This window comes from Salinimonas chungwhensis DSM 16280 (assembly GCF_000378185.1).
Classification (GTDB): domain Bacteria; phylum Pseudomonadota; class Gammaproteobacteria; order Enterobacterales; family Alteromonadaceae; genus Alteromonas; species Alteromonas chungwhensis.
The window spans coordinates 1-57671 of sequence record NZ_KB899381.1 but is presented as its reverse complement, the minus strand read 5'-3'; the positions used below and the strand labels follow the sequence as shown (position 1 = coordinate 57671).

54 protein-coding genes and 3 tRNA genes (1 of these 57 running past the window's edge) are annotated in these 57671 nt (G+C 48.3%); 53 read left to right on the top strand and 4 right to left on the bottom strand.

Annotated elements, in window-relative coordinates:
* The 5 genes from F458_RS0110830 to F458_RS0110810 form a co-directional block, all read left to right on the top strand.
* Positions 1 to 120, top strand: the 3' end of a protein-coding gene (locus F458_RS0110830; protein ID WP_018983442.1) for a flagellin N-terminal helical domain-containing protein. The gene continues 711 nt to the left of window position 1, outside the view; the window shows 120 of its 831 coding nt (coding positions 712-831); the start codon falls outside the window, past its left edge; it ends in the stop codon at positions 118 to 120.
* An 81-nt stretch (positions 121 to 201) separates the two neighbouring features.
* Positions 202 to 675, top strand: coding sequence for a flagellar protein FlaG (locus tag F458_RS20145; RefSeq protein ID WP_018983441.1), 474 nt, complete (start codon positions 202 to 204; stop codon positions 673 to 675).
* A gap of 16 nt (positions 676 to 691) precedes the next feature.
* A complete protein-coding gene (gene fliD, locus F458_RS0110820; protein ID WP_018983440.1) occupies positions 692 to 2119 on the top strand; it encodes a flagellar filament capping protein FliD in 1428 nt (475 codons plus the stop codon).
* A gap of 15 nt (positions 2120 to 2134) precedes the next feature.
* Positions 2135 to 2563 carry a flagellar export chaperone FliS gene (gene fliS, locus F458_RS0110815; RefSeq protein WP_018983439.1) on the top strand — a complete coding sequence of 143 codons (429 nt, stop codon included), beginning with the start codon at positions 2135 to 2137 and terminating at the stop codon, positions 2561 to 2563.
* Positions 2560 to 2874 (top strand): hypothetical protein, encoded by a 315-nt coding sequence (locus F458_RS0110810; protein ID WP_018983438.1) that lies wholly within the window; start codon positions 2560 to 2562, stop codon positions 2872 to 2874. Before fliS ends, F458_RS0110810 begins: the two co-directional genes overlap by 4 nt.
* A gap of 53 nt (positions 2875 to 2927) precedes the next feature.
* Here F458_RS0110810 and F458_RS0110805 read toward each other — a convergent pair whose 3' ends face one another.
* Positions 2928 to 3668: a hypothetical protein gene (locus tag F458_RS0110805; RefSeq protein ID WP_018983437.1), complete on the bottom strand. Its 741-nt coding sequence runs from the start codon at positions 3666 to 3668 to the stop codon at positions 2928 to 2930.
* A gap of 344 nt (positions 3669 to 4012) precedes the next feature.
* Between F458_RS0110805 and F458_RS0110795 the strand changes: the two genes are divergently transcribed.
* The 36 genes from F458_RS0110795 to F458_RS0110620 all read left to right on the top strand — a co-directional run bounded on the left by F458_RS0110795 (position 4013) and on the right by F458_RS0110620 (position 42569).
* On the top strand, positions 4013 to 4810 hold the full coding sequence (locus F458_RS0110795) for a flagellin (RefSeq protein WP_018983435.1): 798 nt from the start codon (positions 4013 to 4015) through the stop codon (positions 4808 to 4810).
* A gap of 156 nt (positions 4811 to 4966) precedes the next feature.
* Positions 4967 to 6436, top strand: a complete 1470-nt coding sequence (locus F458_RS0110785) for a sigma-54 dependent transcriptional regulator (RefSeq protein ID WP_018983433.1) — start codon at positions 4967 to 4969, stop codon at positions 6434 to 6436.
* Positions 6437 to 6553: 117 nt separating this feature from the next.
* Positions 6554 to 7711 carry a sensor histidine kinase gene (locus F458_RS0110780; RefSeq protein ID WP_018983432.1) on the top strand — a complete coding sequence of 386 codons (1158 nt, stop codon included), beginning with the start codon at positions 6554 to 6556 and terminating at the stop codon, positions 7709 to 7711.
* Positions 7708 to 9054 (top strand): sigma-54-dependent transcriptional regulator, encoded by a 1347-nt coding sequence (locus F458_RS0110775; RefSeq protein WP_018983431.1) that lies wholly within the window; start codon positions 7708 to 7710, stop codon positions 9052 to 9054. Before F458_RS0110780 ends, F458_RS0110775 begins: the two co-directional genes overlap by 4 nt.
* 214 nt (positions 9055 to 9268) lie before the next feature.
* Entirely contained in the window at positions 9269 to 9607 is a 339-nt protein-coding gene (gene fliE, locus F458_RS0110770; protein WP_018983430.1) for a flagellar hook-basal body complex protein FliE, read from the top strand.
* A gap of 16 nt (positions 9608 to 9623) precedes the next feature.
* Positions 9624 to 11324 carry a flagellar basal-body MS-ring/collar protein FliF gene (gene fliF / locus F458_RS0110765; RefSeq protein WP_018983429.1) on the top strand — a complete coding sequence of 567 codons (1701 nt, stop codon included), beginning with the start codon at positions 9624 to 9626 and terminating at the stop codon, positions 11322 to 11324.
* Between the two features lie 15 nt (positions 11325 to 11339).
* Positions 11340 to 12383 carry a flagellar motor switch protein FliG gene (gene fliG / locus F458_RS0110760; protein WP_018983428.1) on the top strand — a complete coding sequence of 348 codons (1044 nt, stop codon included), beginning with the start codon at positions 11340 to 11342 and terminating at the stop codon, positions 12381 to 12383.
* Positions 12384 to 12404: 21 nt separating this feature from the next.
* A complete protein-coding gene (gene fliH / locus F458_RS0110755; RefSeq protein WP_018983427.1) occupies positions 12405 to 13181 on the top strand; it encodes a flagellar assembly protein FliH in 777 nt (258 codons plus the stop codon).
* Positions 13174 to 14508, top strand: coding sequence for a flagellar protein export ATPase FliI (gene fliI / locus F458_RS0110750; RefSeq protein ID WP_018983426.1), 1335 nt, complete (start codon positions 13174 to 13176; stop codon positions 14506 to 14508). Before fliH ends, fliI begins: the two co-directional genes overlap by 8 nt.
* A gap of 5 nt (positions 14509 to 14513) precedes the next feature.
* On the top strand, positions 14514 to 14957 hold the full coding sequence (gene fliJ / locus F458_RS0110745; protein WP_018983425.1) for a flagellar export protein FliJ: 444 nt from the start codon (positions 14514 to 14516) through the stop codon (positions 14955 to 14957).
* Between the two features lie 151 nt (positions 14958 to 15108).
* A complete protein-coding gene (locus F458_RS20140) occupies positions 15109 to 16920 on the top strand; it encodes a flagellar hook-length control protein FliK (protein ID WP_018983424.1) in 1812 nt (603 codons plus the stop codon).
* A gap of 81 nt (positions 16921 to 17001) precedes the next feature.
* Positions 17002 to 17535 carry a flagellar basal body-associated protein FliL gene (fliL, locus tag F458_RS0110735; RefSeq protein WP_018983423.1) on the top strand — a complete coding sequence of 178 codons (534 nt, stop codon included), beginning with the start codon at positions 17002 to 17004 and terminating at the stop codon, positions 17533 to 17535.
* A gap of 14 nt (positions 17536 to 17549) precedes the next feature.
* Positions 17550 to 18608 (top strand): flagellar motor switch protein FliM, encoded by a 1059-nt coding sequence (fliM, locus tag F458_RS0110730; protein WP_018983422.1) that lies wholly within the window; start codon positions 17550 to 17552, stop codon positions 18606 to 18608.
* A 29-nt stretch (positions 18609 to 18637) separates the two neighbouring features.
* The gene (fliN, locus tag F458_RS0110725; protein ID WP_018983421.1) at positions 18638 to 19048 is read left to right on the top strand and encodes a flagellar motor switch protein FliN; all 411 of its coding nucleotides are present in this window, start codon (positions 18638 to 18640) and stop codon (positions 19046 to 19048) included.
* A 58-nt stretch (positions 19049 to 19106) separates the two neighbouring features.
* Complete coding sequence (gene fliO, locus F458_RS0110720) at positions 19107 to 19493, top strand: flagellar biosynthetic protein FliO (protein WP_018983420.1); 387 nt, start codon at positions 19107 to 19109, stop codon at positions 19491 to 19493.
* Positions 19483 to 20244, top strand: a complete 762-nt coding sequence (gene fliP, locus F458_RS0110715; protein WP_018983419.1) for a flagellar type III secretion system pore protein FliP — start codon at positions 19483 to 19485, stop codon at positions 20242 to 20244. The genes fliO and fliP overlap by 11 nt, the downstream gene beginning before the upstream one ends.
* Before the next feature lie 8 nt (positions 20245 to 20252).
* Positions 20253 to 20522: a flagellar biosynthesis protein FliQ gene (fliQ, locus tag F458_RS0110710; RefSeq protein ID WP_018983418.1), complete on the top strand. Its 270-nt coding sequence runs from the start codon at positions 20253 to 20255 to the stop codon at positions 20520 to 20522.
* Positions 20523 to 20524: 2 nt separating this feature from the next.
* Entirely contained in the window at positions 20525 to 21307 is a 783-nt protein-coding gene (gene fliR, locus F458_RS0110705; RefSeq protein ID WP_018983417.1) for a flagellar biosynthetic protein FliR, read from the top strand.
* Positions 21308 to 21319: 12 nt separating this feature from the next.
* A complete protein-coding gene (gene flhB / locus F458_RS0110700) occupies positions 21320 to 22444 on the top strand; it encodes a flagellar biosynthesis protein FlhB (protein ID WP_018983416.1) in 1125 nt (374 codons plus the stop codon).
* A 165-nt stretch (positions 22445 to 22609) separates the two neighbouring features.
* On the top strand, positions 22610 to 24709 hold the full coding sequence (gene flhA / locus F458_RS0110695; RefSeq protein WP_018983415.1) for a flagellar biosynthesis protein FlhA: 2100 nt from the start codon (positions 22610 to 22612) through the stop codon (positions 24707 to 24709).
* Between the two features lie 29 nt (positions 24710 to 24738).
* Positions 24739 to 26202, top strand: coding sequence for a flagellar biosynthesis protein FlhF (gene flhF / locus F458_RS0110690; RefSeq protein WP_018983414.1), 1464 nt, complete (start codon positions 24739 to 24741; stop codon positions 26200 to 26202).
* Positions 26199 to 27065 (top strand): MinD/ParA family protein, encoded by an 867-nt coding sequence (locus F458_RS0110685; RefSeq protein ID WP_018983413.1) that lies wholly within the window; start codon positions 26199 to 26201, stop codon positions 27063 to 27065. Before flhF ends, F458_RS0110685 begins: the two co-directional genes overlap by 4 nt.
* Positions 27062 to 27790 carry an RNA polymerase sigma factor FliA gene (locus F458_RS0110680; protein WP_018983412.1) on the top strand — a complete coding sequence of 243 codons (729 nt, stop codon included), beginning with the start codon at positions 27062 to 27064 and terminating at the stop codon, positions 27788 to 27790. Before F458_RS0110685 ends, F458_RS0110680 begins: the two co-directional genes overlap by 4 nt.
* A 52-nt stretch (positions 27791 to 27842) precedes the next feature.
* A complete protein-coding gene (gene cheY, locus F458_RS0110675; protein WP_040610362.1) occupies positions 27843 to 28226 on the top strand; it encodes a chemotaxis response regulator CheY in 384 nt (127 codons plus the stop codon).
* Positions 28227 to 28260: 34 nt separating this feature from the next.
* The gene (locus F458_RS0110670) at positions 28261 to 29010 is read left to right on the top strand and encodes a protein phosphatase CheZ (protein ID WP_018983410.1); all 750 of its coding nucleotides are present in this window, start codon (positions 28261 to 28263) and stop codon (positions 29008 to 29010) included.
* Positions 29011 to 29023: 13 nt separating this feature from the next.
* Positions 29024 to 31294, top strand: coding sequence for a chemotaxis protein CheA (locus F458_RS0110665; protein WP_018983409.1), 2271 nt, complete (start codon positions 29024 to 29026; stop codon positions 31292 to 31294).
* 30 nt (positions 31295 to 31324) lie between these two features.
* Entirely contained in the window at positions 31325 to 32470 is a 1146-nt protein-coding gene (locus F458_RS0110660; RefSeq protein WP_018983408.1) for a protein-glutamate methylesterase/protein-glutamine glutaminase, read from the top strand.
* 10 nt (positions 32471 to 32480) lie between these two features.
* Entirely contained in the window at positions 32481 to 33260 is a 780-nt protein-coding gene (locus tag F458_RS0110655) for a ParA family protein (RefSeq protein ID WP_018983407.1), read from the top strand.
* Positions 33253 to 34029, top strand: a complete 777-nt coding sequence (locus tag F458_RS0110650; RefSeq protein WP_018983406.1) for a chemotaxis protein CheW — start codon at positions 33253 to 33255, stop codon at positions 34027 to 34029. Before F458_RS0110655 ends, F458_RS0110650 begins: the two co-directional genes overlap by 8 nt.
* A 26-nt stretch (positions 34030 to 34055) precedes the next feature.
* Positions 34056 to 34547 carry a chemotaxis protein CheW gene (locus F458_RS0110645; RefSeq protein ID WP_018983405.1) on the top strand — a complete coding sequence of 164 codons (492 nt, stop codon included), beginning with the start codon at positions 34056 to 34058 and terminating at the stop codon, positions 34545 to 34547.
* Positions 34548 to 34651: 104 nt separating this feature from the next.
* Entirely contained in the window at positions 34652 to 35071 is a 420-nt protein-coding gene (locus F458_RS0110640; protein WP_018983404.1) for a DUF2802 domain-containing protein, read from the top strand.
* Positions 35072 to 35237: 166 nt separating this feature from the next.
* Positions 35238 to 36182: a homoserine O-acetyltransferase MetA gene (gene metA, locus F458_RS0110635; RefSeq protein ID WP_018983403.1), complete on the top strand. Its 945-nt coding sequence runs from the start codon at positions 35238 to 35240 to the stop codon at positions 36180 to 36182.
* Between the two features lies 1 nt (position 36183).
* The gene (locus F458_RS19390; protein WP_018983402.1) at positions 36184 to 37239 is read left to right on the top strand and encodes a homocysteine S-methyltransferase family protein; all 1056 of its coding nucleotides are present in this window, start codon (positions 36184 to 36186) and stop codon (positions 37237 to 37239) included.
* Positions 37240 to 37247: 8 nt separating this feature from the next.
* Positions 37248 to 39872, top strand: coding sequence for a methionine synthase (gene metH / locus F458_RS19385; protein WP_018983401.1), 2625 nt, complete (start codon positions 37248 to 37250; stop codon positions 39870 to 39872).
* The gene (locus tag F458_RS0110625; RefSeq protein ID WP_018983400.1) at positions 39865 to 40449 is read left to right on the top strand and encodes a DUF938 domain-containing protein; all 585 of its coding nucleotides are present in this window, start codon (positions 39865 to 39867) and stop codon (positions 40447 to 40449) included. Before metH ends, F458_RS0110625 begins: the two co-directional genes overlap by 8 nt.
* Before the next feature lie 98 nt (positions 40450 to 40547).
* Positions 40548 to 42569, top strand: coding sequence for a methyl-accepting chemotaxis protein (locus F458_RS0110620; RefSeq protein ID WP_040610350.1), 2022 nt, complete (start codon positions 40548 to 40550; stop codon positions 42567 to 42569).
* A 38-nt stretch (positions 42570 to 42607) separates the two neighbouring features.
* On the opposite strand, the gene F458_RS0110615 is transcribed toward F458_RS0110620, so the two are convergent.
* Positions 42608 to 43579, bottom strand: a complete 972-nt coding sequence (locus F458_RS0110615) for a hydrogen peroxide-inducible genes activator (protein ID WP_018983398.1) — start codon at positions 43577 to 43579, stop codon at positions 42608 to 42610.
* Positions 43580 to 44185: 606 nt separating this feature from the next.
* Between F458_RS0110615 and F458_RS0110610 the strand changes: the two genes are divergently transcribed.
* The 6 genes from F458_RS0110610 (at position 44186) to F458_RS0110585 (ending at position 49813) form a co-directional block, all read left to right on the top strand.
* Complete coding sequence (locus F458_RS0110610; protein ID WP_018983397.1) at positions 44186 to 44833, top strand: carbonic anhydrase; 648 nt, start codon at positions 44186 to 44188, stop codon at positions 44831 to 44833.
* Positions 44834 to 44842: 9 nt separating this feature from the next.
* A complete protein-coding gene (locus tag F458_RS0110605) occupies positions 44843 to 46387 on the top strand; it encodes a SulP family inorganic anion transporter (protein ID WP_018983396.1) in 1545 nt (514 codons plus the stop codon).
* A 168-nt stretch (positions 46388 to 46555) separates the two neighbouring features.
* Positions 46556 to 47200 carry a carbonic anhydrase gene (locus F458_RS0110600; protein ID WP_018983395.1) on the top strand — a complete coding sequence of 215 codons (645 nt, stop codon included), beginning with the start codon at positions 46556 to 46558 and terminating at the stop codon, positions 47198 to 47200.
* A gap of 9 nt (positions 47201 to 47209) precedes the next feature.
* Positions 47210 to 48847 (top strand): SulP family inorganic anion transporter, encoded by a 1638-nt coding sequence (locus F458_RS0110595; protein ID WP_018983394.1) that lies wholly within the window; start codon positions 47210 to 47212, stop codon positions 48845 to 48847.
* A 271-nt stretch (positions 48848 to 49118) separates the two neighbouring features.
* On the top strand, positions 49119 to 49586 hold the full coding sequence (locus tag F458_RS0110590) for a hypothetical protein (protein ID WP_018983393.1): 468 nt from the start codon (positions 49119 to 49121) through the stop codon (positions 49584 to 49586).
* Complete coding sequence (locus F458_RS0110585; RefSeq protein ID WP_018983392.1) at positions 49586 to 49813, top strand: helix-turn-helix transcriptional regulator; 228 nt, start codon at positions 49586 to 49588, stop codon at positions 49811 to 49813. The genes F458_RS0110590 and F458_RS0110585 overlap by 1 nt, the downstream gene beginning before the upstream one ends.
* Positions 49814 to 50006: 193 nt before the next feature.
* On the opposite strand, the gene F458_RS0110580 is transcribed toward F458_RS0110585, so the two are convergent.
* Entirely contained in the window at positions 50007 to 52100 is a 2094-nt protein-coding gene (locus tag F458_RS0110580; RefSeq protein ID WP_018983391.1) for a M13 family metallopeptidase, read from the bottom strand.
* 2 nt (positions 52101 to 52102) lie between these two features.
* On the bottom strand, positions 52103 to 53317 hold the full coding sequence (locus tag F458_RS0110575) for a GNAT family N-acetyltransferase (protein ID WP_018983390.1): 1215 nt from the start codon (positions 53315 to 53317) through the stop codon (positions 52103 to 52105).
* A gap of 75 nt (positions 53318 to 53392) precedes the next feature.
* Here F458_RS0110575 and F458_RS0110570 point away from each other — a divergent pair, with 75 nt between their 5' ends.
* The 6 genes from F458_RS0110570 to F458_RS0110545 all read left to right on the top strand — a co-directional run bounded on the left by F458_RS0110570 (position 53393) and on the right by F458_RS0110545 (position 57592).
* Entirely contained in the window at positions 53393 to 53848 is a 456-nt protein-coding gene (locus F458_RS0110570) for a regulatory protein RecX (RefSeq protein ID WP_018983389.1), read from the top strand.
* 127 nt (positions 53849 to 53975) lie between these two features.
* The gene (gene alaS / locus F458_RS0110565; RefSeq protein WP_018983388.1) at positions 53976 to 56573 is read left to right on the top strand and encodes an alanine--tRNA ligase; all 2598 of its coding nucleotides are present in this window, start codon (positions 53976 to 53978) and stop codon (positions 56571 to 56573) included.
* Positions 56574 to 56707: 134 nt separating this feature from the next.
* Positions 56708 to 56905 (top strand): carbon storage regulator CsrA, encoded by a 198-nt coding sequence (gene csrA, locus F458_RS0110560; RefSeq protein ID WP_018983387.1) that lies wholly within the window; start codon positions 56708 to 56710, stop codon positions 56903 to 56905.
* Between the two features lie 362 nt (positions 56906 to 57267).
* Positions 57268 to 57358: transfer RNA gene (locus tag F458_RS0110555), tRNA-Ser, on the top strand.
* Positions 57359 to 57394: 36 nt separating this feature from the next.
* Positions 57395 to 57471, top strand: a tRNA-Arg gene (locus tag F458_RS0110550).
* 44 nt (positions 57472 to 57515) lie between these two features.
* A tRNA-Arg gene (locus tag F458_RS0110545) sits at positions 57516 to 57592 on the top strand.
* Positions 57593 to 57671 lie beyond the last annotated feature (79 nt).

Here is a 57671-nt window from a genome sequence, read left to right as displayed (position 1 = left end):
ACCGACTTTGCGACAGAAACAGCGAATCTGACCAGAAACCAGATTATGCAACAGGCTTCGCTGTCTGTATTAAGTCAGGCAAACCAACGTCCGCAGGCAGCCTTGTCACTGCTTGGATAAGCGATAGTGTTACCTTTGCTATAATATCAATCGGGCGTCTGTTTTTGCAGGTGCCCGTTGTTTATTTTGAGGATGTGTAAGATGAGTAGCTTCATAACACAGGGTGGTCAAAATATTGCATTCAAAACTGATTATCCCCGGGTCGAGAAAGTAGCACCCAGTGATGAAAGTATCAGTGATGAAAGCGTAGGCGTAGGGGTAAAAAGCGGACCACATTCGTTTGGCGGAGCGACGCAAGATACCAGCTTGGGAAAGGAATTATCGCAAGGTTTGTCACAGGAAACATCGGCAGAGGATAGACAGGCGCGTACTTCAGTGGCGTTACCTGAAGCTGTAAACGCTGTCAGTGATTTTCTGCAGGCAAAGAATCGTGATTTAACCTTTTCTATTGATGAGGAAACCGAACGGTCAATTGTCAAAGTGGTCGATTCGCAGTCAGGTAAGCTAATTCGTCAAATTCCTTCAGAAGAAGTACTTGCGCTGGCGGAGCGCATCAAATCTTTGCATGACGACATTGGCAGTCGGGTTGGCGTACTAATTAATAACGAAGTTTGAATAATGAGGTAAGAAAATGGCTGTTAGCTCTTTAGGTGTAGGGTCAGGTCTGGCATTAAATGATCTTGTTAGTCAGCTTCTCCAGGCGGAGCGTCAGCCTAAAGAAGCGCGGCTGGATAAACGCGAAAAAAGCGTTGAGGCAGAAATCTCAGGATTAGGTCAGATAAAATCAAAATTGTCTGATTTTAAAGAATTGGTTGATGAGCTGCGCGGAGAGACCGGTCTTAATAGCAGAACGCCAACAATCATCAATCCGTCAGAAGATGATGACATTTTGTCTGCTGATGCCACCTCTCAGGCGGTATCCGGCCAGTATGAAATTGCGGTTACCAGCCTGGCTTCGGGTAGCCGGGTCATCACTGATAAAGGAGCCTTCGGTTCGGCGGATGATGCTTTACTGACTGCCGGAACCGGTTCACTAACCTTTGCGGTTCCGGATGGGCAAAGTTTCTCTGTGGATGTGACTGCAGGGATGACATTGGCGCAACTGCGTGAAGCCGTGAATGATCATGCTGATAACTTTGGCGTCAGTGCGAACATAATTGATACCGGAACCGCTGATGGCCCCAGGTTAGTTTATTCATCCTCTGTTACCGGCACTGGAAATAATTTAACCATTACTAACGATTCAGGCAATGCTGAATTGGATAAATTATCCACTGGCGGTATTGCGGCGGAAAATATTACTGATGCAACCAATGCCAAAGCTACCATTGATGGTATTGAGGTAGAAAGTGCCACTAACAAATTCGAAAACACAATCTCTAATGTCTCGTTTGAGGTTAACGAACTTTCTCCGTTAGCCAGCGATGGCGTTACCCGGGAAGCCACCCGAGTAAAAATTGGGTTTGATAAAGAGGCCGCTGAAGAAAAAATTAAAGAATTTGTGGAAGGATACAACGCTATCATTAAAGAAATTGATAAGCTGGGCCGATACAGTGAATCAGAAGATGATAAAGCAGGTGCACTGGCAGGCGACTCGATGCTAAGAAGTATTAAGCGAGAGTTGTCGGCGATAGTAGGTGATAGTGTTGCAAACTCTAATCTTGGCGGGTTATTCCAACTGGGGATTGACCTGAATAAAGATGGTGAACTTGAAATCGGCACGTCCGACTTTGGTTTAGGATCAGGTGAAGATCGTCTAAAAGCAGCGTTAGATGATAATTTCGATGACATTACGGTATTGTTTGGTGACGATGAGAATGGTATTGCAGAAAGATTATTTGATTTTGCCGACCAATTTACCAAAAGTAGCGGGTTGATTTCGACCAGAGAAAAAGCTGCCAGAGAGGAAAAGGGAGATATCGCTGATGACCGGGCAAGACTCGAGATCCGAATGGATTCGTTTGAGAAAACGCTACGGGACAGATATACAAGCCTTGACCAGACTATTACCAAGCTCAATCAAACAGGCTCTGCATTATTCGCGGCATTAAATCAGTAAGGTTCAGGAGTATTTATGGCTTTGAAAGGCATTAACGCGTACCGCAAGGGAAGTGTTAAACAGGATATAGAGTCGGCTGACCCACATAAAATTACACTATTGTTGTTGCAAGGTGCTTTGGATCGCATTGCCTATGCAAAAGGTGCGATGGAACGAAAGGAATATGACCGTAAAGCAGACTTTATTTCGCGAACCAGCGCTATCCTGATGCACCTAAGAGACACTCTGGACGGTGATGCAACAAATGAAATCTCAGCGAACATGTTTGCTCTATATGAGTATATGATTGAGCGCCTGACTACTGCCCATATGGATAACAACCCCGATATTCTGGACGAAGTATCTGGATTGCTGACGCCAATCCGTGATGCATGGGTTCAAATCCCTGAAGCCGCCAAACAAGAAGCGTATGCCATGCAGCGACAAAGACAGCAGGCAGTGTGAAGATTTCTCAATTGAATCATAAAAAAACGCCTGATGCGTTACGTGCTATCAATACAAAACTGGCAGCGCTGCTTGCAGACCCGACTAATGACAACTTTGTCAGGCAGCTGCAGTTGCTTATCGAAGCGCGTGATACATTTATTAAGGGGCACATAAAAGAATTATCGGCGGACGAGGCGGTCAGTTTTGCTACTAAAGAACTGGAAATAAACGCTCAGCTCGTCAGTGCTATAGCACCTTTTAAAAGCGAAGCTCAAACAGACCTGCAACAGCTTGCCCAAAGCAAAAAAGCCATCAAACAATATAAGTAGAGCCGCCAGTGAGTATATGGGGCAGGCTCTTCACTCCGTGAGTCTCCGCATTTTTATCGATACTTTCCGTCCTGTTCCAATACCTGGGAAGAATAAAGTCTGCGGGCAAAATCAAAAGTCGTGGTGGAGTAGTTAGCTCTGATTTGCTGCTCCAAAGGCTCTACTACATTAAGCAGTAACCAGCAGTGATCTGGGCCGATAACAACCTTAACAATCTTATCGTCTACTACACCGGTTCTCGCCAATCTTTGAATTTTATGAAAAAACCCGGAAAATCTTCTGCGTGAGCGGTCCATGTTTTCCAGTTTTTCATTTTCTTTATCGTCTAAAGTTCCGGCTTTTCGTTTGTTCAGTAACGCTTTATAAGTAACAGCAAAATCAGGCGTCGTATATAACGACGATAAACTGATGATTGCTTGACGCATCTCCTCTGAGGCCAGTTCGTTCATGCATGGCATGATGACTTCAAGACTAATGGCATTTTTTTGATGTCTTGCCATTTCAGTCTGTGCATCGGCTGAGGTTTTCATTTCTTGGGTAGCAAGTTTTAACTCATGAGCCTGAAGAGCAAGCGCTTCTCGTTGCTGCTGAATACTTATAATTACCGCAATGAGCGCAAATCCAGAGAAAAAAGCCTCCGCTGCGCCAAATATGCCACCAAATGGGGATATCCGTTTTATTTGAGCATTATCAATTATGCCATACGCATCGAGAATGTAAGGAATAGAGCCAAACGAGGCCCACAAAAAAATGGCTAGCAGGCAGACCCATAGCCAAGAAATCTTACTTTTCACTGTTATCTCCTGTAATCAAAGGCAATGCCGATGGTTTGTCGTGTTTTGCATTGTTCTGCATGCTGGCTACTTGATCCCGGACTATTTTTGTTTTCTATATTTGTCTGTGTACAGCCTGACGTTTCCGACAAGAACTGTCTGTGCATTCAATACCTATTAAATTTTTATTTTAATCTCAACTCGGTCAGTTTTATATTGGTTATTGAAGATGTTAGCAGTAAAAAAATCACGGCCTTGTCATTTGGCAACCGGCAATAGAGTTATAAACACGCATACCCATTGGGCGGTGCGAATTTAACCAGTCAATGCTATGCTGATGATATAACAAAGGAGTACAGCGCGTTATGATTAACTTTGATTCTACTTCCGCGCCCGGCATACTTAATCAGGTTCAGGAAAAAAAGACTGACCTGATGGAAAAGCTGGCCACCGGCAAGCAGGTAAATAGCGCATCTGACGGTGCAGCCGCACAGCAAATTATTGACCGCCTTACCTCTGAGATTGAGGGTAATCGACAGGCCCTTGGTAATGTATATAGCGGCATTTCCTTAGCACAGGTTGCAGAGGGCGGAATGCAGGGAATTAACGACGATGTTACTCGTATACGGGAATTGTCTGTGCAGGCCGGTTACGGTAGTTTAAGCGAGGTTGACAAAGGCGCTATTCAGGCCGAAATCACAGCGCTGCAGGAAAATATCACTCAAACCGCTGAGCAAACCACCTTTGGTGGTAAGCCATTGCTAAGCGAGGAGGGGGCACTAAATATTCAGGCGGGCGCAAACGCTGGCCAAACTGTTGATGTCCAGACCAACGATGTGGTCAGGGATATCGCTGCGGTGCTGAGTGTTGATGTGACTGCAGGCAGTGTCAGTGACGCTCTGGCAGCATCAGACGCAGCGCTGGAGACACTTGGTGCCTACCAGAGCGAATTAGGTGCAACGCAGAATCAACTGGCGGGGATTGCCAGAAATCTGACCCAGTCTGAGGTTAACACAGCCGAGTCTCGTGGACGTCTGCAGGATTTGAACTATGCCCAGGCAGCGTCGCAACAAGCTACCCTCAATATACAAAGCCAGGCAGCCATATCAGTACAATCTATGGCAAATCAACAGGAAGGTCAGGTGTTAGCGCTGTTAAGTTGATTCGTTGTGGCGTATCCTACAACTAACAAAGCAGGCTTGCCTGCTTTTTTTCTGACCAAATTTACGCGATCAGTTGTTGCGCTACCGGTGATTACCGCTACAATCATGCAGATGCGCTAGACTGTAAAAATAAAATCGCATCTTTTCGGGGATTTAATGAAGGATATTCTGCTCGTTAGCGATGACGGCGATCTTATTCATAAGCTTGAAACCATTGTTTCGTTTATTGGTGAGCCTTGTTCAAGCTGTACGTTCAAAAGCAGTACTGAGTATTTAAAAACGCATTCGGTAGATGCTGTGTTGGTGGATTTTTCTGCATCGTCTGCGCAGGCGTTGGTGCTGCAGTTTCCACACATTCCTTTTGTGGCAGTAGTTGCAGAAGACGGTACAGTGAACCCGGAACGTAATTTAGTCGGTGCCTGCATTTTGCCGCTGTCGTACCCTGTTCTAACTCAGGCGATCCACCGTTGTCAGGAGTACAGTCGCCGTCGGCCTGGCTCTACAAAACCCTCTGGTGTTAAAACCCGTCTCTTCCGCTCTCTGGTAGGGCGCAGTGAGGAAATTCAGACGGTTCGACGTCTGGTCGAACAGGTCGCCCCCACCGATGCTACCGTACTTATATTGGGCGAATCAGGTACGGGCAAAGAGGTGGTGGCACGTAACGTTCACTTTTTCTCAGAACGAAAAGATGGCCCGTTTATTCCGGTTAACTGCGGCGCTATCCCTGGTGAGCTGTTGGAAAGTGAACTGTTTGGTCATGAAAAAGGGGCGTTTACCGGCGCCATCAGTGCCCGTAAAGGTCGTTTTGAGTTAGCCGAAAATGGCACTTTATTTCTGGATGAAATAGGCGATATGCCGATGCAAATGCAGGTGAAGCTTTTGCGGGTTCTGCAGGAGCGCACATTTGAGCGGGTAGGGGGAAGTACACCTATCAAGTGCAATGTTCGGATTGTGGCTGCAACACACCGCAATCTGGAAACCATGATCCAGGAAAATAAGTTTCGCGAAGATTTGTTTTACCGTCTGAATGTTTTCCCCATCGATAGCCCTGCCCTGCGCGAACGCCGTGAAGATATTCCTTTACTATTACAAGAACTAATCTCCCGTATTCAGGGTGATGGTGTGGAAGGGGTTAAGTTTACCGAAATGGCTATCGCCTCGTTGATGGAGCACTCATGGGCGGGAAATGTCAGAGAGTTGTCAAACCTGGTTGAACGCCTGAGTATTTTGTATCCGGGTCAAATCGTCGATATTCAGGATCTGCCGCCTAAATACCAGTATGGTGATGTTCAGGTATATCAGCCTGAATACCCGGAAGAATTGCTGGAGCGTGATGCATTCAATGCGCTGTTCGCAGAATCAGCGCTACAGGAAAACGCACCGGCGCCATCTGAAGAAGATGCCAGCGAGCCGGAAACGCTGAGCTCGGACTTACCAGAACATGGTGTCAATCTGAAAGAATACTTATCAGAGCTTGAAATCAATCTTATCATTCAGGCGCTGGAGCAGCAGGATTGGGTTGTCGCACGTGCCGCCGATAAACTCGGAATGCGCAGAACCACGTTGGTGGAAAAAATGCGTAAGTATAATATCCAGCGAGACGAAAGCCCCTCGTCAGATAATTGACAACGGTTCTTTGCCAACATTTTCCTTTAACCTATTGAATGTTATAGGTTAATTTTTGGCCTGAAAAATGCTAGTAACATGTCATAGTTATTACGTCTGCTTTTTGACGAGGTCGATATGGCATATGACAGCAGTGGTCATTTTACAACAAACGACATACCGTTTGCGCAAAGCGATAATGAGCTTCATTTCTCACACACCAAACCTGGTTCTTCCTCCGAGCTGGATGGGGATGATGTCACCGCGCTTCGTCAGCAGGCTGATCGGTTATCTCATCTTTTGCAAGTTATGCCAGCCGGCGTTATCGTACTGGACGGCCTTGGTATGGTGCGGCAGGCGAACAATCAGGCCAAAGATTTATTAGGTGAGCCTCTCGAAAACCAGCTATGGCGAACTATCATTGCTCGCTCCTTCAAACCCCGTGCCGATGACGGCCACGAGGTGTCGCTCATTGACGGACGGCGCGTTAAACTTTCTATCACGCCTTTGCAAAATGAACCGGGCCAGCTGATTGTTTTAACTGATTTGACCGAAACTCGACAGTTGCAGGCCAGGGTCAGTCATATGCAACGTCTGTCTGCCCTGGGCAAAATGGTTGCCTCCCTTGCTCACCAAATTCGCACGCCCCTGTCAGCCGCAATGCTGTATGCGGCAAATCTGACCCGCGCCGATTTAAGCAAAGACGCTACCTGCGGATTTGCCGAGAAACTTACCGCTCGTCTTCATGATCTTGAAGGTCAGGTCAACGATATGCTGTTGTTTGCCAAATCAGGTGAAGATCAGGTGGTCAGTAAACTTTCGCTGACAGACCTGAAAATGGCTATAGCACCAAACGCGCTTACGCTGGCTGATCAGGCGCAACTGACGCTGATTTTAGAAGGGTTTGAGCAGCCTGCCTGTATAGTTGGGAACCTGACAGCATTGCAGGGCGCGCTGCTTAATCTGATTCACAACGCCTGCCAGGTCAGTGCCGCGGGCACAACAATCATCGTACGGGCAACGGTTGCCGGTGAAACCCTTTCTGTTAGTGTTCAGGATAGCGGCCCGGGCGTCAGCGAAGAGATAAAGGACAAAATTTTTGAGCCGTTCTTTACCACCAAAACACATGGTACCGGGCTTGGACTTGCTGTGGTCAAATCCGTCGTGACAGCGCACAAGGGAAACCTTGCTGTTGAAAATAATCCGACGGGTGGTGCCTGCTTTACCCTGACGTTAACGACCCAGGCGAATCAACCTTTTATTCCTGCGAAACATCCTGAGGGAGAACAGGTATGAACAACACCACGATTTTAATTGTAGAAGATGATGCCGGTCTGCGAGAGGCGCTCATTGATACTTTGTCGCTGGCTCATTACCGGGTTGTCTCGGCCCAAAGTGCAGAAGAAGCAATGGTGTGTCTTGGTCAAAATACAGTGGACCTGGTGGTCAGCGATATTCAGATGGCCAAAATGAGCGGTCTGGTATTACTTAAAAATATTAAATCCCGTTTTCCACAAATGCCGGTTCTGCTAATGACCGCGTATGCCACCATTGATGACGCGGTGCAGGCAATGCGTGATGGTGCTACGGATTATCTATCAAAACCCTTTGCCCCGGAAGTATTGCTGAATCTGGTGGAGCGTTACGCTCCGGCCCGTAAAATTGAATCGACCACGCCTATTGTCGCCGACCCAAGTAGTGTTCAGCTTCTGGAGCTGGCACGGCGGGTCGCCCGTTCTGATGCTACGGTAATGGTGCTTGGGCCCAGTGGGTCGGGCAAAGAGGTATTATCGCGCTATATTCACGATCAGTCGAACCGCAGCGAAGGAACTTTTGTGGCCATCAATTGTGCCGCGATTCCGGAGAATATGCTTGAGGCGACATTATTCGGCTATGAGAAGGGTGCCTTCACCGGTGCAGTTCAGGCGTGCCCGGGTAAATTTGAGCAAGCTCAGGGTGGCACGTTGTTGCTTGACGAAATTACCGAAATGGATTTAGCTCTGCAGGCCAAGCTGCTTCGGGTGTTGCAGGAAAAAGAGGTGGAAAGACTGGGCGGCCGTAAAACCGTCCAGCTGGATGTACGTGTTATTGCTACCAGTAACCGGGATCTCAAAGGTGCTGTTGAAGCTGGCACATTCCGCGAGGATTTATTTTACCGCCTGAATGTTTTCCCTATTACCTGGCAGCCGCTGGCAGCCCGGCCCGGTGATATTGTTCCGTTAGCTGAACATCTTATTGCGCGGCATGCGGTGCAGCAGGGGATGAACACTATTTCGTTAAATGCTGCAGCGCGAAATAAGCTTAGCCAGTATGAGTGGCCGGGCAATGTCCGGGAACTGGAAAATGTGGTTCAGCGGGCGCTTATTCTGTGTGACGGTAATACCATTGATGCGGGTGATTTGATGCTGGATATGGCTGCAACCCTGGCCAGTCATTCTCACTCTCAGCCTGCCGTTGAGGAAGATCCAAGTCGCTTAGGCTCTGAATTACGTCAACAAGAGCATCAAATAATATTGGATACATTGGAAGCCTGTAACGGCAAGCGTAAGGATGTGGCGGAAAAACTGGGCATCAGCCCCAGAACATTACGTTACAAGCTGGCTCGTATGCGCGAAGACGGAATCGAACTACCCGCCTGATTTTTCATGTTCAATACTGGCCGGGTGCTCGACCCGGTCAGTTCAATCACCACTACTTCCCTTCCGCGTCTTTCCCTGTCATTTTTTTGGCTGATAATCTACAAATTATTGATTTATATTAATTTTTAAAACTGGCCTGTTAGTTGCTTTGCTAGTAACCAAGAAGTGTTGTCAGACAGATTTCTGACTTCCATAGTTTTCCCGGAGAGTTGCGATGGACGTAAAAGCGAACAGCCTGTATCAAGAGATGCAATCCATGATTGGGCAAGCCCGCCTGCAGGCATCAGAAATGCCTCAGCCGCAGCAAATACAGGAATCTCAGAATTCGGCTAATGAATTTTCCAGCATGCTTAAAGGTGCTATTGAGGGTGTCAACGATATGCAGATGCAATCGAAAGAATTGCAGCGCGCCTTTGAAATGGGTGATCAGTCCGTAAGTCTGGCTGACGTGATGGTAGCGAAAGAAAAATCCGGTATCGCGTTTGAAGCGACTGTGCAGGTTCGCAATAAAGTGCTTGAAGCGTACAAGCAAGTCATGAATATGCCGGTATAGGTAAGGAATCACTCAAATGGCTGAAACAGGAACTAACCTTACTGTGGCTGACTCCGAGGTCGGAAACGCCGGGTCTCAGACAGACAACAAATCCGGATTTATGGATACCCTGGGTAGTGCGGATATGATGCGTCAGATGGCGCTGGTGATCGTGCTGGTTATCTGTGTGGCTATTGCTGTTTTCATAATGATTTGGGCGCAGGAGCCCGACTACCGCCCTCTGGCTAAAATGCCTACCGAAGAACTTATTGAAACGTTGGATTATTTTGATGCCAATCAGGTTGACTACAAACTTGAGGGCAATACAGTCTACGTCCGTAACGATGAATTTCAGAACATTCGTTTAGGAATGACGCGTCAGGGCCTGACCCAGTCTACAGATTCCGGGTCTGACATCATCATGCAGGACATGGGATTTGGCGTCAGCCAGCGGGTGGAGTCAGAGCGACTCAAACATGCCCGTGAGAAACAAATCGCCTCTACCATCGAAGATATGTCCAGCATTAAAAAAGCCCGTGTTCTTCTGGCCATGCCCAAAGAAAACGTGTTTGCCCGCCGAGAGAAAAAAGCCAGTGCGACTATTGTACTGACACCTCAAAGAGGCAAATCAATTACTGGCGAAGAGGTTGATGCGGTGGTGGATATCGTGGCATCAGCTGTACAGATGATGGATCCTCAGAATGTCACGGTAACGGACAGTAACGGACGATTACTTAATTCAGGATCGCAGAATTCAATGAGCGCCCGGGCCCGTAAAGAATACGAGCTGGAGCGTAAGCGCGAGCAGGAGTATCTGGAAAAAATTGACGCCATTCTTATTCCGGTACTGGGGCTGGGCAATTATACAGCGCAAGTTGATGTTTCTATGGACTTTACTGCCATGGAGCAGACTCAGCGAAGCTACAACCCTGATTTACCCGCCGTGCGCAGCGAAATGGTGATAGAACAAAACACCGTCGGTGGCGTCAACGGTGGGATACCTGGTGCACTGACCAATCAGCCGCCGCTGGATTCAAACATCCCTGAGGATGCGACGGGTCAGGGGGGACGGGCAACGCCGGTGCCGGGTTCTAACAGTAAAGAAGAAACCCGTAATTACGAACTTGATACCACTATCAGCCATACCAAAAAACAAACCGGGGTTATTCGTCGCCTGAGTGTTTCCGTGGCAGTGGATTATGCCCACAGCACAGCGGAAGACGGCACTACAGAATCGGCCCCCAGAGCACAAAGTGCGCTGCTGGATATTCGTCGACTGTTGCAGGGCGGCCTGGGGTTTGATGTTACCCGTGGAGATTCGCTGGAAGTTGTCAGTGTGCCATTTACCCGGGTCGATGCCGGCGTGGTCGAGGACATGCCGATTTGGGAAGATCCAAAGTTTTTACCTATACTGAAGCTGGTTATGGGCGCGTTGGTGATTATTGTTTTGATCATCTTTGTTATACGCCCGATGCTGCGTCGTCTGATAAATCCGGATACTGCACAGGATAGCGATGATTATGATGCCGACGAAGGGTTGGATCTGGGTGATGATACTATCAGCATGCTCAGTTCTGATTTTGACGAAGGACAGGTGGGCTTTGATTCAGATGGCTCACTGATGTTACCTGACTTACACAAAGATGAAGATGTATTGAAAGCGGTACGCGCATTGGTAGCCAACGAACCCGAACTATCTGCACAGGTAGTGAAAGGTTGGCTGATGCAGGACGAGTAGTAGGAGCGCAATAAAATGGCTGAAGAATTGGCAACAAACGGCGAAAGCCCCGGTTACGATGTAGGAAAACTGGAGGGTGTTGAAAAAGCGGGAATCTTACTGTTGAGTCTGTCGGAAGAAGATGCGGCACAGATCCTTAAACATCTGGAACCAAAACAGGTGCAAAAGCTGGGGGCCGAGATGGCCAAAGTCGATGATATGACCCAGAGCAAAATAACGGCGGTGCACAAGCATTTTATAGAAGAAATTCAAAACTATAGCACTATCGGGTTCCAGAGTCAGGATTTTGTCAAACGTGCCCTCACCGCAGCATTAGGTGAAGATAAGGCGGCCAACCTTATTGACCAGATCCTGTTAGGAAACGGCGCTAAAGGTCTTGATTCATTAAAATGGATGGACTCAAAGCAGGTGGCGTCTATCATTCGTAACGAGCACCCGCAAATCCAGACGATTGTTTTGTCATACCTTGAGCCAGACCAGAGCGCCGAAATTCTGGCGCAGTTTTCTGAAAAAGTGCGCCTGGATTTACTTATGCGTATTGCCAACCTCGAAGAGGTTCAACCTGCCGCACTCCAGGAGCTTAATGAAATCATGGAGAAACAGTTTGCTGGCCAGGCTGGTACCCAGGCAGCCAAAATGGGCGGCCTGAAATCTGCTGCTGACATTATGAATTATCTGGATACCGCGATTGAAGGTCAGTTGATGGACGCAATCCGGGAGCAGGATGAGGAGATGAGCCAACAAATTCAGGATCTGATGTTTGTGTTTGATAACCTGGTGGATGTAGACGACAAAGGTATTCAGGCGATATTGCGGGAAGTTCAGCAGGATGCATTGCTCAAAGCGATTAAAGGCGCAGATGATGAGCTCAAAGAAAAAATTACCAGCAACATGTCCAAGCGTGCTGCAGAAATGCTGACTGATGATTTGGAGGCAATGGGCCCTGTGCGGGTTTCCGAGGTTGAAACAGCTCAAAAAGAAATACTTTCTGTGGCGCGCCGACTGGCCGACGCTGGCGAAGTTATGCTTGGCGGCGGTGGCGGCGATGAATTCCTGTAATACGACTCTGGCCCTGAAATAATGTCTGATTATGATGATGTATCGGCGTCAAACGCCAAATTATGGGATTTACCTTTTGTTGACGATACCGCAAAGGATGCTGAGCAGGCGCGTAAAACGAATGCGTTAAACCGGCGCAGTGACTGGAAATACGAGCCACCTGAGGAAGAAGAAGAGATAAAGCCGCCGACACTTCAGGAAATTGAAGCTATCAGGCAGTCTGCTCAGGATGAGGGCTATGCTGAAGGTAAGCAGGCGGGGTTCGAAGAAGGCAAAGCAGAGGGTCTGGAGCAGGGGTTTGAAGAAGGTCGCGCGGCCGGCCATGCTGAAGGACTTCAACAGGGGCTGGATGAAGCAAAAATCCACATTGATGCGCAGAGCGAAATCTGGCAGTCACTGGCAGATAGTCTGCAAGATCCGCTCAGTCAGGTTACCGACGAATCGCGTCAACAATTGGTGCAATTGGCAGTAGCATTAGCCAGAACAGTTATCCGCCACGAAGTACAAACCAACGAACAGGTTATTTTGCAGGCGCTTGCTGAAGGCATAAAAGCGCTGCCGGTTAATGAAAAAGAATATCAGATCCATATGCATCCGGAAGATATTGCGCTGGTGGAAGCGCATTTTGGCGCAGAAACGATAGCTCAAAAGCACTGGCAGCTTGTTGAATCACCTGCACTATCGCGGGGTGGATGTGACATTGTTACCACGACTAACGCGGTGGACAACTCAATAGAAAGACGGACCCGGGAAGTACTGGACAAATTTTTGACAGAGCAGGGCCTGACCCGTGACTGATCCCTTTGGCAGATATTTTAGTGATTTAAAGGATCAGATTCCCGAGCCACCGATTCTGGCGTCCGGCAAGCTGGTGCGTGGCATTGGTTTGACCCTGGAGGCAGTAGGTTGCCAGCTACCGGTCGGCAGCCAGTGCAAAGTACAAACCATCGAAGGAGAGATTGAAGCGGAAGTTGTCGGTTTTGGCGATAATATCACTTATCTGATGCCAACCGAGGCGGTGCGCGGCATAGTTCCCGGCTCACGGGTCACACCGCTTAATCGTGAAAGTGGCCTAGCTGTAGGCATGGACTTGCTGGGTCGGGTGGTGGATGGCAATGGTCAGCCGTTAGATGGTCTGGGTGCGATAAAAACAGAAAAGCGAATGCCTACTACGCGCGCGGCAATGAATCCTTTGCTACGCAAGCCGATTTCCCAGCCGATGGATGTGGGGGTGCGGTCAATCAATGCGCTCAATACGGTGGGCATAGGGCAGAGAATGGGCCTGTTTGCTGGCAGCGGCGTGGGCAAAAGCGTGTTACTGGGCATGATGACCCGGGGTAGTGAAGCCGACGTGGTAGTGGTTGGTCTGGTCGGCGAAAGGGGCCGTGAGGTCAAAGAGTTTATTCATGAAATCCTGACCGAGGAAGAGCGCCAGCGCGCCGTTATTGTGGCAGCCCCGGCAGACACTTCGCCCCTTATGCGTTTGAAAGCCTGTGAGACAGCTGTCACCATCGCAGAATACTTTCGTGACCAGGGCAAAAATGTCTTGCTGTTGGTGGACTCACTGACCAGATATGCCATGGCTCAGCGTGAAATTGCGCTGGCGGTGGGCGAACCGCCGGCCACCAAGGGCTATCCGCCATCCGTTTTTGCGCGACTGCCGGCGTTGGTCGAACGTGCTGGCAACGGCACTGAAAATCAGGGCTCTATTACCGCCTTTTATACTGTGCTTACCGAAGGTGACGATTTACAGGATCCTATTGCTGATGCAGCGCGGGCAATACTGGACGGCCATGTGGTTTTGTCAAGGAAACTGGCCGATAGTGGTCATTATCCGGCGATTGATATCGAAGCATCCATCAGTCGGGTGATGCCCATGGTAGTTAGCGAAGAACACCAGTTTCAGGCCCGTCGAATTCGCCAGGTTTATTCTACATACAAGCAAAATCAGGATTTGATCGCGATAGGCGCGTATGCGCGGGGCTCGGATCCTCGCATTGATTTAGCGATACAAGCGGAACCGGCTATTAATGCATTTTTGCAGCAGGGAATGAAACAAACCCTGCCGTTTGAGCAATGTCATGAGGCCATGCAGGCGCTTGCCAGCGGCCTGGGTAATGGGTAACGAATATGGGGCAGCTTGATACGGTTATCCGCGTAGAGCAAAATCGTGAAGATAAAGCCGCACAGGCCTACCAAATGGCCCAGCAAACGTTGAATCAACAACGTCAGAAACTTGCCAGTTTGCAGCAATACCGCCTGGATTACCTGAGAAACCTGCAGCAAAACGGCAAGCAAGGCGGCCTGGACGCTCGGGATTATCATCAGCATCTGCAATTTGTCGCTAAGCTCGATAAAGCCTGCGAACAGCAAAATCAGGTTATCTCGCGAGCTTCGTTGGTAGTTGACCAGCGCCGGCAACAATATCTGCAGCAACAAAAACGTCGAAAAGCCGTCGACCTGCTCATTGAAAAAAGACAGCACGAGGCTGCAGTGGCAAGTAACCGTCGCGAGCAGGATCAACTTGACGAATTCGCTGCACAGCGATTTTTACGCGCAAAATCAGGTTATTAAGTTTTCCAAACAGATAGATTTAGTCTTTTTTTCATTTCTGGAACACGACTTGCTGTAAAAAATCAGTGACGGTTTTACCTCCCCTGACAACAGTCTGCAAATCACAGTTTGCAAGGCTTAGGCGGGATATTTAGTAAAAGGAATAAAGGTTATGATGCAACACATTGCCACTAAGCGCCAGGACGTTGCCGCCTTACCGATTGATACCGATGCTGATGTTTCTATGCGTCGTGACAGCCAAAACGGCGCAGCCTTTTCAGAAACATTCAGGCGCTCGGAACAGAACACCACTCGTGATGACAAACCTGTATTGTCGACCGGGAATGATGCTGATACTCGCCAGGCTTCAAAACGCCGGGAGCAAAAGCGGGCAGGCCATGAAGCAGCAAACGCGCCAGCTGCACCGTCGGCGCGCGGCGCAGATTCTGAGAAGAGCAGAATCTGCGATCACGTAAAGTCCGTTGATGCTGATTCTGCCGAGCCATCAAAACTTGATGAAACATCGTCTAATGGAATTGCTGCAAGCCAGGCAGAAACTGATGACATCGACTGGCTTGCTTATGTAGAGCAAGTACGTGCAATTGCGCAAGACGGTGAAAATAACGCAATATCAGCCGCGCAGATGAGCAAACTGGAAGGCACCGTCAAGGGTGAGGTTGGAGAAGCCAGCTCGTTGGGGCAGGAACTGGCTGAGTTGTTGAGCAGCCAGGGCAGTGAAACCCGCCGCGGGCACGATAAGATTCCTAAAATTCCTGAGCTCATTGCGAAACTGGGCCAGCAAATGCTCGAACAAGCATCTGGTAATCAGACAGCTGGCCTGCCTGACGGCCAGCAGACACCTGCGGCGCTCAAACAACTGGCTACCGCCATAGCCGATGCTTTACAGGGTAAAACTACAACCGGGGTACAAAGTTCGTCTGACGCTGATAATTTAGCTGCGTTAACAGCACAGTTAAAAGGTGACGAAAGTACCTTAGTGGGTGGCAGTGACGCCGAACTGCTTGTATCCCTAATTCAGGGAAAGACAGCACCTCAGCCCGGGCAATCATCGGTTGGTCAGTTAGACACTGCAATGGCAGCTGGCGAGGGATTGAGTGAAAAAGCACGTTCATTGTCAGACAATATTGTCAGTCTTGATAAGAAACAAACTGATGCGGTTACTCAGAATGTGACACAGCGTATAACCGAACTGGTACCCGGCCTGACTGAGGGCGCTAAAAAACAAGTCACCGATGCTATCGCAGCCGGTATGGCGGAAATGAAAAATCAGGTAGCGCAGGGGCATGAACCGGGTCTGAGCCTGAAGGCGCTGGTGACAGATGCCCTGCAACAGGCAGAGGTGACTGTGACCCCGGCGTTACGCCAGGGCATTGATCAGCAGCTGACCCAGGTCAATAGTCTGCTTAATGCAGCACAGGCAACCAGCGCAGCGATCTCTCAGGCGACGCAGCTAACCACGCCAGATGTGACGATGGTGGAAAATTCGCAGGCCCGCAGTGAAAGCAGCGCCGCGGCACGGCAGTCCGAAGGACTTTCACAGCCCGTCAATATTCATCAGCCAGAAGGGCAGAAACAACTGACGGAGAAAATTCGCTGGATGGTCAACAGCCGCAATATGATGGCTGAAATTCGTATGGATCCGCCTGAAATGGGCAGCATGCAGGTCAGAGTTAATGTGCAGGGCGATGCAGCATCGGTCAGCTTTGTTGTACAGTCTCAGCAAGCGCGTGAAGCCCTATCTCAGGCCGAGCCGCGCCTTAAAGAAATGCTAGCAGAGCAGGGAATCGAACTGGGCGAATCTGCAGTGCATCAACATAATAGTGGCCAGTCAGATAATCAAAGCGACAGCCAGGGAGGATTTGCTAAACATGGTGGCGCCCAGACTGATAGCGATGAGTCGGTGCAGGTTATTGAACAGCCTTTGACTCGTCAGGCGCAGGGCGGTATAGATTACTATGCCTAATTGGCCTTTTGGATTATTGCGATTTGCCGGTGAACCCTGATAATGGCGGCTTCCTGAAGATGTTACCTGAGCGGTTAAAAAATGGCTGAAGAAGAATTACAAATTGAAGAAAGCGGTAAGAAAAGTAAGTTACCCCTGATTGTTATCGTTGTTGTTGCACTATTGGGTGCGGGGGGCGCGGCCTGGTATTTTTTATTTTCTGGCAGCGACGAGCCAGTGCCTCAGGACAGTGAGTTAACCCAGCAGGAGGCTGGCGTCAGCGATGAGGCCCCGGCGGGAGACAAAGCCAAAATGGGAAGTGCGCTTTATGTGCCAATGCCACGTCCGTTTACCTTTAATGTGCCCGGCACAGGGCGGGATCGCCTGGTTGAGATTAAAGTGCAGTTGATGGTACGCGGTAGCGACAACGAAGAAATGGCAAAAATGCATATACCGCTGATAGAAGGTACCCTGTTACAGGTTTTCAGCGCCAGCAGTGCCGATGAATTGATTACGGAAGCTGGCAAAGTTGCCTTGCGCGAGCGTGCTGTCACCGAAGTGCAAAAAGTATTAAATGAAACCGTTGGAGCCGATGTAGTTGAACAGGTGCTGTTCACTGGCTTCGTCATGCAATAAATCAGGAAAAGACTGTGAGCGATTTATTATCTCAGGATGAAATTGACGCCCTCTTACACGGTGTTGATGATGTTGAAGAAGAAGAGGCCAGCGAGTCGCCCTCCGATTCTTCGGCGCTCGAGTATGACTTCTCCTCACAGGATAGAATTGTACGCGGGCGAATGCCAACGCTGGAAATCGTCAACGAACGCTTCGCCCGGCATTTGCGGGTAAGCCTTTTTAATATGATGCGACGATCCGCCGAGGTCTCAATTAACGGCATCCAGATGATCAAATTTGGTGAGTACATTCACACCTTATTTGTGCCTACCAGTTTAAATATGGTGCGGTTTCGCCCCTTAAAAGGAACCGGGCTTATCACCATGGAAGCGCGACTGGTGTTTATTCTGGTAGACAACTTTTTTGGCGGCGATGGCCGTTACCACGCCAAAATTGAGGGGCGGGAATTTACGCCTACTGAACGTCGTATTATCCAGATGCTGCTGAAAATTATTTTCGAGGATTACAAAGAAGCCTGGGCACCTGTTATGGACGTGTCGTTTGAGTATCTTGACTCAGAAGTGAATCCGGCCATGGCAAACATTGTTAGTCCCACGGAGGTGGTGGTGATCAGCTCGTTTCATATAGAGCTGGACGGAGGTGGTGGCGATTTTCATGTGTCATTGCCATACTCGATGCTTGAGCCTATCCGGGAGTTACTGGATGCCGGTGTACAAAGCGATAAAGAAGATACAGATTTGCGTTGGAGCAAGGCACTGCGCGATGAAATTATGGATGTGGATGTGGCACTATCCACCCACATGCTGGACGTAGAAGTCTCATTAAAGCAGGTCATGGAATTTAAAGCCGGGGATATTATTCCGGTGGAGATGCCAGAGCATATAACGGTAATGATTGAGGATCTGCCAACATTCAGAGCCAAGCTCGGGCGCTCCAGAGATAATCTGGCGCTCAAAATTATCGAGAAAATACCACGACCAACCTCGGTAAAATCAGAGCTACAACTTTTAACCCGCGGGGGCCGTATCATCGATAATGATGCGGAACTGCAAGTACTTGAAGAAGACCTGTAACCCAGGCCTTAGCAACAAGAGGCATTGTTATGAGTGAACAAGACGGCATGGACGACTGGGCTGCCGCGATGGCGGAACAGGCAGAAACTGAAGACGGCGAGCAAAACAGCGGCGAGCACGATGTGCAGCCTGCTGAATTGGACGAGTTTTCCGAAGATGCGCCTATGAGTTCAGAAGAAAAACGCAAGTTGGATACCATTTTGGATATTCCGGTGACCATTTCTATGGAAGTGGGTCGCAGTCAGATTAGTATTCGAAATCTGTTACAGCTCAACCAGGGCTCGGTGGTCGAGTTGGATCGGGTAGCCGGAGAACCATTGGATGTTTTAGTAAATGGCACGTTGATTGCTCATGGTGAGGTAGTAGTAGTTAACGACAAATTTGGTATCCGACTCACCGATGTTATTAGTCAAATCGAGAGAATCAAAAAGCTTCGCTAGATCATTAATCTTATCAGGGGGTTGCGCTACGCTACCCCTGATACTATCCTTTGATGCAGTGGCCCAAAGCACCCAGTCCATCACCAATCCCACTTCTGTACTGTCAATTTTTCTATCACTTTTACTGGTGGTAGCAATCATTTTCGCTCTTGCTTATGTGATGCGTCGATTTAATGTCACTCACGGTGGCGGCGGCCAGCTTAAAGTTGTGGCCAGTATGGTGGCCGGGGCCAAAGAACGAATTATGGTAATTGAAGTGGGCGACGAGCAGCATATGATTGGTGTTACCAGTCACAATATTTCCCACTTATGCAAGCTGGATAAAAATATTGCGCCTAATCAACAGGCCATTACCAGCGGCAGTCAGTTTAAAGAAAAATTGGTCAAAGCCATGGCCGGAAAAATCAATCCTGCGGTGAAGGAGGACAATAACAATGCAAAATAAACGATTGTGGGTGTTCTTAAGTCTTCTTGCTGTTGGATTATTTGCCCTTCCTGCTTATGGGCAGCAAGGCATTTCAGCGGTCACCGTAACGACTAACCCTGACGGCAGCGAAGATTACTCGATGACGCTGCAAGCGCTATTTATTATGACGGCGCTAAGTCTGATTCCTGCATTTATTATGATGATGACCTCGTTTACCCGGATCATCGTGGTGTTGTCTATTCTGCGCCAGGCCATCGGTCTTCAGCAGTCGCCCTCCAACCAGATCCTCATTGGCGTTAGCCTGTTTTTATCTCTGTTCATCATGCGACCGGTATTTGATCAGATAAATGAAAGAGCATTACAGCCTTATCTGGATGAGGAAATGACCAGCAAGCAGGCGTTCGAGGAAGCCAAGGCACCCATGCGCGCATTTATGCTCTCGCAAACTCGGGTTAAGGATCTGGAAACGTTTGTTCGCATTGCCGGGGACGAGGATAAATATCAGGAGCCGTCTGAGGTGCCCCTGACAATACTAATTCCATCATTTGTTACCAGCGAACTAAAAACTGCATTTCAAATTGGTTTTATGCTGTTTATACCTTTTCTGATTATCGATCTGGTGGTGGCTTCCATACTCATGGCGATGGGGATGATGATGCTGTCTCCTATGATTGTGTCGTTGCCGTTTAAGTTAATGCTATTCGTGTTGGTGGATGGCTGGAACCTGGTTTTTGGCACACTGGCCACCAGTTTTGGGATGGGGGTCTAGGAGGCGTTATGTCACCCGAGGTTTTTGTTGAGATACTCCGTGAATCCATGTTTATGGTAATTCTGCTGGTTTCTGCTGTGATTGTGCCAAGTTTGATCGTTGGCCTGATTGTGGCGGTTTTTCAGGCCGCTACCTCTATCAACGAGCAAACCATGAGCTTTCTGCCCCGTCTTATCGTCACCCTATTGGCGCTAAGCTGGGGGGGCAACTGGCTGGTGAAAAAGCTGATGGACTTTTTCTACCATATGGTTGAACAAATTCCCCAGGTTGTCGGTTAATCATGCAGTTTGACTATGGCGTCATTACGCAGTTTATGGCGGATATGACACTACCGTTCATGCGCATAAGCGGTATGTTTGTCGCCATGATTGGTCTTAGTGCCAACTCAATCTCCCCAACTGTTCGCGCGCTGCTGGCCATCTTTTTAACCCTGATAATTGTCCCTGTTATTGAGCCGGTTCCCTTTGACAATTTAGTGGGGCTGGGGGCATTTATGGAAATTATCCTTCAGCTGCTGATTGGTATCGCGATGGGATTTATCTCCATGATGGTACTAAATACCTTTGTACTGGCGGGGCAGATTGTCGCGATGCAGACTGGTCTGGGCTTTGCGTCAATTGTTGATCCCGTTAATGGCATTAACGTGCCGGCGGTTGGTCAGTTTTATCTTATTCTGGCCACGCTGTTATTCTGGGCGATGGATGGACATCTTTCCATGATTCAGATGATTGTTATGAGTTTTGATGCGTTTCCGATTGGCGATGCATGGTTTACCGGTGAACAAATGCGCGAGATCGCGCACTGGGGCGCCTGGATGTTTGTTTCTGCCGTGACACTATCGCTGGCACCTATTGTTTCACTGTTGATCGTCAATCTGGCCTTTGGTGTTATGACTAAGGCCGCGCCACAGTTGAATATTTTCAGTATCGGTTTTTCAATCGCTCAGATTACCGGGCTGCTGGTTATCTGGATTACGCTGGACAATTTTATTGTCCACTTTTCCGCGCAATGGGACAGAGCGCAACAGTTTATGTGCGAATTATTGCGCATTTGTCCGGGGTAAGGAGGTTGCACCATGTCTGATGCACAGGAAAAAACAGAAGAACCCACGGAGAAGAAACTCAAGGATGCCAGGGAGAAAGGCCAGCTTGCCCGTTCCAAAGAACTATCGACTGCGCTGGTTCTTATTGTCAGTGCCTTCATGTTTTTAATGATGGGTAACGTTATAGCGGAAGATATTTACCTGATGACCCAACGTATGTTCACCTTATCCAGGGATGAAACCTATGACGTATCGCATATGTTTTCTGCCAGTGGCGAGGCGTTGATGTCGGTGGCCTGGCCTGTGGTAGCATACATGATTGTTTCCATGCTGGCTGGCGTGTATGGCAGCGTGGCGCTGGGCGGCTATAATTTCAGCTGGAAGTCGGCAGCGCCGAAAGCCAGTAAGCTAAGCCCTGTTAGCGGTTTTAAACGTATGCTTGGGCCCAATGCGCTGGTGGAGATGTTTAAAGCGATCGCCAAATTTTTTGTGATTGGCGCCATCGCCGTAGGTGCATTAATTTTCTTCAAAGATGAAGCACTTCACCTCGACCAGGAGTTGTATCCACTGAATCTTTTTCATGCCATGGGCATGCTGGAATGGGCGTTTCTCTTCCTAACCCTGGGAATGATTCCCATTGCATTGATTGATGTTCCTTATCAATCATTTAAGCATAATAAAGAAATGAAGATGTCCAAGCAGGAAATCAAAGATGAACATAAAAATGCTGAAGGTGATCCTCAGGTAAAAGGGCGTATCAGAAATCTGCAGTTCCAGGCCGCAGCGAACCGGATGATGCAGGATGTACCCGACGCTGACGTGGTGGTCACCAACCCGACGCATTACTCTGTAGCCATTAAGTATGAAGAAGACGGTAACCGGGCGCCTGTCGTGGTAGCCAAGGGGCAGGACCAGCTGGCTATGCATATCCGAAAAATTGCCACCGCCCACGATGTCCCCCTTATTCCTTCACCCATGCTGGCACGGGCGATTTTTTATTCTACAGAAGTTAATGATGAAGTACCCAACAAACTGTTTATGGCGGTCGCCCAGGTGCTGGCCTATGTATATCAGCTACGCGCTTATAAAGCAGGCAAGGCCAAGCGACCCAAACCATTGAAAAAAGATTTACCCATCCCCGAAGAACTGCGTCGTTAGGGACGCCGTGGCGTCATGTGTTTATTCTAACCTGCTGTTATTTAATTAAAATAATAGCAGGTTCCTGGCTGTCAAAAATCGATGCTTAATTATGGCACGGTAGTTGAACTATCTTAGCCAGAGCAGTCTTTTAGCGTCAAAATTCTGATAGTGAGATAATACGCGATGCAGTTAGCAGGTTATCTACAGCGGTTTGATAAAAACCAGCTGCAAAAATTTACCGCCGGTCTTGGCGCACCTATCGTGCTTCTGGCTATTATGGGTATGGTCATTCTGCCCATGCCGCCGTTTCTTCTGGATGTCTTATTCAGTTTTAATATCGCGCTGTCACTGGTCATCATTTTGGTGGCGGTGTTTACCCAGCGGCCCATCGATTTTGGTATTTTCCCGTTAATCCTGCTTATTGCCACGGTCCTCAGGCTGGCGCTCAATGTAGCCTCCACGCGGGTGGTACTGTTGTACGGCCACGAAGGCGGTGATGCGGCCGGAAAAGTCATCGAAGCATTTGGTGAAGTCGTCATAGGCGGTAACTACGCAGTGGGTGTGGTGGTTTTTGCCATCTTACTTATTATCAACTTTAAGGTAGTTACCGCCGGTGCTGGCCGAATTTCTGAGGTCAATGCCCGGTTCACCCTTGACGCTATGCCGGGTAAGCAAATGGCCATCGATGCTGATTTGAACGCCGGTTATATTGATCAGGACGAGGCACGCCGGCGTCGTCAGGAAATTACCGGGGAAGCAGACTTTTACGGCTCCATGGACGGTGCGTCAAAATTTGTTAAAGGGGATGCCATCGCCGGTTTATTTATCATGCTGATAAATATTGTGGGCGGGCTTTTCATTGGTATGATTCAGCACGACCTTTCGTTCGGCAATGCCGTAGAAGTCTATACCATCCTGACCATCGGTGACGGGCTCGTTGCGCAAATTCCCTCATTACTTTTGTCAGTAGCCACCGCCATCATCGTTACCCGCGAAAATGAAACCCAGGAAATGGGTAAAGAGATTCGCAATCAGTTGGGTAATCAGCAGGCACTGTATATAGCGTCAGCGGTACTGTTTGTCATGGGCATCATTCCCGGTATGCCCCACGTTGCCTTCTTAGGGTTTTCGGCCATCGTGGGCGGCTATGCTTACTGGCAAACCCGGCAGGCGCAAAAAGCAGAGCAGGAACCTGTCAGCACAACGCTACCCGCACAAGATGCTATCGAATCCAGCGAAGTCAAAGAGTTGGGCTGGGATGATGTTCATCAGGTCGATACTGTCGGGCTGGAGGTGGGTTACCGGTTGATCCCGCTGGTAGATAAGTCACAAGGCGGTGAGTTGCTAACGCGTATAAAGGGTGTACGTAAAAAATTGTCGCAAGAGCTGGGCTTTCTTATTCCGCCTGTACACATTCGGGACAACCTCGATTTAGACCCCAATGCCTATAATATCGCGATGCTGGGCGTAACAATAGGTGATGCCCAGATCAGTCACGACCAGGAATTAGCAATTAATCCCGGTCAGGTTTTCGGTCAGCTGGAAGGGCAGGCTACACAGGATCCCGCATTTGGTCTGGATGCCGTGTGGATCAAGCCCGCTCAGCGTGAACATGCTCAAACTCTGGGTTATACCGTGGTTGATGCAGCCACTGTCGTGGCCACCCACTTATCGCAATTGCTGACCAATAATGCGTATCAGCTGTTGGGTCACGAAGAAGTTCAGCAGCTTCTGGATATGCTGGCTAAATCCAGCCCCAAACTGGTTGAAGGACTGGTACCGGATATTCTGCCCTTAAGCACAGTGGTCAAGGTGCTGCAGACACTGCTTTTTGAAGGTGTGCCGATCCGGGATATGCGCACCATTGTGCAGACGTTAAGTGAATACGGTACCAAGAGCCAGGACCCAGATGTACTGGTATCTGCGGTGCGTATTGCCCTTAAACGGCTTATCACTCAGGAAATTTGCCAGGGAACCCCTGAAATCCCCGTCATAACTCTGGCGCCAGAGTTGGAACAGATGTTGCACCAGTCCTTACAAGCAGGTGGAGAAGATGGCGCAGGCATCGAACCGGGGCTGGCAGACAGACTACAAAAATCATTACAACAAGCCAGTCAGCAACAAGAGTTAGCCGGTGAGCCCGCGGTACTACTTACATCAGGTATGTTGAGGCCCGTTCTTTCCCGCTTCTTTAAATATTCAGTCAATGGCTTAAATGTCCTGTCTTATCAGGAAGTGCCAGATGACAAACAGATAAGAATTGTCAGTTCAGTGGGTCAATAATCTGACACACGGCTTGTGAAGAGGTTGCAATGAAAATCAGACGTTTTTTTGGCAAAGATATGCGCGAAGCAATGAATGCGGTAAAAGCAGAACTTGGCGGCGAAGCTGTTATCATGTCAAACCGCAAGGTAGCTGACGGTATCGAGCTGGTTGCAGCATACGATAAAGAACCAGAGGTGAACCTTTCCGGCAACCGCACCAGAACCGCAGAAAAGCAACCCGCTGCAGCTAAAGGCCGCTCTGTTCCCAGTCTGAGTGAGATAATCGGCGATGAAGGCCCCGACAGCCTGCGGGCCTTGCTGGAAAAACAAGTAGGACAGGCGCAGCGTCAGGCGCCCGCACATCCGGTGTCTGAAGCAGTTAATAAACATAGCGCAGCCGCCTCCGACCAGACCCTATCTTCGCGTACAGTACCTCAGCGCACAGCTGCTGAAAATACCGCCCCCCGTGGCCAGCATATTAACTTTTTTGAAGATGATGGCGATCTGGATCTCGATGGCCCCCAACAACATAATGACGCGCCAACCCAGTTTACTGGTCAGACTGCTGACCAGACCTCATCCAGCCAGTCTGACTTGGATGCTATAAAAGAAGAACTGGCCTCGCTACGCAACGTACTGCAGTTTCAGGTGGCCGGGCTGATGAGCGATAAGCAGCAGCGTCAGGGACCCACACAAAGTTATCTTACGCAATGTCTGGAAGGTATGGGCCTGAGCTTTTCGCTGGCCGAACAACTGGTCAGTTATACGCCTAAAGAATACAACGAGCGAGAAGCCTGGGTTTATCTACTCAACCTTTTGGCTAATCGCCTTCATGTATCAGGTAATGATATTCTACAGCAGACTGGCGCAGTTGCCCTGGTGGGACCAACCGGAACCGGTAAAACCACCACGGTTGCAAAGCTGGCGGCTCGCTACGCACAGAAGTATGGTGCTGATGAAGTTGCGATGATCACGATTGATACTTACCGTATCGCGGCGTACGAACAACTGGCGACCTATGGCAAAATCATAGGGTGTACAGTACGAAAAGCCCAGTCCAGTGAAGAGTTGGCTGAGCTATTGTTTCAGTTGCGCCATAAGCGTATGGTGCTGATAGATACAGCTGGATTTAGTCAGCGCGATAGCCGCCTGATCAAACAGTTGTCAAAATTTGAAGGCGGTCAGATGCAACCGGTGAAAAAGTACCTTGTTGCGCAGGCCAATACTCAATACCCGGCGTTACAACGTATAGTTAACGCCTTCGATGCAGTGAAGCTGGATGGTTGTATCTTCACAAAACTGGATGAATGCTACAGTCTGGGTGAGGTGCTCAGTGTAGCAATTGAACATGCGCTACCGGTGAGTTATGTAACCGATGGTCAGCAAGTCCCTGAAGATATTAAAGTCGCCGATGCGAAATCTCTGGTATCAGCCGCTGCAAAGCTTTATAAAAAGTACGGTTTGAATCATACTAACGGCAATCACCTTGGAAACTCAGCGCAGGCAGTATGATTGAAGATCAAGCGAGTAGCTTACGAAAGATGAATCAGTCACGGTTAATCAAAGTTATCGCCGTCACCGGTGGTAAAGGTGGAGTGGGTAAAACCAATATTACTCTCAATACCGCTATTTCTATGGCCAGGCAGGGCAAGCGCGTCATGGTGCTCGACGCTGACCTGGGATTGGCGAACGTAGACGTTATGCTGGGGCTGCGCGTCGAAAAAAACCTGGCTCATGTGCTGTCAGGTGAATGCACGCTGGACGAAGTATTGGTTACTGGTCCTCACGGCATTAAGATAGCCCCTGCCACGTCCGGAACGCAGTCGATGGCTGAGCTGTCACCCACCGAACATGCAGGGCTTATCCGGGCATTTAGTGAGTTACGTACTCCAATTGATGTTCTTTTAGTGGATACCGCCGCTGGTATTTCTGACATGGTGCTCAGTTTTTCCAAAGCATCGCAGGATATTATGGTTGTAGTTTGCGATGAGCCAACGTCACTGACCGATGCTTACGCACTGATAAAGATACTCAATCGCGAGCATGGTGTTTTCAGATTCAAGATTGTTGCGAACATGGTCCGCGATGCCAGAGAAGGGCAGGAGTTGTTCAGCAAACTATCCAAAGTCACAGGTCGGTTTCTTGACGTGGCACTTGAGCTGGTTGCCACTATTCCGTTTGATGAAAATATTCGCCGCGCGGTGCGCAAGCAAACAGCCATTGTGGATGCTTACCCCGGGTCGCCGGCATCCGTAGCCATTACAAGGCTGGCAAAAAATGCTGCCAGCTGGCCTATTCCCAATCAGCCTGGCGGGCACCTGGAATTTTTTATCGAACAGTTAATTTCTCAAAAAGCCACGGGAACGCAACGTTGAATAATAAAGCGGCGGCATACTCACAGCAAAACGACAAAACCCAGCTTGTTGAAAGACATGCTGCTTTAGTTAAGCGCATAGCCCATCACCTGATGGCGAGATTACCTGCCAGTGTGCTGGTAGACGACTTAATTCAGGCTGGAATGATTGGATTGCTTGAAGCTGCCCGCAATTTTGATGGCTCAAAAGGTGCCAGTTTTGAGACCTTTGCCGGAATTAGAATTCGCGGCGCTATGCTCGATGAGATTCGAAAAGGCGACTGGACGCCACGTTCAGTGCACAAGAACGGACGGGCGATTACTGAAGCGATCAATGAAGTGGAACGGGAAACTGGGCGCGACGCCCGGGACACAGAAATTGCCGCCAAACTCAATGTTGATATAGATAGTTATCACCAGATGCTCAATGAGGTAAACGCTGGCAAGCTGGTGGGTATAGAGGATCTGGGCGTATCGGAAGATGTTATCACTACCCCCGCTAATCAAAGCGCTGATACACCATTAGAAGACCTGATGCAGGGAGCGTTTCAAAAGGCACTTGCTCAGTCGATAACGACATTGCCAGAACGTGAAGCAATTGTCCTGTCGTTGTACTATGATGAAGAATTAAATTTGCGTGAAATTGGTGAAGTGCTGGATGTAAGCGAATCCCGCGTTAGCCAGATTCACAGTCAGGCCATGTTAAAATTAAAAGCTAAAATGCAATCGTGGCGTGCCGATAACTAAACACGAAGAATAATTACTAATAACAATTTACTAGTCCCCAGTGGAGGCCATTTTGGACAAAAATATGAAAATTCTTGTGGTAGATGATTTCTCTACTATGAGACGAATCATAAAGAATTTGCTTAAAGACTTGGGGTTTTCCAACATCCAGGAAGCCGATGACGGAAGTACCGCGCTTCCCATGTTACAGCAAGGCGACTTTGATTTTGTGGTTACAGACTGGAACATGCCGGGTATGCAGGGCATCGATTTGCTGCGCAACATTCGGGCTGATGAAAAGCTTAAGCATTTGCCGGTATTGATGGTAACTGCAGAGGCTAAGAAAGAGCAAATTGTAGCCGCTGCTCAGGCAGGTGTTAATGGTTATGTTGTGAAGCCGTTTACAGCCGCGACGTTGAAAGAAAAGCTCGATAAAATTTTCGAACGTTTAGGTTGATCCAGGCGATCCCGGCCATCAAGAGGAAAACTGGATGACTACGAATGTCAATGTTCCTATTTCATTGGAAGAAGCACGGCAACTTGTAACGTACCTGGAGCAGGGCGATAACGAATCTGCTCACGCGCTGCTTGAGGCAGTGTCAATGAAGGAATCCATAGAGTTATTTGCAGAAGTAGGCAAACTCACCCGGCAGTTGCATGATGCTCTCAATAACTTTCAGCTGGATGAACGCATTGCAGGTCTGGCCAATGATGAAATTCCCGATGCACAGACACGTTTAACCTACGTTATCGAAGAAACGGAAAAAGCGGCCAACACTACGATGGATGCTGTTGAGGCAAGTATGCCTATTGCTGAATCGCTCTCTCAGCGCATTGATTTGCTGATGCCAGAGTGGAAAAAGCTTATGACACGTCAGATTGAAGTGGGTGAGTTTAAAACATTGTGTGCAGATTTGGATAATCTGCTTAACGATGCATCTTCAGAATCCGATCGCTTAACCTCTTTACTTACCGAAGTGCTCATGGCCCAAGGCTATCAGGATCTTACCGGTCAGGTTATTCGTCGGGTTATCGAACTGGTTAAAGAAGTCGAAGATAGCCTGGTTAATATGCTAACCATGTTCGGCGAGCGTGAGGGCGAATCAGTTCCGGCGCAGAGCCACAAAAAACAGAATGACAAAGTCGAAGCTGAAGGGCCTATTATCAATGCCGAAGAACGCAGCGACGTTGTAAAAGGTCAGGACGATGTTGATGACCTTTTGTCTAGCTTAGGTTTTTAAGGAGTAGGGGCTGATGTCGTTTGATCTTGATGAAGATATTTTACAGGACTTTCTGGTTGAGGCCGGAGAAATTCTGGAGCAACTTCAGGAACAGCTTGTTGATCTGGAAAATCACCCGGATGATGGGGATCTTCTAAACGCCATTTTCCGTGGTTACCACACGGTCAAAGGTGGTGCCGGATTTCTGGCGCTGACAGAACTTGTGGAAATCTGTCATGGTGCGGAAAATGTGTTCGACGTAATGCGTAACAGACAGCGAACATTAACACCAGAGCTTATGGACGTGATTTTGCAAGCCACCGATGTGGTTGTGGCAATGTTCGAAAGTGTCAAAGCCCGTGAGCCCCTGGAACCTGCAAACCCTGCTTTAGTTGACCTTCTGCATAAGCTCAGTCAGCCTGAATCACCTGAAGAGAATATCTTTGATGACCAGACAAGCGTTGGCCAACAGCCCGCCGCCGACGTGAATATGGACGACGAGCCTGAGCTGGTTGTCGAAGAAACACCGCAGCCGCCTGAAGTTACTGCTGTGACCGGTGGAAATAATGGCGGTAATATCGATCAAATCACTGAAGATGAGTTTGAAAAACTGTTAGATGAGCTGCATGGCGCCGGCGCCCCGGGAAAACCTGCCACGCCGGAAAATGCTGCAGCCAAAACGGAAAACCAACCCGTAGCCCCTACGGCAGCTCCAGCTGGTGGCGATGATATCACCGATGATGAATTTGAAGCATTGCTCGATGATTTGCATGGGAAAGGTCAGTTTAGTGCGCAAAAAACCGCACAAACGGAAAACCCGACAGCCTCATCACACAGCCCAAGCGGTGATGATGAAATTACCGATGACGAATTTGAAGCGTTGCTTGATCAGTTACATGGCAAAGGTCAGGCACCGTCACTGAAAGAGCCGGCAGCGGGTGATTCACAGTCAGCCAGCGATAAACCACGTGTCAGAGTAGATGTTGAGGCGACCAAAGCAGTTAGCGAAGCACGTCAGCAACAGCAGGCCCGACAGCCGGATACAACAGCATCTGCTCCACAGAACAGCAAACCAGCAGCCCCTTCTGGCCCGGCGCCGAAAAAAGATGATAAAAAAGCGGCTGCAACCCCCCCACCGGCTGAAACCACCGTTCGGGTCGATACCAAACGGCTGGACCAGATTATGAACATGGTCGGTGAACTGGTGCTGGTGCGTAATCGTCTGCTCAGTCTTGGTATCAGCACTAATGATGAGGCAATGACCAAAGCGATAGCAAATCTTGATGTGGTGACCGGCGATTTGCAGGGCGCGGTTATGAAAACGCGTATGCAGCCTATCAAGAAAGTGTTTGGTCGCTTTCCTCGGGTTGTCAGAGATCTGGCCCGTAGTCTGAAAAAAGAAATAACCTTAGAGATGGATGGGGAAGATACTGATCTGGATAAAAATCTGGTGGAGGCTCTGGCCGATCCATTAGTGCATCTGGTCAGAAACTCTGTCGATCACGGTATTGAGATGCCTGATGAGCGTCAGGAAAATGGTAAAGATCGTATGGGTACCGTGCGCCTGTCAGCTGCGCAGGAAGGTGATCATATTATGCTTACTATCAAAGATGATGGTAAAGGCATGGACCCGGAAAAGCTTAAAGAAATTGCCATAAGCCGCGGGGTGATGGATGCTGATGCTGCCGCGCGCATGTCTGATGTAGACGCCTTCAATTTAATTTTTGCCCCTGGATTTTCTACTAAAACAGAGATCAGCGATATTTCTGGCCGCGGCGTTGGTATGGACGTGGTCAAAACTAAAATTACTCAGCTTAACGGTACCATTAGTATCGATTCTCAATTAGGCAAAGGCACGCGTCTTGATATTAAAGTACCACTGACGCTGGCCATTTTGCCGACCTTGATGATCATTGTCGGTAAGCAAACATTCGCATTGCCGCTTGGTGCGGTCAGCGAAATTATTAATATGGATGTTCAGAAAACCAACACGGTAGACGGGCAACTGACTATGATCGTGCGCTCCAAAGCTATACCGCTGTTTTTCCTGGGTGACTGGCTTATTCGGGGTGGCAAAGCTGAGAACAGAGAGAAAGGCCATGTAGTGGTCGTTCAAATTGGCACTCAGCAGGTTGGTTTTGTGGTGGACGCCCTTATCGGTCAGGAAGAGGTGGTCATCAAACCTCTGGATGCTTTATTGCAAGGCACACCTGGTATGGCCGGCGCGACAATTACGTCTGATGGTGGGATTGCGCTGATTCTGGATATTCCCGGATTGCTCAAGCGCTACGCGCGTAAGCACTAAGCGATAACTGGACCAAGGATTCTGTAATTCATGGCTTTTAAAGTTCTGGTGGTGGATGATTCAACCTTCTATCGCCGTCGTGTTCGTGAAATCTTAAATGCCGATCGGGAACTTGAAGTTATCGGCGAGGCCAGAGATGGTCAGGAAGCATTAGAGATGTTAATGCGCCTGTCACCTGATGTGGTAACCATGGATGTGGAAATGCCGGTTATGGATGGCATCAGCGCAGTTAAAGCAATTATGCAGCAGCGACCTGTGCCTATTTTGATGTTTTCATCACTCACGCATCAGGGAGCGCAAGCGACACTGGATGCTCTTGAGGCCGGCGCGTTGGATTTCTTGCCCAAGAAGTTTGATGACATCGCTTCAGAACGTGAACAGGCAGCCGCTGTACTGCGAACAAAAGTCAGATTAATTGCGCGTCGCGGCGTCGGTATGCGAAGACCTGCCATCAGCACTGCCAGTCGGTCAGTGCCTCCGGCGGTAGCGCGCAGTGCCCCAAAGTCTACATTCTTACGCTCATCGTCGGTGTTGACCGGACAGAAAGATGCCGCCGTTATTCCTACTGTCTCTTCAGTCATTAAATCCGGCAAACACTATCAATGTTTGGCGGTAGGCGCTTCTACCGGTGGGCCAGTAGCACTGCAAAAATTATTAACACCACTACCAGCAAATTTTCCTTACCCCGTGCTGTTGGTTCAGCATATGCCCGGCACCTTTACCTCCGCCTTTGCACAACGTTTAAATAATCAGTGCGCTATTCAGATTAAAGAAGCGCAACCGGGCGATGTGTTAAAACCTGGCCATGCCTATCTGGCACCAGGCGGTAAGCAAATGCGCGTTCAGCGCCGACAATCTGAGGTGATACTTCAAATAACTAACGCCGACGATGTTTCAAATGCATACAAACCCAGTGTAGATGTGACCTTTGCCAGTTTAGCAGAGGTTTATGGCGGTGATGTGTTGGGCATAATTCTGACCGGCATGGGCGCCGATGGTAAAGACGGTTGTGACAAGCTCAGACAGCTGGGCGCCAGTATATGGGCACAGGACCAGGCGTCCTGTGTGGTTTTCGGTATGCCTCAGGCGGTGACAAAAGCCAGTATCGCGCAAAAAAGTATTGCGATTGACCATATGGCAGATTGTGTTTGCAGCGAAATGATGCCGGCATCTTAGGGGGCAGTGGTTGAAGATTTGGACTGTAGCAAATCAAAAAGGCGGCGTGGGCAAAACCACTACCACTGTAAGCCTTGGCGGATTGCTTGCTCAGCAGGGAAAACAGGTTCTGTTAATCGACACAGACCCTCATGCATCGTTGAGCTATTATTTTGGTGTCGATGTGGATGGGTTGACCAGCTCTGTTTACGATATTTTTATTAATAAAGCGACTATCGATGCCGATACAGTACTGAATTGCCTGTCTCCGACCAAAGTGGACGGGTTGTATGTGCTACCTGCAACCATGGGACTTGCCACGCTGGATCGACAGATGGGTAGCGAACCTGGGATGGGCCTCATCCTTAAAAAAGCGCTAGCAACGGTCAAGCACCGTTTTGATGTAGCGCTGATTGATTGCCCGCCGGTTCTGGGTGTGTTGATGGTTAATGCTCTCGCTGCCTGCGATAAGGTAATCGTACCTGTGCAGACAGAGTTTCTGGCTTTAAAAGGGCTGGACAGGATGATGAAGACGTTAACAATTATGGGGCGGTCACTGGATAAGCAGTTCGACACGCTTATCGTACCTACAATGTTTGACCGACGGACTAATGCGGCGATTAAAGCTCAGGCAAAACTGATGACTGATTATAAAAATGATGTATGGCAAGGCATGATACCGGTAGACACGCGTTTTCGCGATGCCAGCCTTGCTCAATTGCCAGCATCCATTGCATTTCCCCGAACGCGGGGCGTGCATGCTTATCAGCAATTGCTTAAAGCGCTCGGTGTGAGATCAAGCAATGACTAACCACAGCCGAAATATGCAGGACGCGGTGATGGAAGACTATCTGGATAGTCTTTTGACCGAACCTGCGAACGCCGATCCCGTCAGCCATACCACAGCACGCCTGTTGAAAAAGGCCGCTGAACAACTTGCTGATGAATCACAGGTCGAGCCGGTTGATACCACTATTCGCCGCGCTGAGCCGACGAATTTTGAGCCCGCCCAGGTTTTGCAGCCCGTGGACGTTCCAGTCCCGGCTGAGTCGGATCAGACGGACGTCCACTCTGCGGCTTCTGCGGCTGGTCATCATGCACCGACTAACTCTGTGCTGGCCCTTAAAGATCAGCTTGAAGAGCGATTTCAGGCCCTGTTTTTCGAGGTGGCAGGGCTGACACTAGCGGTACCGCTTATTACGTTGGGTGGTATTCACCAACTTGAGAAAGTCGGCCCGTTATTTGGTAAGCCGGCCTGGTTTAAAGGAGTGATGCTACATCGCGATCAAAAGATCAATGTAGTAGACACCGCCATGTGGGTTATGCCCGAAAAATATGATCAAAATATGTCGGAGACACTAAACTATCAATACCTGATAATGTTGGGTGACAGCCTGTGGGGGCTAGCCAGCGACAAACTGGTAAATACCACAACATTAGCAAAGGATGAGGTTAAGTGGCGCGGCGCCAACTCCCGACGGCCCTGGCTGGCAGGGACCGTGAAAGAAAAAATGTGTGCGTTAGTTGATGTAAACCAGCTAATATTAATGCTAAACAATGGCTTAGGCAGTCAGGATTAGTCGCCTTAGCAATCGGAGCCAGGTTCATGAGTGAAGAAAGAACAACCAACAATACACCAGATAGTAACGATGAAGTATTACAGTGGGTCACCTTTCGCTTAGGCGATGAGACCTTTGGAATCAATGTAATGCAGGTGCAGGAAGTACTTCGCTACAACGAAATAGCGCCCGTACCCGGAGCACCGGACTATGTACTGGGTATCATTAATTTGCGGGGCAACGTGGTTACGGTTATCGATACCCGCGCCCGGTTTGGTTTGCCTGGCTCAGAGACGACAGATAATACTCGTATTGTAATCATTGAGTCGGATGAGCAGGTGGTAGGTATTCTGGTCGATAGCGTTGCAGAGGTGGTTTATCTGAAAAGTTCTGAGATCGACAGCGCGCCAAATGTGGGTACGGAAGAAAGTGCCAAATTTATCCAGGGTGTCAGTAATCGCGATGGTGAGTTGCTTATATTGGTTGATCTCAATAAGCTGCTTAGTGATGATGAATGGGATGAACTTGCCAATCTTTGATAAGTTCAGCGACCGATGAAGCAGGCTGCAAGCCTGCTTTTTTACTGCTTTCCCACATCATCACTTGCTAATCTCTTGATCGATAAGATCTTACGGTATTTTTTATGAATGCATCACAATTTTCTGTACTGGCATTAGCTCTGGCTGCCATTTCAGTGGTACTGCTAGTGGCGCTGGGCATTCATTTTCGCCAGTACCGAAAACGCGCAGACTTTGCTATTTCCGCACTTACCCGGCAGCTTGAGAATACCGAAGCCCAAACCAGAGATGTCAGACATCAGATGGAAGAATTACAAAGCCGGTCGGTAGTACAAAGTACGCATATGCAATCATTGGAAGATGCTATCAGGCAGTTTGAGAATCAGATAAGAGAGGTGAAACTACAGGACCCCTCAATGCGCCTTTACCAGCGTGCTGCCGAACTCGTTAAGCAGGGAGCCTCTATCGAAGAAGTGATGGAATCCTGTGATATCCCCCGCGCTGAAGCAGAGCTCATTGTTACTATTCACAAAAATAATCATTAGAAAACAGACTCCCGACTGACCTACAGGAATATAGTTTATGGTGGAACAAGTTGATTGAGTCCGACACCTCTTTTTCTTAAGTTAGTTTAGACGTCTAGACGTAAATAAGTTGACATCTTCGTTCAGCACGCCACAATGAACACACGCATTATCGTGTGGAGTCACCATGCCAATCAGAATTCCCGAACAGCTTCCGGCACAGGATGTATTGCTGGGAGAAAACATATTTACTATGGACAGTCAGCGGGCCTCGCATCAGGATATTCGCCCTCTTGAAGTCGGTATTCTGAATCTAATGCCTAACAAAATAGAAACCGAGGTACAGTTACTTCGGCTACTGTCCAATACGCCGTTGCAAATTAATGTGGATTTGATCCGCATTGACGATCAGGCGCCTAAGAATACACCACAGTCGCATATGGATGCATTCTACCATCCGTTTTCCGCCGTCGAAAATAAACGTTATGATGGACTTATGGTCACGGGGGCTCCTCTGGCGCATCTGGAGTACACCCAGGTAAAATATTGGTCGAAGATGACTGAAATATTTGATTGGTCAGAGCAAAACGTTCAGTCTACGCTTTATTCCTGCTGGGCAGCGCATGCCGCTATGTTTCACTTTTATGGTGTAAACCGTCATTTGCGAGAGCATAAAATCTCAGGCGTTTTTGAACATCAGGTACTGACCCCGCACAATGAATTGCTCAGAGGATTTGATCCTACTTTTTTTGCGCCCCACTCGCGTTTCGGGCACATCGCCACCAAACAGTATGAAGATGTCGCCGGATTGAAAGTTCTGGCGCGCTCTGCAGATGCAGGAACCTATATCGCTGCCACGAATGACAAACGCAAAGTTTTTATTACCGGTCACCCCGAATACGACCCTGAAACATTGCACGAGGAGTTTCTCCGTGACACTGAAGCGGGGCAGTCGCCGCAGATTCCTGAAAATTACTACCCGCAGAATAATCCCAAAAAGCCGCCCATGGTACGATGGCGCTCTCATGGTAGTTTGTTATTTACCAACTGGCTTAATTATCATGTTTATCAGACAACTCCATTTGATTTGAACTCACTGAACCAGGGTGTTCGCCCCAACAACGAGGTATGATGTGAACAGTAACCGCTCAGAACAACTTGCCCAGGCTGCACAATCTGCCATTTTGGTACTGGATGGCGCCATGGGAACCATGATTCAACAACATCACCTGGATGAAGCTGACTATCGCGGTCAGCAATATGCTGACTGGGACTGCGATCTCAAAGGGAACAATGATTTACTTTCGGTAACTCAGCCAGATCTGATTTATCAGATTCATTGTGATTATCTTGCTGCCGGTGCCGATATTATTGAGACAAATACGTTTAATGCGACTTCTATTGCCATGGCCGATTACAAGATGCAAAACGAAGCGCATCTTATTAATGTAGAATCTGCCAGGCTTGCGCGTCGGGCTGCAGATAAGTTCACCAGTGAAAATCCGCAGAAACCGCGTTTTGTTGCTGGTGTGTTAGGGCCAACTAACCGCACGGCGTCCATATCACCGGATGTCAATGATCCGGGCAAACGAAACGTTACATTTGAGCAACTGGTCGAGGCTTACACAGAATCATGCGAAGCGCTGATTGAAGGCGGCGTCGATATTCTAATGCTTGAAACCATCTTTGATACACTCAACGCTAAAGCGGCTGCGTTTGCCGTACATGACGTTTTCGACCGGCTGGGACTGACTTTGCCAGTCATGGTATCGGGCACGATTACTGACGCATCGGGCAGAACATTGTCAGGTCAGACCGCTGAAGCTTTCTACTATTCGTTACGCCATATCAGCCCTTTCTCCTTTGGACTTAACTGTGCACTGGGTCCGGATTTACTGCGCCAGTATGTAGCAGAAATTGCAGGAGTAGCTGAATGTCTGGTATCGGCGCATCCTAACGCCGGATTGCCCAACGAATTTGGCGAATACGATATGGAAGCTGACGAGATGGCAGCTCACATTAAAGAGTGGGCCCAGGCGGGGCTGGTCAATATTGTGGGCGGATGTTGCGGTAGTACACCTGAACATATTAAAGCTCTGGCAGATGCGGTGGCCGGGCAGCCACCACGATCCATTCCCCGGTTTGACGTTAAAATGCGTTTATCCGGTTTAGAACCATTTGTTCACTAGGGGGAAGCGTGACAGCTGAATTTTCTACGTTTATTAATATCGGCGAACGGACCAACGTTACGGGATCTGCCCGCTTCAAACGCCTCATAATGGATGGTGATTACGAGACTGCACTTGATGTTGCTCGTCAGCAAGTTGAAAACGGCGCGCAAATTATCGATATCAACATGGATGAAGCCATGTTGGATTCAGTCGAGGCAATGCAGACGTTTCTCAAGCTAATCGCTTCTGAACCGGACATAAGCCGTGTCCCTATTATGATCGACTCGTCTAAATGGGAAGTGATTGAGGCAGGCCTTAAGTGTGTTCAGGGCAAGGCCATTGTTAACTCGATTAGTATTAAAGAGGGTGAAGCACAGTTCATTCATCAAGCTACGTTGATAAAACGCTACGGCGCTGCCACCGTCGTAATGGCGTTTGATGAAAAAGGTCAGGCCGACACACAGAAACGAAAAGTCGAGATATGTCAGCGCAGCTATAAAATTCTGACCGAGAAAGTAGGTTTTGCGCCTGAGGATATTATCTTTGATCCGAATATTTTTGCCGTGGCTACCGGCATTGAAGAGCATAATAACTATGCGGTAGATTTTATTGAAGCTACCAGAATTATTCGTCAGACCTGTCCTCACGCACACATCTCCGGCGGCCTCTCAAATATTTCATTTTCCTTTCGTGGTAATAATCCGGTTCGGGAGGCCATGCATTCTGTCTTTCTTTATCATGCCATACGAGCGGGAATGGATATGGGCATCGTGAATGCAGGGCAGCTTGAAGTCTATGATGAAATACCTAACGAGCTGCGCGAAGCTGTTGAGGATGTCATTTTAAATCGCCGTGACGATGCCACAGAACGTCTGCTTGACCTTGCACCAAAGTACCAGGGGGAGGGCAAAGAAGCGGCCAAAGAAGATTTGTCCTGGCGCGACGCACCGGTGTCAAAAAGGCTCGCACATGCGCTGGTCAAAGGCATTACTGACTATATTATCGATGATACGGAAGAAGCCCGCCAACAAGCTGAACGCCCACTGCATGTGATTGAGGGGCCGCTCATGGATGGCATGAATATCGTCGGCGATCTGTTTGGCGAAGGGAAGATGTTCCTGCCCCAGGTGGTCAAGTCTGCCCGGGTAATGAAAAAAGCAGTGGCACATCTGCAGCCGTATATAGAAGCAGAGAAAAGCGACGATAATAAAAGCGCAGGTAAAATATTGCTGGCAACGGTTAAAGGGGATGTTCACGATATCGGAAAAAATATTGTGGGTGTGGTACTGCAATGCAATAACTTCCAGGTGATCGATTTAGGGGTCATGGTTCCTACCGAAAAGATTCTGCAAACAGCCAGGGACGAAAATGTTGATATGATCGGTTTATCGGGCCTGATTACCCCGTCACTGGATGAAATGGTACATGTGGCCAAAGAAATGGAACGCCAGGGTTTTGATTTACCGTTATTAATTGGCGGCGCGACAACATCAAAAGCGCATACCGCGGTTAAAATTGAACAAAATTATCATGCACCAGTTGCCTATGTCGCTAATGCCAGCCGTGCAGTAGGGGTCTGTCAGAAATTATTGAATCGAAAAAGTCGCGATATCTATGCCGCTGAATTAGCTAAAGAGTATGATACCGTCCGCGATCAGCATGCGCGTAAGAAACCCCGCTCCAAACCGGTTTCTCTACAGGAGGCTCGTGATAATGCCGCTACGCCTGACTTTTCTACACCACCGGTTGTGCCCAGGCAATTAGGCGTAACCCCAGTGACCGCCGGACTTGAAACATTACGGCACTATATTGACTGGACACCGTTTTTCTTAACCTGGTCTTTAGCTGGCAAATACCCGCGCATCCTTAATGATGATGTTGTGGGGGAGCAAGCCAGAAGTTTGTTTGACGATGCCAATGCGATGCTGGACGAGGTGATAGCCAATGACAGCCTGCAGGCCAAAGGTGTTATCGGTCTGTTTGCGGCAAACCGTTTGCTGGATGATATTGAGATATATGCCGACGACACGCGTCAGCAGGTTATCGGCGTGTCTCATCATTTGCGGCAACAAACCCGTAAAGAAAAATTCCCTAATTATTGCCTGGCTGATTTCATTGCACCCAAAGATAGCGGCATCGATGATTACATTGGCGCCTTTGCAGTGACCGCGGGAATTGGCGAACAGGCGCTGGCTGACAAGTTCATCAAAGACGGTGATGATTATAATGCCATCATGGTCAAGGCGGTTGCAGATCGCTTAGCCGAAGCATTTGCCGAATACCTGCACGAACAGGTGCGTAAACACTATTGGGGCTATGCCAGCGATGAAACGCTGGATAATGACGCGCTTATCCGGGAAAAATACCAGGGAATACGGCCTGCGCCTGGCTACGCTGCCTGCCCGGAACATACTGAAAAGCAATTGATATGGGATTTGCTGGAGGCTGAAAAGCACACTCAGATGCGGCTAACTGAAAGCTACGCCATGTGGCCCGGCGCAGCGGTATCCGGTTGGTATTTTTCTCACCCCGAGTCCCGTTATTTCGCTGTTGCACAAATTCAAAAAGATCAACTTCAGGATTATGCGCAACGCAAAAACTGGGATGAACAGACTGCCAGAAAATGGCTGGCGCCGAATATCAATGAATAAACCATATAGTCAGGCGTGCGAGAACAATAAGCACCCCATACTGGCGATTTTAAAAAATGCCTTTGCACAATGCTCGAGCGTGCTGGAGATTGGTAGTGGTACCGGCCAGCATGCTGTCTGGTTTGCGCAAAAATTACCGTTTTTAAAGTGGTACAGCAGCGACCAGCCGCAGTACCACGAAGGTATCAATAGTTGGATCGATGAATTCGGCAACGCTAATTTACAGCGCCCGATAGCATTTACAGTAGGCCAGGATCTCTTTCCATCTCAGCGGTTTGATGGTGTATTTACAGCAAATACTGCACATATCATGCAGCCAGATGAGGTGAAAATCATGCTTGCGCAAATTGCTGAAGCGCTTCCCTCAGGAGGCGTATTTTGTCAATACGGGCCCTTTACGCAGCAAGGGGTGTTTAATAGCCAAAGCAATGAGGATTTTCATCATAAACTTGTCGCGCAGGGCTATGGGGGATATCGCGATATTGATGAGTTAATCCAGTGGGCTGAACCTTTAATACTTTGCGGTATCCATCCGATGCCCGCGCATAATTTATTGCTGCAATGGCGTAAAAACTGATACAGAAATACAAAAACCGGCCACAGCATCCGCTGGTTTTAATAAAGTTTCCTGTGCTAATGTCGACATTATAGATAAGTGAAATAAAAAGAAAAATTATGATGTCGTTATCTTTGCGTAAGAAGTTTATGGTGATTGTGGGTGGGAGCATCGCGGCCCTTTTGGCAGTTGTTGCTATCGTGATGGTTACTTACATCGGCCAGATGGCAAGAGCATCAGTGGAAAATGATCTGTCTGCCCGGGTCACTTTAGAGGCTGAAAAAGTTGAAGGCTTTTTTGCGCGCTATGCTGAAGTTGCCAGAACTTTTCTCAGCAATCCTTTTCTGCAGGACTTTTTTGCTAACCACACCGAGCGTGGAACACCGGACGCAAATCTTCGCGCATCCGCATCGATATTTGAATTATTCAGTAATATCAGTGATGCGGATGCAAATATTAAATCAGCTTTTTTCGCCTCTGCGCTAACCAGTGAGTACTTTTATGAAGCTGGTCGCGTGGGCGTGGACATCGACGGGCCGGACGCCAATGACCCCACCAAAGGTTATTTTGCCACCCAACGCCCCTGGTTTAATCAGGCCGTGGAAGAGGGCACCCTGTATGTCAGTAAGCCTGCTGTAGACTCACAAGATGGTAGTGTTTCTGCTGTTATTCAGGCACCGGTGATCAGAAACGGAGAGTTACTCGGGGTTGGCGGTATCGACATTCTTATCAGCACGCTGGGCGAAGTACTGAATCAGGTAAAATATCAACAGCAGGGCACTGCTTTTTTGCTGGATGAACAGCAAAATATCGTCTACTTTCCCACCGCAGCTAAAACGCTGCCGTTGCATACACCGCTGTCACAGTTCAATACAGAATTCTCCCAATCCAGTGGCTTTAATACCGCAGCCAGCGCCATCAGTCGGCAGCCTAAGGGCATGGTGCAAGTTAACTGGCAGGGTGAGGAATATGTGCTGGTATTTGAACATGTCACCCTGGATGGGGCAAAGATGGACTGGTCTATGGGACTACTGGTGCCACAGGCGTTGATAACAAACCCGGTGGAACAGGCATTTATTACTGCAATTATTGTGGCGCTGGTGATTATTGTGCTGGTGCTATTGATCACCTATGCCACGGGCTCCAGCGTGGTAGCGCCTATTGTAAAGATGAAGCACGCAATGGCGGATATTGCCAGAGGTGATGGTGATCTTACCAAACGCCTGGAGGTACGCTCTAATGATGAAATTGGTCAGCTTGCCACAGAATTTAATCGCTTTACCGACAAACTGAGAGAGTTACTCAATCAGACAGCCATGAACACTGAAGCGGTGGCAGCAGCTGCCCAGCAGTTGAAAGATGTCTCACAGAATACCAGCGCTGAAATCTCCCAGGAGCGGGATCAGGTCGATAATGTCAGCACCGCAGTGACCGAAATGGCGGCCACAGTAACCGAAATATCTGATAATGCCGCGCAGTCCAGCAGTGCTGCCACCAGGGCGGATGCAGAAGTACGCAGCGGAACATCGCAAGCGCAGGATACAATGACAGAGATCAGAGCGCTGGCACAGGCGATCAATGATGCTGTCTCGGTAGTCAATGAGCTAAGTCAGGAATCGAATAATATTGGTGCAGTTATTGATGTCATTAACAGTATTGCTGAGCAAACTAATTTACTTGCGCTCAATGCTGCCATCGAAGCAGCCCGGGCAGGCGATCAGGGTAGAGGTTTTGCCGTGGTGGCCGATGAGGTGAGGTCGCTGGCCAGCCGTACCCAGGATTCCACCGATGATATCCGTCGAATGGTCGAGCGTTTGCAGGGTATGGCCAGCCAGACAGACAAAGTGATGCAGCAAGGTAAGGAGCGGTCTGAAAAAGGCGTGGAAAAAACCGCTTCGGTGGTTGCTGCGCTGGAACGCATTAGTGAATCAATCGGTACAGTGCAATCACAGAGCGGTCATATCGCAAATGCCACAGAGCAGCAAAGTGTGGTAGCCGAAGATATAAATCGTTCTTTAGTGAAAATCACGGGCTTGAGTGATCGCACCAGCGAACATGCCTTTGAACTGGCTGCGCAGGCAACCCAGTTAAGCGGCGTGGCTAATGAACTACAAAAAGTGGTTAATCAGTTTAAAATCTAGATTTTCGATGAGCGCCAGATCAAATATCAAAAAAGCGCCTACTCTGGCGCTTTATCCTCGCAAGAAAGAGGCTCAGCCAGTGTAACTGCACCTTCAAGGCGCTTCTGGATAATATTTCGCATGGTGGATGACAACTCACGAAAGAACGTACGGGATGGTGAGGTATTGCGCCAGGCCAGCACATGTTGCCTGACGATAGGCATGTCAGCCAGTTCACAAACATGCAGCGCTTCTGGTTTATGTAATTCAGAGTGAATGTACAGCCCTGGCAGGAACGCAACGCCCATTCCCATGACCACCATCTGTCGAAGCGTATCCAAACTGGTACCTTCATAATCCCGCGCCACTTTAGCCCCTAATCGCTTACAAATATCATGAACCTGATGATGAAAATGATGGCGATCTTCTAAAGTCAGCACTTGCTCATCGCGAAGCAGTTGCGGGTCGATGAAAGGCTTTCCGGCGAGCGGATGATCCGAAGGCATAACAAATTTAAGTGGTTCGTAAAAAAGCGGCTGACTTTGTATTTGTGAGTTGGCGTCTGACATAGGAGTGAGTACTAGGTCATATTCGCCGGCCAGTAGCCCCTGTTGCAATTGGGTAGGTGCTGCCTCGCGCACATAAAACTTAAGATTAGGCTTTAATGTATGAATGTCTGGCAGCACATAGGGCAGTAAATACGGGCCGAGAGTAGGCGGGATACCCAGTCGATACATCGTATTTTCACCGTCTGATAAGTTTCTGGCTACTTCGGCAAACTGAAGATTGGCAGTAAGTACTTTTTCAGCACTAAATAAAAGTGCATGTCCATGAGCACTTAGCAGCGTTCCTGAGCGGGAGCGTTCAAATAATTTTAGTCCAAGATTAGACTCCAGCGCATTTATTTGCGTGGTAAGTGTTGGCTGGCTGATACCTAAAGCCTGAGCGGCATTGCGAAAATTCAGATGCTTAGCAACAGTGACAAAATACCGGATCTGGCTTATTGAAGGTGCTTTAGAATTACCTAACATACTCTCGTGATAAGTCGTGATTTTTCTGATAGACAAAGGTTATCACCAATGCTTAAACGTGACTATGACTATGAGTCAGGGTTTTACCTATCACAAATTGACTGTGCTCACATATCACCTCGAACGACCCGGATGAAAGCAACTTATTCTTGCACGAAATAGGGCGAGTAGTACTTCAGCATGGGTGTGGTCATAATATCCTGATGGTTTACTCTCACTTGCCATATCCCAGGCGGGCATTATGAAAAAAATGTAACCTTTATGATACGCATTGGTAATACCAAACCTTAGTCGCAAACCTGTTCGTGTCATATATATCCGACTGGCTATCAGGCAATGGCGTTAACAGTAATTAAAAGGACAAACCTGACGTTTACCCTGCCTTTAAAGGCTGTGAGTAGGCAAAGGTTGCCTGATTGTAAGCCACCACCCTCAACTGTCTAGGAGCAAGCATCAGTGTCTTGCGCCACATTTCTGTGGAGTTATGAGTGAGCTGATAGTTTCTATCTATCTAAGAAAACTGTATTCTTCTATATGCCTATCAGGTGAGACTCGTTCGTATTATAAGTAATATCGTATCTCAATTAATTCAGTGGAGTATTTTTTATGGATCATGTTATATCCGGTGTAGCCAAGTTCCAGGATGAAGTATACCCGGGCAAAAAGGCCACTTTCCAAAAACTGGCAAACGGCCAGAATCCCGAAGTACTTTTCATTACCTGCTCCGATTCCCGCATCGACCCCAATATGGTGACGCAAACGGATCCGGGGGAGCTGTTTATTTGCCGCAACGCGGGCAATATTGTACCACCGCACTCTAATCAAACTGGTGGTATGACCGCATCAATTGAATTTGCTGTAGCAGCGCTGGGTGTTGAGCACATCGTAGTGTGCGGACACACCGATTGTGGTGCGATGAAGGGCGCACTAAATCCTGAAAAGCTGGATTCGCTGCCCCATGTCAAAGAATGGTTAGGCCATTGTCGCTGTGCCAGCGAGGTGGTTAAAGAAAAACATGGCGAACTGACAGCTGACAATCTGGAAGAATTGACCAAAGAAAATGTCATTCAACAAATGCAACATCTGCGCACGCATCCTGCAGTTGCTGCCAAGCTGGCGACGGGTAAAGTTGAGCTTCATGGCTGGGTATATAACATTGAGACAGGGACCGTGCTTTGTTATCAACCGGAAACAGGCGTCTTTAAAGAGATGGAAGAAGTGTATGCCGAACGCAAACTGGCTAAGGGTAAGTAGGATCCAGCCATGAAGTCAGAATTAAGTTTTGCGGAGATCAAAAATGATCTCCCGGCAAGTATTGTTGTATTTTTTGTCGCGTTACCGCTGTGTCTGGGTATTGCGTTGGCTTCAGGTGCTCCGTTATTTTCCGGCATTATCGCCGGAATCGTCGGTGGTATTGTTGTCGGTCTATTCAGTGGCTCCCGATTAGGTGTCAGCGGGCCCGCCGCAGGTCTGGCGGTAATTGTGTTTGATGCAATTGCAACGCTGGGCAGCTGGGAGCTGTTTCTTTGCGCTGTCGTATTATCGGGCGTATTCCAACTTATTCTGGGTTTTGCCAGAGCCGGATTTGTCGCATACTTTATTCCATCTTCGGTGATAACCGGTATGTTGGCGGGGATCGGTTTGCTTATCATACTTAAGCAGATACCTTATCTGTTTGGCTGGCACGCAGACTTTTTGGGCGAAGAAGCATTTCAGCAGCTAAATGGTGAGAATACCTTTTCTGCGATCTCCCACGCCTTATCTGTCATGTCTCCAGCAGCAGTGGCTATTTCCGTTGTATCGATTATATTACTGGTCATATGGGATAAGTACTTAACTCACGCCCATAAGATATTTCGTCTGCTTCAGGGCCCCATCGTTGTGGTATTGCTGGGCATTGTGACATCAATGGCGCTTTCGCAGGCGGGTATGCCACTTAGTCCTGACCAGTTGGTGACGTTACCGGTAATTGATAGTTTTGACAGCTTTGCCAGTGAAATGTCATTTCCTGCTTTTTCCCAGATGTTCAGTATTGAGGTTATTACCATCGCCCTGGTAATGGCGGCCGTCGCCAGTATAGAAACATTATTGTGTGTGGAAGCCACCGACAAACTGGACCCGGACAAGAACGTTACGCCAACCAATCGTGAGTTGAAGGCGCAGGGTATTGGTAATATTTGCTCTGGTTTAATCGGAGGGCTACCTATTACTCAGGTAATCGTTCGCAGTTCGGCAAATATCGCGTTTGGTGGTAAGACCAAAATGTCGGCGATATTACACGGTGTTTTTCTGGTCATCTCAGTATTCGTCATGGCTTCGCTGCTGAATCAAATACCCCTTGCATCCCTGGCAGCTATTCTTGTCACCGTTGGCTATAAACTGATGAAACCGGCGACGTTCAGAAAGATGTATAAAAACGGGCTGGAACAATTCTTACCCTTTATTCTGACTATTGCAGTGATGGTAGTGACCGACCTGCTAACGGGTGTAATTGCAGGGCTCGTGCTTAGCTTGTTCTTCACATTACGTCACAGTTACCGTAATTCATATCACTTCATAGATACGGTTGATCATGATCACGGTAAAGAGACACACCACATTGTAATGGCAGAAGATGTCACCTTTTTCAATAAGCCACGAATTTTAAAGAAACTGGACTCCATTCCCGATGATGCAAAAGTCATCCTGGACTTTTCCAATTCAAAATCCGTTGCTTATGATGTGAAAGAAACCGTCCGGGACTTTCTCGAGCATGCCAAGTCAAAAAACATAGAGGTGGAAACGATCGCATTTAATCAGACCACTTAACTTTCTTACACAGGAGCGGGCTTGGCCCGTCTCCTGACCTTCTCATGCTACACAAGGGTTATAGCTCTGATAGTTTTTCACTATCATGAGAATCTATATAATTCTATTAGACTATCAGTTAAAACTCCGTTAACAACTATACAAACTTGTAAACAAGCGGAGTAAAAAATGGATCATGTTATTTCTGGCGTTGCCAAATTTCAGGACGAAGTTTACCCAACAAAAAAAGCCACTTTTCAAAAGCTTGCCAACGGGCAGAATCCCGAAGTTCTTTTTATCACTTGTTCTGACTCACGAATCGATCCAAATCTGGTCACACAAACCGATCCCGGTGAACTGTTTATTTGCAGAAACGCCGGTAATGTAGTTCCTCCTCATTCAAACCAAACTGGTGGAATGACAGCTTCTATAGAATTTGCTGTCGCCGCGCTTGGGGTGAGCCATATTGTTATCTGCGGGCATACCGACTGTGGTGCCATGAAAGGTGCTTTGAACCCGGAAGCGTTAGATGGTCTGCCCCACGTGAAAGAGTGGCTTGGTCATTGTCGTTGCGCTACTGAAGTCGTCAAAGAGCGACGAGGCAGTGTCGATCATGAAAATCTTGAAGAAGTGACGCAGGAAAATGTTCTTCAGCAGTTACAGCATTTGCGTACTCACCCGTCTGTAGCAGCAAAAATTGCCACTGGTAAAGTCAAGCTGCATGGCTGGGTATATAATATCGGCTCTGGTGAAGTGCTTTGTTATGACGAATCCAGCAAAACTTTTGAGCGCATGAGCGAAGCTTACGCAGAACAAAAACTAACTAAAAAATAAGCAGCATTCATGTTAAAAATCAGTACCTCTAATTTACGGGGCGATCTAACCGGCGGTCTTACGGCAGGTATTGTGGCGTTGCCACTGGCGTTGGCCCTGGGTGTTGCCTCTGGTCTGGGCCCCATGGCGGGACTTTACGGCGCCATTGCCGTTGGCTTCTTTGCTTCACTGTTTGGTGGCACGCCGTCGCAAATCTCCGGTCCAACGGGGCCCATGGTGGTTGTGCTGGCCGGATTGTTTGCCAGTTTATCCGGCAATGTCGAGTTAATTCTCACTGCGGTAGTCATGGCCGGTGTGTTCCAGATTGTCTTCGGCCTTCTTGGCGTAGGGCAATATATCAGACTGGTCCCTTACCCGGTTATATCCGGTTTTATGTCCGGCATTGGTGCAATTATCATCATCCTGCAGTTGGGGCGATTGATGGGTCATGAGCCCCCAGGTGGAACCATCGGAGCGTTGGAATATCTGCCTCAGGCGCTTGCCGATATCAACTTTGTCACCCTGGCGCTAGGAATAGGAACACTATTGATCGCCTATAAATGGCCGGCAGCTTTAGGAAAATATGTCCCTGGTGCGCTTGCTGCGCTTATTATTGGTACGCTGGTAAGTTTGGCATTGAGTGTTCCTGTACTGGGCGATATTCCTACCGGCTTGCCCAGTATTCACTGGCCGACCTTTACCGAGGGGAATACATTTTTAGTGCTGGAAGCGGCATTTATTCTGGCTATTCTGGGGGCTATTGATAGTTTGCTAACCTCCCTCGTTGCGGACAACATGACCCGCACACGGCATGATAGCAATCGCGAACTGATTGGTCAGGGGATCGGTAACACCGTTGCCGGCCTGATTGGTGGTATTGCTGGTGCAGGCGCAACCATGCGCACAGTAGTGAATATTCGTAGTGGTGGTAAAGACCGTATCTCGGGTATGACCCACGCGCTGGTGCTACTTGCTATTGTGCTGGGCCTTAGCCCGCTGGCGGCAAAAATACCACACGCGGTATTAGCTGGTATTTTGGTCAAAGTCGGTCTGGATATTATTGACTGGGGCTACCTCAAACGAGCGCACACCGGTCCGCGCTGGGACTTTGCGCTAATGGCGCTGGTACTTGGACTGACTGTGTTTGTTGACCTTATCACGGCGGTGGGTGTTGGTGTGGTACTAGCCGCTCTCGCTTATGTTCGTCAGGTTGCTCAGTTGCAACTGGAAGAGCTGAACCAGTTGCCAGAAGGTCTGGATGATCCCGAAGAAAACGAATTGCTGGAAAAAGCAGGTGGCAAAGTCAGTATCTTTAGTTTTGGTGGACCACTAAGCTTTGGTGCTGCGGCGGATTTGGGACATCATGTTCGTGAGCGGGTCCGTGAGCGTTCACAAGTTCTTATCCTTGATTTTACCCGCGTACCGGTGGTTGATGTTTCTGCAGCTATGGCGGTTGAAACTATCACATCAGACGCGCAGGCAGCGGGAAGAGAGCTGGTTATCTGTGGTGCTACTGCCAATGTTATAAAGGTTTTGGATAGCATTAACACACATCAGGCTAACGTGCGCATGTTCAAAACCCGGTTGGAGGCTTTGGACTGCGCGCTGCGCATTATAGAAGATAATGAGAACAACTCGCGAGGGGATAGCAAACCCGTTAACGCATAACGTAAATATGCTAAAAGCCACCTTCGGGTGGCTTTTTTGTATCCGAACTAAATGACTGTGACGCTTTGCTGAGCGCAATTTTCAATAATACGTCTTACCACATGCACTACAGCCCGACAAACCGGGGCTATCAGCACAAGGTAGTAGCAGATCTTAGCTGAGAAGAATTCCACCTGCTAATATCCGGTTACATTTTGATGTATAAAATACTTAACATTTTGTCATTAATTATTTACTCTGAGTTTGAAAAATCTGACAATAGAGCAAAATTATGATTTCTTTCAGAGAAAAAAGTTTGTGGGTTTCTTTATTAATATCTTTGGTTATCGCGTCGGTTTATGGCGATAACATTCTTGCATTTCTGGCAGCGGGGGAGGCGGTATCCGGACAGGATATAAGTGGCTTAATTTTCCGTGTTGTCATAGCGTTTATTGTACTTGAAGTGGTATTGCATATCGCATTGGCAATGAAGGAGCAGGAAGGCTCAGGATTACCAGAAGATGAAAGAGAGCGTAACTACCGGCTGCTGGCGAACAATGTCGGCTACTGGGTATTATCAATCGGGGTCATTGCCTGTATATCTCAACAGATGATAAACAGCAGCTTTGGTTTTGAAGTACAAAATGAATACACAAACCTTGCCCTGGCACCTTTCGAACTGAAACTGGTAGTTATTTTCTGGCTATCCGAGGTAGCTCGCTTTGCCACTGAGCTTTATTATTACCGGCAGGAAAGTTAATGGCCGAAACTTTGACACTAAAGAACAATATCAGGACGTTACGTTTTTTCTCGAACGAAATGACTCAGCAGGAGTTGGCTTCGAAAATAGGTGTGACGCGCCAGACAGTAATGGCAATAGAAAAGGGGAAGTATTCACCTTCCCTTGAAGTCGCATTTAAGATTGCGCGAATATTTAATAAGCCAATTGATGATGTTTTTCAATATACCAGCCTGGATGAAAAATAACGGCCCCTGAAATGACATATAGCCGCGTCATATCAAGTTTCTGTCATTATATATGTGCCCGTTGCTCACGCTACGCTGAAAAGCTGCAAAAGTGGCGGGTAAAAAGACCCCAACTGGAAAAGCGGGCGATGATATGATCAAAAAAGGCTGCCCTTTGGCAGCCTTTTGCACTAATAAACATTTATCTGTAACGTTACCAGATTTGTACACGCTCTTCTTTTGGCAGGTACAGTTCATCGTCAGGTTTTACATCAAATGCTTTATACCAGGCGTCCAGGTTACGCGGTGCCATGGTGCGATAACGTGCAGGGGCATGAGGGTCAGAACGAAGCTGATTCATCAGGCTTTGCTCGGTGCGCTTTTCACGCCATACCTGAGCCCACGCCAGGAAGAATCGCTGATCGCCGGTCAGGCCATCAATAACTGGTGGCTCTTCACCATCAAGGCTTATTTTGTAAGCCTCGTAGGCCATAGAAAGACCGCCAACATCACCAATATTTTCACCCAGGGTTAAGCGGCCATTCACATTGTTGCCTTCGATGGGTTCGTACTGGCTGTACTGCTCGTCCAACTTATCAACTTTGGCATTAAATGCTTCTAAATCTTTTTCTGTCCACCAGTTGCGCTGAATGCCTTTAGCATCCGATTTCGATCCCTGGTCATCAAAGCCATGCCCCATTTCGTGACCAATAACGGCACCAATAGCGCCGTAATTTACAGCAGGATCAGCATTGGGATCAAAAAATGGCGGTTGCAAAATTGCGGCAGGAAATACAATTTCGTTGAACGACGAATTGTAATACGCATTGACGGTTTGTGGTGTCATCCCCCAACGTTCACGATCAGTCGGCTCCAGTTCTTTTTCAACATCACGCTGTTGGAAAAACTCACGCAGATTGCGCACATTCTGGACCAGCTGGTCTTCAGTGATTGTGACACCTTCTAAGTCAACCCACTCATCTGGATAGCCAATTTTTGGGCGGAAAGCGGCCAGTTTTTCTTTTGCTGCTTCTTTTGTATCCTCACCCATCCAGTCGAGATTCTCGATGCGCTTTTTCAGTGCCGCACGCAGATTCTCTACCAACTCTTTCATTTGCTCTTTTGAGCTTTCAGGGAAATATTCATCGACGTAGATTTTACCGATAGCAAAACCTAAAGACTCGGTCCCTGACATTTGTGATAGCGCACGTTTCCAGCGTGGACGCGGTTCCTGCTGACCATTTAGTGTCTTGCCGTAAAAATTAAAATTTGACATAAACACATCTTCAGACAACAAATCAGCGTTGTTGGAAATAGTGTGATAGGTCAGATAGCTTTTCCACACATCCAAATCAGTATCATTAACTATTTTAATGACATTTTTAATCGGCTCTGGCGTGGTCATGTTCAGCTCAGGCGCTTTCAGGCCGCTTGATTTGAAAAACGCATCCCAGTCGAAACCGGCGTACTCATCAGAAAGCTTAGAACGTTCGATCTGGTTTAACGTCAGTTCGCGGTCACGACGTTTTTCACGAGGCCACTGAATTTCAGCAATTTGGGTTTCCAGGTCAAGAATATGTTTTGCTTTTTCAGCGGCATTTTCTTCATTTGCCAGCGTCAGCATCTCTTCAACATGAGCCAGGTACGCCTTTCGAATCTCTGTAAAGCGTTCCTGATCACCTAAATAATAATCACGATCAGGCAGGCCAAGACCACCCACGCCAACAGTGACCTGATACTCATTAGGATCCAGACGGTTATACCAAAGTCCGGCATATAATGGGGAGGCGTTACCATACAGCCATGCACTACCAAACAATTCGGTCAGCTGCTGATGATTTTCAAGCTCATCGATTTTGCTCATAACATCAGAGATTGGCGCGATTCCCTTTTTGTTAATTGCATCGGTATCCATATAGGCTTTATAGAAGTCATGGACCATCTGTTCTTCTTTATTCAGATCGTCGCGAGACATAATGTCGTCGATAATGGCTTTAACCTGATCCTGGCTCCGGTCGTAAAGTTTACTAAAGGCACCGTACCTTACTTTGTCTGCAGGAAGCTCAAAATTGTCATACCAGGTACCGCCAGCATAGCGGAAAAAATCATCGCCCGGGCGGACTGACTCATCGCGGGCTGATAGATCAACGCCGAAGCTACCCAGTTCCGGCTCACCATTATTTTGCGCTGTCTTGGCAGACGCTTCTTTTTGTTGTTCAGACTGCTGTTCGTTGGTCTGATCTGCCTGTCCACAGCCTGCAAGACCAAGCGATGCCGCAACCATCGCGGCGATAAGATTGTATTTCATTGTCAGTTCTCTGTTCTAGTTGTTATTGTGTCAGCATCGACACCGGGTGTATTAAAAACGCTAAGTTTTTGTTTTTTATCATTGTTGTAAGGTAATACATCTACAGCTTGTTGGAAATAGCTTTGTATAGCCGGCGTTTCCCGCTGTAGAAAATCCTTTACAGCATCGTGAAACACAGGCTCGTAGAGAAAATGAGCGGAGGTACAGTAAATGGGTTCGAACCCCCGGATTAATTTGTGTTCGCCCTGGGTGCCAGGATTGAAGTAAGACAATTTATTGTCGATCGCAAAGGCGATTCCCTGGTAATAGCAACACTCAAAATGCAGTTCGCTGATGTTCTCCAGTGCCCCCCAGTAGCGTCCGTACAATGCCTCGTCATCGAAAAAAAGCAACGCACTGGCACACGCCCCCGTTGGCGTACTGGCTATGATCAGAAGCATCTGCTCACCCATCTGTTCGGCCAGACCATAAAAGAAAGCTTCATTTAAGTAACCCGTATGCCCGCTTCGTTTTAGATAAGTTTGCTGATAACACCGGATAAAAAATGCCATATCGGCGGGTTGAATTGCCTGACCAACTTTTCTTTCAATGGTGATGTCCCGCGCATCGAGACTTTTTCGCGCCTTTTTTATGGTCTTGCGTTTTCGGGATGTCAACGCTCCAAGAAAATCATCAAAGCTATGGTACCCGTAGTTATGCCATTGAAACTGAACGCTATAGCGCTGTGCAAATTCCTGCTGTTGCTTTAGCGCTGTAGCCATACTGATTGGGGGAAACAGCACATGCAGTGAAGAGACTGTATTTTTTAATCTCGTCTGTAATTCATCTGACATCTGCTGCCACAGGGGCGCTGGCTCGCGATCAGGATGCGTCAGAAAACGCGGGCCGGTTACCGGGGTAAAAGGCACAGCACTAATCCACTTAGGGTAATAAGCCAGGTTGTGTTGGTGATACGCATTAGCCCAGCTTTGATCAAAAACATATTCGCCGTAGCTGTCGGATTTCAGATAGCCAGGCGCTGCTGCAATAAGTTGTTCATCATCAAATAACGCCAGATGGCACGGCTGCCATCCGCTATTATTACCCACGCAGCCAGTAGTTTCGAGCAGTTGCAGAAATGCATGCTGCAAAAACGGGCCGGCCTTTGCAGCCAGCTGTTGCCACTGGACTGCAGGAATTTGCGATATGCTATTGAAAAATACGGTTTGATATCCCATAAAGAGAGCGAAGCACCACTTCAGTTGGTTTTGTTATCGGGGCATTGATGTCAAGGGCACCAAATAGTTTGAAACATGTCAGAGTTTAACAGAAAAATCATTGTTGACGCGATTACCCGCATGTTGGCGCGACGAGAGCACAGCTATATGGAGATTACCGCAAAGCTTACCCAAAAAGGCTATGCGGAGTCTCAGGTTGCCCCGATAATCGAAGAGTTTCGTGAAGCTGATATTCAGTCTGACCAGCGTTTTGCCGAAGCCATGGTGCGAAGTGCGCTCAGTAAGGGCCGTGGGCCGCGCCGCTTGTCGGCCGACCTGACGCGTCATGATATCAGCGAAAGTCTTGTCGATGCCGCTGTGGCTGAGGTTGAGCCCGACTGGTTCGAACTGGCTTTGTCGGTGCGTGAAAAAAAGTTTGGCCTGGCTGAACCAAGTGATTTTAAGCGCCGTCAAAAGCAAATGCAGTTTTTACAATATCGTGGTTTTCTGCAGGCGCATATAGATTACGCCATGCAAGGCCACAAGGACTAATCAGGCAGCTTAACAAGCGCCGTTGTTTCGTGGTATTGTTCCACACGTCTGACGCCAGTCAGCGCGGTGCCTTAAGCATAGTTCACCTGCCACAGTAACAGAAATTAAATAGGAAGTTTGGATCTCAATGACATTATCAACTGCTGACATTCGCCAAAAGTTTTTCGACTATTATAAAAGTCATGGTCATCAGCCCGTGGCAAGTAGTTCTTTAGTTCCGGCAGACGATCCAACCCTGCTTTTCACTAATGCCGGCATGAATCAGTTTAAAGATGTATTTCTTGGTACTGAGAAACGCAGTTACACCCGTGCGGTTTCTTCCCAGCGGTGCGTACGCGCCGGCGGTAAACATAATGATTTAGAGAATGTCGGCTACACCGCGCGTCACCATACATTTTTCGAAATGATGGGTAATTTCAGTTTTGGCGACTACTTTAAAAAAGAGGCAATAACGTTTGCCTGGAAGTTTTTGACCGAGGAACTGGGGCTGGCCAAAGATAAACTCCTGGTGACTATTTTTCATACCGATGATGAAGCATTTGATATCTGGGAAAAACACATCGGTGTGCCTAAAGACAAGATCTTGCGCATTGATACTGCAGATAATTTCTGGTCAATGGGAGATACCGGCCCGTGTGGACCTTGCTCCGAGATTTTCTACGATCACGGCGAGCATATCTGGGGCGGACCGCCGGGAACACCGGAAGAAGATGGCGATCGTTTTATCGAAATCTGGAATCTGGTTTTCATGCAGTACAACAAGCAGTCTGACGGGACCATGGAACCACTGCCAAAACCTTCGATAGATACCGGCATGGGGCTGGAGCGTATTGCCGCTATTATGCAGGACGTGCACAGTAACTATGAAATCGATCTTTTTGCAAATCTTATTCAGGCCGCTGCTGACGTGGTCGGCAGTGATGACCTTGAAAACAAGTCATTACGGGTAATTGCTGACCATATCCGTTCATGCAGCTTTTTAATCTGTGATGGGGTGATGCCAGGCAACGAAGGCCGTGGTTATGTGCTTCGGCGTATTATTCGTCGGGCGGTGCGGCATGGCTATAAGATGGGCGCCAATGATATTTTCTTCTATAAATTGGTTCAGGCGCTGACCAAAGAAATGGGCGAAGCCTATCCAGAGCTTGCTGATCAGCAACCGGTAATCGAAAAAGTATTGCGTGTAGAGGAAGAGCAATTCAGTAAAACGCTATCTCGCGGCATCGCGATGCTCAACGATGTACTTGAAAATCTGGAAGGCGACACCGTCCCGGGCGAGGTTGTCTTTAAACTTTATGACACCTATGGCTTTCCGGCTGATTTAACCGGCGATGTGGCGCGCGAACATAATTACAAAATTGATGAAGAAGGCTTTGAAAAAGCCATGCAGGCCCAGCGCCAGCGGGCTCAGAAAGCCAGCAATTTTGGCATGGACTATAATGAGCAACTGCGGGTTGAGCATGTCACCAAGTTCACCGGCTATACAGATGCCGAGGGCCAGGGAAATGTTCTGGAACTGATTAAAGACAATACGCTTACTGACACGCTCAATGACGGAGAAGAGGGTGTGGTGGTGCTGGACAGTACACCGTTTTATGCAGAAGCCGGCGGTCAAAGTGGGGATAGAGGAATATTGGAAGTCGCCGGTGGTGAATTTGTGGTTACTGACACTCAAACGCTGGGGAATGCCTTTGCGCATTACGGTAAAGCTGTTGGGCGAATTGAAAAGGGAGATACGGCGACCGCTAAGATAGACAGCAACAACCGCGAGGCGATCAAGAAGAACCACAGCGCCACCCATCTTCTTCACGCAGCCTTGCGCGAAGTTTTAGGTGAGCATGTTTCACAAAAAGGTTCCCTGGTTCAGGCGCAGCGTATGCGTTTCGACTTTTCTCACTTTGAACCTGTTACTGCAGAACAACTGGCTACCCTGGAACGACGGGTTAATCAGGAAATTTGCGCTAATCACGCCTTGTCCACCGAGCTGATGGATCTGGAGGAAGCAAAATCGTCAGGGGCGATGGCACTGTTTGGCGAAAAGTACGATGAAAAAGTACGGGTTGTGACAATGGGGCCGTTTTCTATTGAGCTTTGCGGCGGCACCCACGTAGCGCGAACCGGTGATATTGGTTTATTTAAAATCGTTGCCGAAAGCGGTATTGCTTCCGGGGTGCGCCGAATTGAGGCGGTAACAGGTGAGGCGGCAATTGACGTTGTCCAGCGACAGCAAACCCTGCTTAATGAAGCTGCTGTCTTGCTCAAGACTGATACCAGTAATGTGGTGAACAGACTTAGTGCACTGCAGGCTCAAACCAAAGAATTGGAAAAGACGCTCAGTGCAACAAAACAGAAGTTAGCCAGTCAGCAGGGTGCGGACATGCTGGAGCAGGCGCAAACCATCAACGGTGTAAAAGTGCTGGTTACCCGGCTGGATGGGATAGAACCCAAAGCATTACGCGGAATGGTTGACGATCTTAAAAACCGAATTGGCGAAGGTATCGTAGTACTTGGTGTAGCAGGTGACAATAAAGTCAGTTTGATAGCGGGCGTGACCAAACAACTTACCTCTAAGGTCAAGGCCGGAGAGCTGGTTAATTTTGTCGCCGGACAGGTTGGCGGTAAAGGTGGTGGCCGGCCTGATATGGCTCAGGCGGGTGGTGATCAGCCGGAAAATCTGGGGGCAGCGTTAGACTCTGTTACCTCTTGGCTATCAGATAAGCTATAATCTAGTTTATCGGTTAAACAGCGGGTTTTTGATGTGACACAAGAACAGGGAGTCGCTGCTGCTATCGCCGGGTCGTGCCGGCGTTGAAGCAAAATGAAGGGATATGTTCATAAGTAAGGAACAGGAGCAAGCGAATGCTTATTTTGACTCGTCGTGTAGGTGAAACTTTGATGGTGGGTGATGAAGTCACTGTCACTGTCTTGGGCGTTAAGGGAAATCAAGTGCGTATCGGGGTAAATGCCCCTAAAGAAGTATCGGTTCATCGTGAAGAAATCTATATGCGGATTCAGGCTGAGAAAGGCGGAGACGCGGATAATTCTGATAAAGAATAAATTTCTTTGACGATAAAAAAGGCTGGTGAAAACCAGCCTTTTTTATATTTGTAATCGGATATCGCTGGGTTTTTATACCATTACAAGCCCGACTGCTTAAAGTCTGTGCGTTCAGATTATTTAAAGTGAGTTATTGATTTTCTTCCGGGCAGATTTTTGCTATCTTGTCGCTGTTGGTCGGGAAGCGCACCAGGGCCCGTATGGAGTCCGGCGCAAACGAAGCTCATATGAGCTTATTGTATAAAAATTAAGGGTTTGAGCCTGTTTTATACAAAATGTTGAAAATCCCGCCAGGTGAGCATTTTTATTTAAAAAACGTTTGACACCATCAGGTGAATCCGTAAAATGCAGCACCACATTCCGGAGAGGTGGGTGAGTGGCTGAAACCAGTTCCCTGCTAAGGAACCATACGCATTACGCGTATCGAGGGTTCGAATCCCTCCCTCTCCGCCATTTTTAGTTGGTGGTGGCAACCAACACAAGTTTTGCGCGTGTGTAGCTCAGCTGGATAGAGTACCTGGCTACGAACCAGGCGGTCGGAGGTTCGAATCCTTCCACACGCGCCACTTACTATTTGTCACATTATGCTTGTGCATAATATCTGTTTTTCGCGTGTGTAGCTCAGCTGGATAGAGTACCTGGCTACGAACCAGGCGGTCGGAGGTTCGAATCCTTCCACACGCGCCATTCAAGAAAACCCACCATCTGGTGGGTTTTTTTATATCTGTAGGTTTTATAAAAGAATCGTTAAGGGGCTCGACAAAGT

Bases quoted from the DNA above. Each gene is read 5' to 3' on its own strand.
- F458_RS20145 (WP_018983441.1), top strand. From the start codon at position 202: ATGAGTAGCTTCATAACACAGGGTGGTCAAAATATTGCATTCAAAACT.
- fliD (WP_018983440.1), top strand. From the start codon at position 692: ATGGCTGTTAGCTCTTTAGGTGTAGGGTCAGGTCTGGCATTAAATGAT.
- fliS (WP_018983439.1), top strand. From the start codon at position 2,135: ATGGCTTTGAAAGGCATTAACGCGTACCGCAAGGGAAGTGTTAAACAG.
- F458_RS0110795 (WP_018983435.1), top strand. From the start codon at position 4,013: ATGATTAACTTTGATTCTACTTCCGCGCCCGGCATACTTAATCAGGTT.
- F458_RS0110785 (WP_018983433.1), top strand. From the start codon at position 4,967: ATGAAGGATATTCTGCTCGTTAGCGATGACGGCGATCTTATTCATAAG.
- F458_RS0110780 (WP_018983432.1), top strand. From the start codon at position 6,554: ATGGCATATGACAGCAGTGGTCATTTTACAACAAACGACATACCGTTT.
- F458_RS0110775 (WP_018983431.1), top strand. From the start codon at position 7,708: ATGAACAACACCACGATTTTAATTGTAGAAGATGATGCCGGTCTGCGA.
- fliE (WP_018983430.1), top strand. From the start codon at position 9,269: ATGGACGTAAAAGCGAACAGCCTGTATCAAGAGATGCAATCCATGATT.
- fliF (WP_018983429.1), top strand. From the start codon at position 9,624: ATGGCTGAAACAGGAACTAACCTTACTGTGGCTGACTCCGAGGTCGGA.
- fliG (WP_018983428.1), top strand. From the start codon at position 11,340: ATGGCTGAAGAATTGGCAACAAACGGCGAAAGCCCCGGTTACGATGTA.
- fliH (WP_018983427.1), top strand. From the start codon at position 12,405: ATGTCTGATTATGATGATGTATCGGCGTCAAACGCCAAATTATGGGAT.
- fliJ (WP_018983425.1), top strand. From the start codon at position 14,514: ATGGGGCAGCTTGATACGGTTATCCGCGTAGAGCAAAATCGTGAAGAT.
- F458_RS20140 (WP_018983424.1), top strand. From the start codon at position 15,109: ATGATGCAACACATTGCCACTAAGCGCCAGGACGTTGCCGCCTTACCG.
- fliL (WP_018983423.1), top strand. From the start codon at position 17,002: ATGGCTGAAGAAGAATTACAAATTGAAGAAAGCGGTAAGAAAAGTAAG.
- fliN (WP_018983421.1), top strand. From the start codon at position 18,638: ATGAGTGAACAAGACGGCATGGACGACTGGGCTGCCGCGATGGCGGAA.
- fliP (WP_018983419.1), top strand. From the start codon at position 19,483: ATGCAAAATAAACGATTGTGGGTGTTCTTAAGTCTTCTTGCTGTTGGA.
- fliQ (WP_018983418.1), top strand. From the start codon at position 20,253: ATGTCACCCGAGGTTTTTGTTGAGATACTCCGTGAATCCATGTTTATG.
- fliR (WP_018983417.1), top strand. From the start codon at position 20,525: ATGCAGTTTGACTATGGCGTCATTACGCAGTTTATGGCGGATATGACA.
- flhB (WP_018983416.1), top strand. From the start codon at position 21,320: ATGTCTGATGCACAGGAAAAAACAGAAGAACCCACGGAGAAGAAACTC.
- flhA (WP_018983415.1), top strand. From the start codon at position 22,610: ATGCAGTTAGCAGGTTATCTACAGCGGTTTGATAAAAACCAGCTGCAA.
- flhF (WP_018983414.1), top strand. From the start codon at position 24,739: ATGAAAATCAGACGTTTTTTTGGCAAAGATATGCGCGAAGCAATGAAT.
- F458_RS0110685 (WP_018983413.1), top strand. From the start codon at position 26,199: ATGATTGAAGATCAAGCGAGTAGCTTACGAAAGATGAATCAGTCACGG.
- F458_RS0110670 (WP_018983410.1), top strand. From the start codon at position 28,261: ATGACTACGAATGTCAATGTTCCTATTTCATTGGAAGAAGCACGGCAA.
- F458_RS0110665 (WP_018983409.1), top strand. From the start codon at position 29,024: ATGTCGTTTGATCTTGATGAAGATATTTTACAGGACTTTCTGGTTGAG.
- F458_RS0110660 (WP_018983408.1), top strand. From the start codon at position 31,325: ATGGCTTTTAAAGTTCTGGTGGTGGATGATTCAACCTTCTATCGCCGT.
- F458_RS0110650 (WP_018983406.1), top strand. From the start codon at position 33,253: ATGACTAACCACAGCCGAAATATGCAGGACGCGGTGATGGAAGACTAT.
- F458_RS0110645 (WP_018983405.1), top strand. From the start codon at position 34,056: ATGAGTGAAGAAAGAACAACCAACAATACACCAGATAGTAACGATGAA.
- F458_RS0110640 (WP_018983404.1), top strand. From the start codon at position 34,652: ATGAATGCATCACAATTTTCTGTACTGGCATTAGCTCTGGCTGCCATT.
- metA (WP_018983403.1), top strand. From the start codon at position 35,238: ATGCCAATCAGAATTCCCGAACAGCTTCCGGCACAGGATGTATTGCTG.
- F458_RS0110625 (WP_018983400.1), top strand. From the start codon at position 39,865: ATGAATAAACCATATAGTCAGGCGTGCGAGAACAATAAGCACCCCATA.
- F458_RS0110620 (WP_040610350.1), top strand. From the start codon at position 40,548: ATGATGTCGTTATCTTTGCGTAAGAAGTTTATGGTGATTGTGGGTGGG.
- F458_RS0110615 (WP_018983398.1), bottom strand. From the start codon at position 43,579: ATGTTAGGTAATTCTAAAGCACCTTCAATAAGCCAGATCCGGTATTTT.
- F458_RS0110610 (WP_018983397.1), top strand. From the start codon at position 44,186: ATGGATCATGTTATATCCGGTGTAGCCAAGTTCCAGGATGAAGTATAC.
- F458_RS0110605 (WP_018983396.1), top strand. From the start codon at position 44,843: ATGAAGTCAGAATTAAGTTTTGCGGAGATCAAAAATGATCTCCCGGCA.
- F458_RS0110600 (WP_018983395.1), top strand. From the start codon at position 46,556: ATGGATCATGTTATTTCTGGCGTTGCCAAATTTCAGGACGAAGTTTAC.
- F458_RS0110595 (WP_018983394.1), top strand. From the start codon at position 47,210: ATGTTAAAAATCAGTACCTCTAATTTACGGGGCGATCTAACCGGCGGT.
- F458_RS0110590 (WP_018983393.1), top strand. From the start codon at position 49,119: ATGATTTCTTTCAGAGAAAAAAGTTTGTGGGTTTCTTTATTAATATCT.
- F458_RS0110585 (WP_018983392.1), top strand. From the start codon at position 49,586: ATGGCCGAAACTTTGACACTAAAGAACAATATCAGGACGTTACGTTTT.
- F458_RS0110580 (WP_018983391.1), bottom strand. From the start codon at position 52,100: ATGAAATACAATCTTATCGCCGCGATGGTTGCGGCATCGCTTGGTCTT.
- F458_RS0110575 (WP_018983390.1), bottom strand. From the start codon at position 53,317: ATGGGATATCAAACCGTATTTTTCAATAGCATATCGCAAATTCCTGCA.
- F458_RS0110570 (WP_018983389.1), top strand. From the start codon at position 53,393: ATGTCAGAGTTTAACAGAAAAATCATTGTTGACGCGATTACCCGCATG.
- alaS (WP_018983388.1), top strand. From the start codon at position 53,976: ATGACATTATCAACTGCTGACATTCGCCAAAAGTTTTTCGACTATTAT.
- csrA (WP_018983387.1), top strand. From the start codon at position 56,708: ATGCTTATTTTGACTCGTCGTGTAGGTGAAACTTTGATGGTGGGTGAT.